The organism is Ectobacillus antri (assembly GCF_003852715.1).
Classification (GTDB): domain Bacteria; phylum Bacillota; class Bacilli; order Bacillales; family Bacillaceae_G; genus Ectobacillus; species Ectobacillus antri.
In genome coordinates this window covers 115343-172879 of record NZ_RIAV01000004.1, presented here as the reverse complement: position 1 = coordinate 172879, position 57537 = coordinate 115343, and the positions used below count along the sequence as shown (strand labels likewise).

Genomic DNA, 57537 nt, shown 5'->3' with positions numbered 1-57537 from the left:
CTTTAAAACGATATATGCTACATAACCAAACAATCCTACATATAAGAGGGATTTCAATGTATCCATTAAGCTCTTTCTACTAAACAAACGCGTAAAATAGTTTTTTGGATTAATACGAGATGGCTTTGGCTTAATTACTTTTGTAGAAAATAAAAACCCAACCTGCATCACATAATTCGCAAATTGAAACACATATAAGAGAACAATAACAGGCACCATAATCTTGAGTAAAAGACTTCCCATTAACAACAAAAATGGTCCGGCACTAAAATTTGCATCAATGGAATCTAGCAACTCATTGACCGATTGACCAATTTCCATCGCAACCACATCACTGAAAAAATATATGATGACCGCAAGCACAAGCAAGGTAAACAGTGTATTAATATCTTTGCTTTTGGCTATATTTCCTTCTTCACGTGCCTTCTTTCGCTTCTGTGGGGTGGCCTTTTCTGTTTTATTATCCTTTGCCATAAACGCTCCCTACTTTGTTAAAAAGAAATTAAATAGATTTGTATATTCGTCGAGCAATGTGTTTGTTAAATTTTTAAATACGTAAGAAAACATGGGGACACTTGCCCCGACCAAAAATATACCAAACGTAATTTTTACAACAAACGCGTTCATAAAAATGTTGAGCTGTGGCGTTTGTTTTCCAATTAAAATAAGTACAAAATTAACGAGAAACAAACTACCCATAATCGGAAGTGCAATTTGAACCGCCGATGTAATAGCAAACAACAGTGTCGCCAATACACTTTTAATAAAGCTTTCCTGCAGCAGTGCCGCAGCTGTTTCCGTGTATTCAAATGACTTTAAAATAGTCGCCACTAAGTAATCCAAACCGCCCATTGCAATAAAAATAAGCACAAAGAAAATATCAAAAATAGTAGATAAGATCGTAGATTGCGGGCTAGTGTTAATATCAAATAACGTTGCTTGTGAAATCCCTAAATCCATATCCAAAATATGACCAGCCATTTTGGGAACAACAAACAGAAATTCAACAATCTTGGCCAATGAAATTCCAATAACCAATTGTGTAACTACGTATGCAAGAATAGCTGGCAACGTTGTTAGCTTTGCTACGTCTATTTGATCGGCAACCGAGAAGGCGAGCGCCATACCAAATGTCGTTTTGGCAATAACAGGGATGGCCCGTCCTGAAAAAATCGGCAAGAAAAATAAAAATGAACCGATGCGACAAAATGCCAAAAAGGCCGCAAGCCAAAGATCAACTGTCATATATTTGTCCCTACTTCACTAAAAGTGGAATTTGATTAAATAAGTCAGTAATGCTTTCTGTTAATTCAGCAAACATCCAAGGTCCTAAAACAAACAAAACAATTACAATGCTTGCCATTTTAGGTAAAAATGTGAGTGTCTGTTCCTGAATTTGCATCATTGCCATAATAACTGAGATAATGACAACTACAACGGTGCTCACAATCGCAACAGGAAGCAAAATTTGAAATGCATCATAAAAAAAGTGCTGAAATACATCAATAATAGGTGTTGTATTCATAATTGCCTCCTTACGACACCGTCTTAAACATAATATCGACAACCTTTGTATAACCGCCTACATAAATAAACACTAAAATTTTAAACGGTAAGCTTAAAATCATTGGCGGTACCATCATCATCCCTAAATACATCAACAACGTACTAATAATCAAATCAATAAACACAAAAGCCAGATAAATAAACATACCTGTAAGCAAACCTTTTTGAATTTGCGTCAAAGCAAACGATGGTACGAGCGTTAATAAAGATAATTGTTCCGGTTTTTCCGGAACGACTTCGTTTCGAACTTTTAGCATCATTTTCAAATCGTGCTCATACGTATGCTTTGTCAAATAGGACTTTAGAATAGGTGTGCTTTTTTCAATAACCTGTGCGGAGGTGAGTTCATCTCTTTGAATTGGGTCCCACACTTCTGTTTTTAATTCTGTAATGACTGGCTGCATTGTAAACAAGGTTAAAAATAGTGCCAAACCGACCAATACCTGATTGGGTGGTAAGTTCATCACACCAAGACCTTGTCTTGTAAGACCCAGTACAATAATAAAATACGTAAAATGCGTAAACATGAGAACAAGTGACGATGAAAGCGATAATAGCGTCACAAGTAAAAATAGCTGTACACTTGAGTTTGGTGTTAATCCTTTTGAAAAATCTAGTATCTCATTGGTATTTGCTGCGGCGGCCGAACTCGCAAACATAAAGTAGGTGCTAAAAAATACGACAAGCAATTTCAAGTGCTTCATGATAATTCCTCCGTCTTTGCAAGAGACTCCTGAAGTGCTTGATCAAAACTGTTTGTCTTTAGCTCAATGGAATGCGCACCGCTATTGCTTAAAATCGTAAATACTTGCTTTCCTTCAATTTCAAATAAGTAAGCGCTTGTTTGATGATTCAAGTGAACACCATCTTTTACTTGAATCAAACCGTTCTGCCCTTGCTTATGGAGCTGCTGTTTTTTTGCTTTTTTTGTCATATAAAACGCACCAAATCCCAATATCCCAAGGAACAATGCAATTTGCAGCAATGTCATAACATATGTCATATCATAAATAAGGCGACACAAAGATGCCGCTATCCTTTCATTTATTTGCTTCGTTTCATCTCGGAGATGATAATACCAAATTTATCATCTAGAAGTACTGCTTCACCAATTCCTACTTTTTTTTCACCTAAATATACGTCTACCTTGTGACCTGACTCCTTTATTACCGGCAACAAATCCCCAACCTTAAGTTGCCTTACGTCACCAATTGTCACATTTGTTTTACCGAGCCGGACCGAAAGCTCTACCGCAATATCTGCGACATTACAAATCGGTTGTGGATCAGCATGTACCATTTCCTGTTGCTGTAAATCCATAAGTTCTACTTTCGCTATTTGATGCTTCACGTGTCGGGCTTGCCAAAAGCAACCCTTCCCCCCTTTCTATTTCTCGTCGTTTTTCAAATGTTTATGAAACAAAAACGCCTTACGATTTCCTTCACGACCAATAAAGCAATGAAACTTCGCCTTACCACTTACATACCCCTGTAACGGCGCGGTCACTTTTGTGCCAAGAGGAATAATATCGCCTACTTCCACCTGCTTTAGCTCACCAATCGTTATGGTTTGTGTCCCAATTGAAATATGTACTGGCCTTGGCATCTTCTTCAGCTCTTGTTCAACCTGCTCTGTGTATGTTTCCACATTGCCAAAAATGCGGTCAATCACGTTTTCAGATGTTAATTGATCCATAATCGTCTCGACCGATAAAAACGGTATCCCAATGCGAAGCGTTGTATCCCAAAACTCAGTTTTCATATTGATATGCAGCAACGCCATGATATCGCTTGCCGTGGTAATTTTTAAGCCGTCCGGCACCGTATACATGGCCTTTAAACGTGGCTGGATCGACACGATACTCTCAAAGGCCTGCCTTAGATTTTCACAAATAATTGAAAATAAATTTTCCAATGTAATGTGTTCAAAAGATGTTAAGGCACGGCGCGCTTTTAAATTCGCTTTCGGGTCACCGCCGAGGAAGCATTCATGAAGATATAAAATAAAAGCTAAATCCATTTCAATGACAATATCTCCAAGCTCCTCATGCCCCAAATCCATCACGCAAAACAAATAATAGTCCTTTGGCATTTTCTCTACATACTCCGACAAAAACGGCACTTGCTCCGTTTCCACGGGTTCCATCTCAATCGGCAATCGAATGCGCGCCGATACACTTTGCATCGTCGCCTTGCCAAAGCTTGTAGCTACCGTCTGCAAACTCCGCAAATGCTCGACACCGAACTTCTCAGGCCTGTTGAAATCATACTCCTGATACTTCTCTTGCGCTTCTTGCTCCTCCACAAACCCCGGTAAATCATCACCTTCTTGTACCGCTCTCAGAAGCGCATCAATCTGTTCCTGACTTAACTTTTCACCCGCACTCATAACAATCCTCCCGCCACATACCGATTACTCGTCTTTTAAAGACATCACTTCCACATACATCCGGCCGTTTTTTGTTAAAATTCTACCTTTGCCGATTTCTTCGTTTTCAAGCATAATACGAACCACATTTCGTTCGGAGTCCTCGAGACGATATAACGTTCCTTTTGTAATGGAAAGTAAATCATCAATGCGTTTCTTTGTTTTCCCAATTTCAAAATATACATTTAAAGGAATCTTTTCACTAATATCCATTTATGTGCGCCTCCTTTATGCTCTAACATCCACATTCAATATTTTTTTAATGTAGTTTTCTGTTTCACGAAATGGAGGAACACCACCATACTTTCTTACATTACCAGGTCCGGCATTATACGCAGCCAAAGATAAAATCAAATCACCCTTATACTGCTTTAAATAACCGCTGATCTCCTTCACGCCCGCCTCAATATTTTGCCTTGGATCATGCGGGTCCGTCACGCCATGCTCCCTTATATTAACAGGCATTAACTGCATCAGCCCGCGCGCTCCCGCATGCGAAACAGTATTAGGCCTAAAATGCGACTCTGTTTCAATCATTTTCTGAATCAGCTTTACCGGAACCCCGTACTTTTGACTCATTTCCTTAATAATATCTATATACATATTTTCATATTCAGGATTTATAGATTGAATATTATACTTACTCCCCAATTTCCAAGTATCCGGCGCAATGGAAAAACGGCGTTCGTACTCTTTCACCGACTCTGTTTCATTAGCGCGCATCGTTTGCTTCACGGCCGGTTGCACGACTTTTTCCACTTGAATTGCCGTCTCCAGCTCCCTCTGAAACATCTGCTTTTTCGCGTTACTTACAAATTGAAGAGGATTGCTCATTTTCTGCTCAAACTGCATTTTTTTATTTGTTATAAATGTTGTTACAATATTTTCAATCATAGATTCACCTATTATTCATGATGATACTATAATATTAGATTTTTTTATTACACTTTGCAATACGAATAGTAAATAGATTGTGAAGAAAATATAAAATATTGTTAAAATCATATTTTATTATATTTAATCATTAGAATTTGACGTTGACAAAGAGATATCGGAAAACTACAATAAAGGTGTAATTAATTTTTCTAACTATTTTTACATAATCAGAAAAATTAATTATAAAAATTGTATGGGGGTACATACTCATGAAAATTAATACGAACATTAACAGCATGAAAACACAAGAGTACATGCGTCAAAACCAAGCTAAAATGGATCAAGCAATGAATCGTCTTTCCAGTGGTAAGCGTATCAACAGTGCTTCTGACGATGCAGCAGGTCTTGCGATTGCAACTCGTATGCGTGCGAAAGAGAGCGGTTTAGGTGTTGCAGCTCGTAATACGCAAGATGGTATTTCTATGATTCAAACAGCTGAGTCTGCTCTTAGCTCTGTATCTAATATCTTAGTGCGCATGCGCGACCTAGCAGTTCAAGCAGCTAACGGAACTAATGATACAACTGATAAATCTGCTCTACAGGGTGAATTTCAGCAATTAACTGACCAAATCACATACATCACTGATAACACTAAATTTAATGGCGCTAAGCTACTAGATGGTTCTGCAGGAACTGCTGGTATAGTTTCTATCCAGACTTATGATGGTGATACTGCAGGTCAACAAATTACTGTTGATTTAACAAAAGCAAAAACAGATACAACTACTCTAGGTGTTAACGGTCTAGACATCTCTACAGGTGCTCTAGCAGCTGTAACTGCACTTGATACAGCTCTTACAAAAGTTGCAACTGGTCGTGCAGAGCTTGGTGCTACGTTAAACCGACTTGATTACAACATTTCTAATATCAACAGCGAAGCAACAAACATGGCAGCTTCTGCTTCTCGTATTGAAGATGCTGACATGGCAAAAGAAATGTCTGAAATGACAAAATACAAAATCCTTTCCGAAGCTGGCGTAAGCATGCTTTCTCAAGCAAACCAAAGCGCACAAGCTGTAAGCAAATTGCTTCAAGGTTAATGCTTTATAAAAATACCTTTTCCCTACGGAAAAGGTATTTTTTAAATTATATACTAGGAGATTACACATATGATAATGAGTCGTACTGCTGTATCAAGCTTCTCCTCTTATCAGCAAGATTCTGCTACTTCTAAAAAACAGGGTGAAATACAGCATGAAAATATGCAAGATTTATCAATGCAACTACAGTCTGAGCGAGATATTTTACATTCTTATATAGAAGATTATAAAAGTGAATTGGAGGATGTACGACGCACAGATGCTTCGCTGTTATCTATCTCTCAGACGCTGCATTCATCACAAAATAAGATGATAACAAGTTCATCTACCTCTACAACAGAGAATGATAAAAAGAAAATAAAAGTATTACAACCGCAAGCTTCTCGTACTTCTAAACAATATGACAAAATGCATAACCTACTACATACAATCGCAGTGACACGTTCACAATTGCAGGGAGCAGCGGCGCAATTAGAGGAAAATATTTTGTTATTAACAAGTGCCGTTACTCAAATTGACAGCATGATTATTGACGTTCATAGTGGACAAGCTGCAAAAGAAATTAGCCATTTAACAAAAGAACTTCTCCTAAATAAAAAAACTGTACACTGGCACTCTCAATCACTTCATATACGTGCTGTTATAGCTGATTTGCTTAGCGACAACAATACACAATAAAAAGAGGCTAGGACAAAAGGTTTTCAGCCAAAGAAAAATCCGAACTATTAGTCGGAATTCTCTACACAGAATTCGATTTAGTTCGGATTTTTTCCTTTATGAGTGTTCGTTATTCTCTATTCTGTCGGCTTTAGAGTTACATAATGCAGTTATGTCCCGGCCTCTTTTTGTCTTACACTTCTTGTGTTACTCTCTGTAATTCCGAATCTTCTTGCAACATACCAAGCTTATGCAAATCACTTTTACATGTATACACAAACTGAGATAAACCCTTGATTTGTTCAATATCGCTGCTTGTTACAAAGGAATTGATGTTGGCTGTCATATGTTGAATGCCGCTTAACAGCTCTTCTTTTTCTTGTTTCAGACGTGCTGTTTCAGCGCGTAATTGCTCTAACTCTTCTTCTGCACCATAATTTTCTTTTGCATGATCCACCGCTAGATTTGAAAGCTCATATATCCCTTCTATTAATTGATACATTTGGCGCTCACGTACTTCATTGTGCTGAGAAATCGTTTGAAAGTTATGAATCATGCCGGATAATAGATGAACCAGATTTTTGCGCGGCTCATCACGTAGCACTTCAGCTTCTCTATGTAACAACGCATGTGAAGCTTCCAGTTTCCGTTTTGATCTTCTCTTGTATTCTTGCCCAGGCTTTCTTCCTGGTTTTTGTTTTGTTGTATTTTCAAGTGACATTTTATCATTTCTGAGTTTATAGTAGGTATTTTGTAATTGGCTTTTCGTTTTAGGAAACACTGATAACATCTCATTGCTAATTTGCTCAGAGATGATAACCACGCTAATACCGTTCTTTTGAAAGAACTTATATACAGTAAGTAAAAGTTCTAATTCTTCTTTTAGCCAAACTGTTTCGGATTTTTCATACGCTTCTTCTCCGCCGAGTGCTGTTACAGCACCTTGAAACGCGACCATTTTTTCATATAAATATATGACTTCTTCCCCCTGTATACCATATTGCTCTGCAAATTTCGCTGCAGTTGCTTCAAACTCATTTACAGATATGTTAGCAGATAGAGCGTCTTGCAATGTTGTTAGTATATGGATCATATCGTTACGATTCATTTTCAAATTTCGCCCCTTTGTTTTTTATAAAGAACATTTTTATATTCAATTTCATTGATTAACTATAGTGTACCCTATTTTTGAATTATCCGTCAATACATTTTAGTAATTTCATTCTTTAAAAAGAACGTAAAAATATTATTATATACGTGCCACTAGAAAAATCGTCAATCTTTTTTGTTTGGAGAGAAGAGTGGGCGATGTGTGGACTCGGGCGAGGACTAAAAGCTGCACGCGCTCAATAAGACCATACAACACGTAGCGAGGCGTTCTAGCGCTGTGATTTTCTTTCTGTTTCTATGTCGAAAAAACTATGTAGACTTATATAGTTGAACATATATAGATTAAGTTAATAAAAAAACACTCTTTTTAGAAGAGTGAAGAAAACGGTCCGTGTGCAGTTTCAGCCGGTCCTAAAAGAAACTCGTATTGGATAAAACCATACGATATAAAGCACGAAGCTCTTGCGCTTTCATTTTTCTATCGCTGTCATAAACTTGTGGTATTTACATATAAGAGAAGGTAGCGTTCACTACCTTCTCTTATACTTACACATTAAAAATAAACTGATCCACCAAGCCTACTAACTTCTCAATATCAGGCTTACTTACCTGTGCATCTGCTCCTACGGCTTCACCTTTATGATACAATTCGTTTGTAATTAACGAAGAGAAAATGATAACTGGCAACGTGCGTGCAATCGGGTGTTCTTTTACCGTTTTTGTAAGATGATGGCCATCCATTTTCGGCATCTCGATGTCGGTAATTAATAGATTTAAATGGTCGTGCATACCCTCTCCTTGCTCTTTCGCAAGCTTTTCAATTTGCTCAAGCGCTTCTGCTCCATTGCTGAAGAATTGTAGCTTTTTATAGCCGGCTGCAGTTAAAGTTTGCTCTAAGATTTGTCTTAACATATGAGAATCCTCAGCAATATAAATAACCTTGTCTCCACGATTTAAACCATCTTCATTGTTTGGTAGTTTTTTCGCTTCATAGCCCGAAGAATCGCTGATTTCTACGACAATTTTTTCATAGTCCAATAGAAGTACAATTTTGCCTTCTAGCTTCACAATACCGGACGTTGTTTCCTCAAGACCCATAGACAAAGAACCAGGCTCTTCGATTTGTTCCCATGAAATACGCTGAATGCGATGTACTTCATCCACGCGAAAGATTACCTTCATTTGATTCAATTCAGCAATGATGAACTTTGTTTCTTCCAATGGTTTTATGCTTTCAATGTTTAAGCACTGCGCCAAATTGATAACCGGTAAGATTTCACCTCGCACCTGTACCACGCCTTCTACAGCAGTATGCGCCTGCGGAACCGCTGTTACAGGCATTGGATTAATAATTTCGCGCACTTTCATTACATTAATACTAAATAAGCTTTCTCCAATCGTATATGTAACAATCTCCAGTTCATTTGTGCCGCTTTCTAATAAAATACTTTGTGACATAGTAATCCCCTTCCACGCCTGTATCAATAGTGCGTATGTTTTATATAGAGAGAGGAGAAATAAATTCACCATGTAAGCCTTAGCTATTTCGCTACGTTTCCCTCTCATTTTCAATTTGAAATACTAGTTATCTTGTAATATCCGTTAATTCATGCAGTAGTAGTGATTGCGCTTCATATACCTCTGCTGTTGTTGCATCTACAGTTTGTTGTAAAGTTGCTTCTACAGACGTACGAAACGCGAGTGGCATTTCTGAAAGCATCCGCTCCTTTGTAGCAAGGTCCAGACCTTTGCATGCCAAAGCATACACTTCTGGATTTGGCACTTTTACAAACAACTGTTGAAACACGGCAGACGGTAATTCTTTAATCCGTTCAAAATGAATCGGTGTATTTGAAAACAAGAGTTCATATTGAATGTAAGATATATTCTCTCGAATCACTTGAAAATAGCAGTTGTTTTTATCATTTGTAAAATAGCCGAGCGGGTCTGACATAATTCGCTCTACTTTTTGAATAAGATCAGGCAGATTATGCCCCTCCATAATGCTTCGTTGCTCCAAGCCCTCTGCTGTTAAAAACGTAACACGGTACTTATTCATCGCAGTTCCCCCTATGCCAGCAATTCAATATTGTTTAGCCAAAAAGCAAGCTCTTTGTCCTCACCGGGCAGCGCGATAAAAAACTCCTTGCACTTCATTTCATTTGCAAAAGCTTGGTATTGCCAAACACCCTCCTTGCAAATGCCGATAAAATAAAAGGCATGTACTCTTCCTATTACCGCTTTGCGTTCGCCAAACTCATACGGAGGAATTTGCTTGACTTCAAACTGATTCGGTAAGTAGACTCCCGTTTCTTTTTCAAACTGTATAATTTGCTTTGCCAGCAATTGCTTATCCTGAAAAAACGGTAAACTCAGGATACGCTCCTCACGTGTTGTCATAGTGAAATCCCCTTTTTATTAACGAATTAGGTTTACAATATCGTTTAACACTTCATCAGATACTTTAATTACTTTAGAATTTCCTTGGAAACCACGCTGATATACCATTAAGTCAACAAACTCTGTTGATAAGTCTACGTTAGAGCCCTCTGTCGCACCGCCTCGTACAATACCTGCGCCGTTTTGCCCGGATACACCAATACTAACGTTTCCTGCTGAAGGTCCCTCGACATAATTACCATTCCCTATTTTCTCCAAACCTTTTTCGTTCGGAAACGTTGCCACTGCCAACTGTCCAGCTGTTTTTACACTACCGTCTGAATATTTAACCATAACATAACCACCATCAGTAATAGCAAAATCTGTAGGAATGCTTGCTGCTCTACCCGTTACATCAGTAACCTTTAATGTTTTATCCGTTGGATAACGAGTAATATCAGTTAGGTTTAACTCAATCCTTTTACCTCCAATCTCAACATATCTTCTCTCTTCATCATTACTTGAGTTTCCTTGTGCATCAAATATGATGGTGCCTGTTGGTTGCGTAGATTCGACATATCCACCTAACCCATCCGGTGTTCCTGTGATAATTTGGGTAGCACTTCCATCAATAGTAGCACTAAATGAAACCGATCCGTCTGGATTTTCTGTAAACGTTACATCCAACATTTGCTTGTTTCCAGCTACATCATACACCGGAAACTGAATTTTAGTTGTCGGTTCATCTTTAGCCAAATTTCCTGAAATTTTACCAAAGTTAGTTTCTTGACCTGCTACTGCTGTACCTAAAGGGATTGAAATTGGTTGCGGACTTTTGGAAAAATCAATATTATTTGTACCTGCTACCGTCCCATAACCCAAGACATATTTTCCTTCTGCATTCACAAGGCGATTATCCGCAGATATAGAGAATGTTCCTTTACGTGTATACGTATTATTTGCTCCATTCGTATCTCCAAGTAGGAAAAAACCTGCTCCCTCAAAAGCTACATCTGTCTTCCCACCTGTTAAGGTTAGAACACCACTCGTATAGTCCGTGTTAACACCACTTAGCTTTACGCCACTACCTATACTCTTTGCATTTGTTCCAGCGTACTTATCATCTCCTTTTGATCCTGATGTAGTTCGATATAACAAATCATCAAATATTGCTTTTTGTCTTTTATATCCAACAGTTTGTGAATTGGCAATATTATTAGATGTAACGCTCAATGCTTCTTGGTACGTTTTCATACCTGAAATACTCGTATACAATGACTGAATCATCTTAATTTCTCCTTACTTCTCAATTTTGTTTTTTACTGAAATAACTTGTTGCATAGAAATGATTTGGTCACCAATAACTAACTGAATGCTACCACCACTTAGGCGAATTTGATCCACTGTTCCTACAATTACTTCCCCACTTTCACTTGCAGCCTCGACTTCCTTACCTAAAAATTTCATCCCACCCTCAATTGCATTGGACTGAACAGCATTTGAGAACGTCTCAATTGATTTTGTCATATTTTGCACTTGCTCCATCAATGACAATTGTGACATTTGATTCATCATCTGATTCATATCCATTGCATTAGAAGGATCTTGATATTGTAAGCTTGTTAAAAAAAGTTTGAGAAAGTCATCTTTCCGCATCATACCTTGCGTTACACTTTGTTGCGTTTTTTGTGTAACTGGCGTATAGATGCTATTGCCATCAATCTTCATTTTCTGCCCCCCCTAGTAATCCATGAAATATCATATTAGTATCTTCATTTTGTTTTTTTTCTTGTTTTTGTTGTTGTGATTGTCGCTCCTGCTGCCTGCTCTGTTCATTTCCCTCTCTTTTCTCTTCCTGATGCTTTTCAGAGAAACTTACTTCAACTTGTACAGATCGTTCTTGCAATCTCTCTTTTATTTCATGTAACACCGCTTCTACGGAAGACTTCGCATCATTCTTTTCAATGTCTATGTGAATTTGAATCAAAGAACCATTTTTCTTAATATAAACATCTAAAGATCCCAATGATTCCGGTGTTAGCTGTAAAAGTACACGGTCACTTTTTACAGTATATTTTTGAATATCATGTATTTTGGAGTGAAGTTGATGTTGCAAAGAAGATATATTTAGTTTCTCACTCTGTACACCAACACTGTCTTTTTCCGTTAGATGAACTATGGATACTTGTTCGTTGTTAGCAATAGAATCCACCATACCCACAAATGTATCATTAGATCTACCTTCATTCCCTGATAACAATTCGCTTTGGAAATCGTTAGTATCGAGAATCCTATCTAAATCTGATTGGTCACCTATATTTCTTTTAGGAATAAAAATATTGTATACTTCCGTAGAAATTACTTGTTGTGCCTCTAATTTTTGCAATAAGCTTCCAGTAGTGTCTTCGGAAAATAAATAAGAATATTGTATATCTTGTCTTACCTGTAAGGCATTCAATATATCAGTTTGTATATTGTTTGGTAGCTGGTCAATTTTGATATTGCCATATTGTTCTTGTGCTTGTTGCAGAGCTAGTATCAGTGGAACCAAACTTGCTTCGTCCTGTTTTACTTTCTCCAATTCAAGTTGTTGCTTAGATACAGCGGACAAAAGATTCAAGTCCGACAAAGAGAAAACTGTATAATCTATATCAGAAACCGATCTAGTCAAAAGTAGAACGTCTTTGCTTTTTGAATGTGCACTACTTAATTCCGCTGCATCAATTTTTGAACTTACTTCGTTTACTTTTGGAAGCATATTCATATCGAAAAAACCATTTACATTATGTAAATTTTGTATATCGTATAAAGGCGTTTGAGGTTTTTTCACTGGATATAGCGATAGCATTTCTGCAACTTGCATTTGTATATTCATTTATAATCTCCTTTACTACTTAGCAACTGCTAAACACATCTTAAAATCTAATAGATGACGTTCTTCTTTTTTTGTCATTTCTCGTTCGTGCTCCCGCACCTGTTCCACAAACAGCCCTTGTACCACTTTTTGTTTTTCTCGAATTTGCTGCAAGATCGTTTCATTTTTTTGTATAAATTCTCGAATTTTTAAAATTCGTTTATCATACTCTTTTAATCTATCAGGTGCGAATGTATGTAAAGAAAGAATTCCTCCTGCAACGTCTGCTCCCGTTTGTAACATTCTTGAGCGAGAAGTTAAACGATATAACTCTCGTTCTTTCTGTGTGGTTACATTTTGCAGTTCCTGGAGCAATAAACCAATTTCCTTCATAACTTGATGCTCTTCATGTTTCATTTGCATGTTGATAATTTGGTACTGCTCTTTGTTCACAAGTCTGCACTCCTTTATACATACATCTATCTATTATTATATATCTTTTTTTAAAAAATTTCTTTTAGATTTTTATAATATTTTTATATTTTTAATAAAAAAATCTTCCATCATGTTGATGGAAGATTTTAAGAGGAAGAAAGCTGACCTATTTTTTCGATTGTTTCATGGAATTGATATGATTGAGAACGACCTTGCTTTAGAAATTCATTAATAAAAGGCACCTTATCTTTTGCTTTAAAAATATGCGCAGTTTCCGCGTTTTGCTGAATTGTTCCAAGTTTAAAGTATAGCTCATTCTCTTTGTAAAGAGACAAGTATTTGCGAATCTCATTCGCATATTGCCAGTGCGCTTCCTCTACAATCTCTTCCATAATCCGGCTTACTGAATCCAGCACCGATATAGCTGGATAATGACCAAGCACTGCCAATTCACGCTTCAACACAATATGACCGTCAAGAATACCACGCGCTAGATCAGGAACTGGACCATTCATATCATCTCCGTCTACTAGCACTGTATAAATTCCTGTGATTGATCCTAACTGTGTTTTTCCTGACCGCTCTAACAACTTTTTCATATAACTTTCCATTAGCAATGTTTTTCCGCCAATGGGTAAATCTTTTACTGCAATATCAACGCTTCTTCTTGCATCAGCAAAACGAGTAATAGAATCCATCATCAACAATACATTATTACCCTGATCACGGAAATATTCTGCTATGGATGTAGCAAGCTTTGCAGCACGCATTTGCATAAGATGACTCTCATCAGACGTGGCGACAACCACGACACTTTTCTGCATTCCTTCTTCGCCCAGTTCTTTACGAATAAAATCTTGCACTTCACGTCCGCGCTCTCCAACTAAACCAATAACGTTTATGTCTGCTTTAGCATTTTTCGCAATCATGCCAAGTAATGTGGATTTTCCGACACCGGATCCGGCAAAAATACCAATTTTTTGCCCAATTCCAATTGTTAGCATGGAATCAATTGCCTTAATGCCGGTTTCAAAGACATCTGTGATGGCCTGCCGCTCAAATGCATGAATGGGCGGACTATCAAGCTTCACTTTATCAACAGGAGGCTGTTCAGCACGATTAAGGATTTCTCCGTTCGCGTTTAGTACTTTTCCTAACAAGTGTTTCCCACGCGGAATACTAACTTCTTCTGCAAGCTTTATCACCCAGTCCCCATAGCTGACCTTTTCATTTTGGTTAAGTGGTAATAACATATTATTTTCTTTTTCAATTGCAATCACTTCACACAACACACGATTTTCTCCGACTGCACAAATATCACCAATTTTTACTTTGGGACCTTTTGCTATAAAGAGTTGCTCTTGTACACTATGAATTCTGCCCTTGGTTACGTATAAGGGCGCGGAAATAAATTGATCCCATAGCTTTTGTTCTTGCTTTAGGTGCACATCTCTTCCCCCTCCGCTCTAACTTCGGTAACTCTTTCGCGCAGTTGTTTAAAAATAGCACCAATGCGATATTCAAAGTATTCTTTTTCTTCTTCTAAAACGAATTCTCCCAAACCAAGTGAAAAATCAAATTTCCATTCTACCATGCCTAAAAGCCATTGTGCCCGTGCTTCTTCTTGTTGAATATATTCATAAGTATCAGGATGTACAGTAATCCGTAGCTTCTCAAAAGCAATCGGCAAAGTTTCTACAATACCTGTTAAAATTTCCAGCATCGAAAGCTGTTTCGTATCAATCGCTTGATTAACAACTTTTTCAGCCAATTTCAATGTATTATCCCAAAGAAACTCTCGTACTTCATAATGTAATTGCTGTCTTTCTTGTGACAGCGCTACTTCTTGTTGTGCCAGTTCTTCTTCTAAGCGTTGTTTATCAGCAAGAAATTGCAGTTGTGCTTGCTGCAAAGCTTGTTCACGAAGCTCCAACTGTCTCTTGACTTCTGCAAGTTCTTCACGCTCTTTTTGTAGCTGTTCTTTTTCAATTGTAAAGTTCACGATATCTACCTGAGGAATTACATACTCGTCTTTCTCTTCTGTACTATAACGAAGCTTAAATTGCTCATCCGAAAAAGAAACAGAATTCCTGGGAATTCTGTTCTTAAATAATGACATCCTCTTCACCTCGCTGTACGACAATTTTACCGTCCTTCTCTAAACGTTTAACGGTGCTTGTCACTACTTGTTGTGCTTTCTCTACATCCGCAACCTTAAGTGGCCCTAATCCGTCCATTTCATCAACAATCATCTGCTTACGACTAGACGAAATACATGTAAACAATTTCTCTTTAAGCTCTTCTTTTGCACTTTTAAGCGCTTTTGCAAGCAAGTTATTGTCTTTAATTTCTTCAAGAACACGGCGCAATGCCAAATCATCGAGTCGTAGAATATCCTCAAAGACAAACATATTTTCTCTAATTTTTTCAGACAAGGCATAATCTTCTACATCAAGCTTCTCAAATACCGTTTTTTCGACACCACGTGATACATTGTTTAAAATATTTACAATAGTTTTCAAACCGTCTGTTTTATTCGTAGGACCAAATGACATATGCTTAAGTTTTGATTTTAATAGTTCGCCAATTTGGTTAACTAAGTCACCATCAACCTGTTCTAGCTTAGCGATGCGCATAACTGTTTCTACCATTTTTTGCTCAGGTAATTTTTCAATTAGTCGTGATGCTAACTGCGGCTTAATATGTGATGCGATAATAGCAATCGTTTGTGGTGATTCATCATTTAAAATTGTTAAAAGTGACTCTAAATCAGTTACAGAGTTTAAAAAATCGAACGGATTATCAGGATTTAGTGACATATCTTGAATTAACGCTTCCCATTCTTCATCTGACATGTTTTTAAAGAGTCTGCGAATATAGTTACGATTTGGTGCCATCATGCTTAATTCGCGAATACTCATTTCTTGCATAAATTGTCCAAGAACATCTTGTAAAGTATCTGTTGGATATTTCTTAAATCGTGAAATCTCGCGCAACAGGGTTTCTTTTTCATCCTCATTTAAACGAGTTACCACTTCAGCAGCCGTATCTTCATCCAAAACTTGAATTAAGATAGCTGCTTTTTCTCGTGAGGTTATTTGTTCGTTTTTGCTCAATGTTCTTCCCTCACTATTCTACTGATTTAACCATTTTTTCAGGACTCTTGCAGCCTCATCAATATTTTCCTTGGCAAGTTCTTGCACTTGCTGATCTAAAGACGGCTCCTGAGAACCTTCGTCATTTATTGTTGCTGCAACTTCTTTATGAGCTGGTATATCTTCTATAACAAACAAATCTTCTCTATCTTCTTCAACAGTCTGCTCTTCTTTACGCTTGCGTCTGCGCATTACATAAACCCCACCTGCTCCTAAGAGCAATGCAGTTACCACCGCTACTATACCTGAAATTATAAGCCAATTGTTACCCTTTTCTTCTACCTTTGCTGGTTTGGCCTGTTCTTGTTTTGCATAGTCTACAGGAACAACCGTAACTTGCCCATTTGTAAAGCTACCATTGGCATCTGCCTGTAAACCTGCAGCCGTCGCAATTGCTTGCCTAAAGGTATTTGCATCCATGTTGCGCTTGAATAATGTCTCCTCATCTACCCATACAACAACATTTGTACTTGTTAATTCAGGATGCTTAATAATAGTTTCTACTGTTTTATCAATTTCATAATTTTCTGTCGTGTTGCTATTATCTTGATTATACAGTATATTTCCTTCTACACTGTTATTGTTATAATTTGGAACTTCTCCATTTGCAGCAATGCCGGCTTCCGTTGTAGCACCACTGTTCTCCGTTGCAGTGGATTTTTCTTTTTGGTCTTGCTTGCTGCGAAGCATGCTTCGATCACCATACATTTCCGTTTGTCTTGTTACTTCATCATAATTCACTTTCACACTTGTATTTACATGAAAATTATTTAATTGAAACAAGTTCACCAGCGTTTCGGAAATGTTTTGTTTGAGTCGTTCTTCAATTTGTCTTTGCATAACCAGCTCTTTTTCAAAAGAAGAAGAAGCGTTTTGTGCTACGTCTGCTGACTTGGAGATAACGCCTTTTTTACTGTCAATAATGCTAACATCTTCAGCTTTCACGCCGGGTACTGCAGCGCTAACCATATATTGAATACCGAGAATTTGTTCCTGTGTGAGACCTTGATTGCCGCGAACACCAATCGTAACGGCAGCTGTTCCGCTAGGTGTTTTTTCATCAAAGATGCTCTCTTTGTCAGGTAAGGTAAGTTGTACATTTGCGGTTTCAATAGAGTTAATATTTTTTACAATATCACTTTCCAGTTGTTTGCGAATCCCAACAGTTTGTCTCATTTTTTTATCTTGCTCACTGAGCCCGAGGGAACTTTCTAATAAAATATCATCTCCGCCAGCGCCATTGTTAGGTAATCCTAACTCACGCATACTAGCTCGTACCCATACTACATCTTTGTCTGGTACCTTAATAGAGCCGTCTTCTTGTAGCTGATAGTCAACACCTAGTTTAGAAAGTTCGGCTAAAATTTCTTGCTGATCCGTTTCATTTAAATTTTTATATAAAACTGCGTAGTTATCCGGTAATGTGAAATACAATGAAACACTGGTCACAATCGCAAGGAGAACTGCGCCAATCACCATTTTGTGCCAAGACTTAAGACTCCCGGCTATTTCTTTCAGTTTCTCCATCAATTAGCCCATCCTTTTACAGTTGCGTATTCATTAGCTGCTTGTAATTTTCAATCACATTATCACGTATTAATGCAGCTGTCTTCATCTGGCTTTCAGCTTTCATTTGCGAAATTAAAACTTGACTCGCTTCTCCCTCACCCTTGGTAATTAAGTTATATGTCGCAACTTGATTTGCATTTTGTGTTTGTGTCATTTCATTTAACAGAGAAAGAAATTGCTTGCCTTCGTTTTCTCCCGAAAGAGGGCGCGCTGACAAAGTAATGGGTTTAAAGTTTGTAATTTGATCTATACGCATGATATTCTCTCTTTCTATGCTCTTCCAATCTCTAAATCTTTATCGAGCATTTTTTTATTCGCATTTAAAACAGATGTGTTAGCTTCATACATCTTTTGTGCAATCATCGCATTGGTCATTTCAGCCGTTAAGTCAACGTTCGGATACCTTACATACCCTTCGGCATTCGCATGAGGATGTGTCGGCTCATATACAAGTCGTTCTGTTTGATCAACGGATATACTTTTAATATGCACACCTTTGCCCGTACTTTCAAGCATGCCAGAAAATTGTTGAGCGTCTTGCAAAACAACGCGCTGTCTAAAATACGGTGCTTCATTCGGCCCATTTGTTGTATTCATATTCACAATATTATTAGACGTTACTTCCATCCATTTCTTTGCAGCAGTTAATCCAGAACCGCTTATATTCAAGGCATTAAACATATACACTCCCTACTTTCCTCGTGCTGCTTGATTAATTACTTTTTGACTATTCAGTGCTCCAACAGCTAGAGAATAAAGATGATTGGTTTTCATTAATTCAATCATTTCCTTCGTCGTATCTACACTATTTCCATCTTGGTTAACTTTAGCATTGCCCACCTGAATTTGATACGGACGATTTATTTGCGACATAACGGCAATATGCCGTTCGTGCGTAGTTAAAAGTGCATTGTTCCGCTTTATTTGTTGTACAGCACCCTCCTCGTTTAGCCTCTCAATAAATTTTACATCTTTCGCTTTATAACCCGGCGTATTGGCGTTGGAAATATTCCCCGAGATAACATCACGCCTTGCCGTCAAGTAACTCATGTAATTGCTAATTCCGCCCACAAAATCCACAGTTCATATCTCCTTGCCCTTTATACATATTTTCCATACGTAGAATTAGCTCGCCCTTTTGCATTTTCTGACAAGATGATTTGTTCTAATATATCTTTTTCTTCTTGCACTTTGCACTTTGCTTCCTCTAGCAACAAAATAAGTTGCTGTGACAAAACTTCCCGTTTTTCTTGTTCAAGAGATAAAAACCACTGATTAAAGTGGTTCATTTTTTCTTGTAGTTTCTCGTAGGATACAATAATATTTCTCGACTCATTAAAACAACTCAAAAAATCCAGATAGGGTTCATTGCTCTGCATGATGCAACGCCCCTTGGTATCCCTCTATTAATTGTTGAAGCACATAAATCATATCATTAATTCCTTCTGCAGTTCTTGTCATTTTTATTTTGCTAAGTTCTGCTAAGATCCACTCATAAAGCGAAGTCAGATTTTTGTATAACTCTTCATCTGCATCAGGATTTAGCTGCAATGTAAGCTCTTCAAAAATATTCTCTAGCTTTTCAATTACTGCATCCCCTTCTTGAAAACGAAAATTATTTAAAAGTTCTCCTAAATTACGAAACTCAGCAACACTTTTTTCATATATAAGGATTGTGTTTTTAATAGGGTTACTAGTCATAATGCTATTTTGCATATATCGTTGCCACGCTTGCATGCTGCTTCCTCCTTTTAATCATCGTTGTCTTTCTTTGTCACAGCCTTAATGTAATTCAGTTGTGTATTCAAAGCTGCCATCTGTTGTTCTAACTTGGCATACTTCGCAATAATCGCATCTTGTCTAGAGCGGTTTAATTCATCTATTTTAGTAATTTGCGTATTAATTTTTTGCAGTTCTTCATCATAACTCTTAATTCTACTACCGATACTACCTGTTTCACCAAACACCTTGTCCAACTGCTTCTCAAGGTATTTACCAAGTCCATTTGCACCAAAGAAAAAAGCTTTTGCACCGTCAGGATCTTTCTTAAAAGCATCTTGCAGCTTTGTAGCATCTAGGTTAATCCGTCCCGTTTTATCCATTTGAATACCATATGAAGATGCATATTTGCCGTTGACTTGAAATATACTAATTGCTCCTAAAGCTCTGCTTGTACTCAATACCGCATTGGAACCTTGTAATACACCGCCTTCACCGCCGTATGTACCAAGTTTGCCAATGGCATTGTTATATTCATTACTCATTGCCTGAATGATAGAAACAGAATCATTTACAGAAGAGTCACCTACGTTCACTGTTACCGGTGTATTAGCCGGCGTCGGAGTAGTTAATGTGATGCTAACACCAGGCAATATGTTTTCTACTGTATTAGAAGCATTTGTTAGAGATACACCGTTAATAGAGTACTCTGCATCCTGCGCTTCTATAATATTTTTAAATGCATTGCTACCGTCTACAATGCCAATATCTTGCCATAATGACCCTGTACCTGATTCTATTGTAATAGCTGACGCTACACCTGAATTTTTGGCAGTCATATAAAGACGATCTCCGGTGGCATCTTTAATCGTATATACAGATACACCATAGTCCCCGCCATTAATTTTGTCAATAAGCTGCTTATATGTCATACCTGCATCAATAACTACATCTTTTCCATTTAATTTAACACCCGTTGCTGAGGTCACTGTCGCTGCCAAATTAATTGCTGTTCCTCCACCAACTTGATGACGCGTTGCTAATTTTGCAACTTCAATCTTATAAGAGCCGCTAATTGCACTCGCTCCTGCTTTTACGTCCACATATCCAGCAGTAGACATCGTGACCGCTTTTTCACTACCAGTAAAAGATGCAACTTTCCGCACTGCCTGTATAAGTGATGAAAAGTCATTTTGAAAGTTGCTGTACGTTTGCTTGTTTGTTGTCGCTGTATTTTTCTGGCGAAGCATCGGGCTTTTTCTTGCTTCTAACGCTTGCAGCTCCATTTCTACAAGATCAGCTGTGTTAATAAGGGTATTACCAAGACCCCATATTTGGGTTCCGTTTGAACCATATGCTGTAACTGTACCGGCCACTATTCATTCCTCCTACATATAATTCAATATACTTACTTTGTTCATCATGCTAACAGCCTGGAGCGTTGCTTGATACGTTGCATTCATATACGATAAATCTGAAATCGCTTCTGCCATATCAATGTTTTCTACCGCGGAGCGGCTTTCCTCCAATGCGATTTTTTGTGTACCTAAAATATCGGAGAAGCTTTGAATCGTACTGCCTATTGCTCCGACTTCAGTAATTGCATTAATCACATTGTCTGTATTTCGTCTGTTTTCTGCGAGTGCCGTCTGTACACCAGCCATATCATTTGTATTTAGTTTTTCATAGATAGTTTCCAATGTTCGAAGTGCCGGGGTAATCACTTTATTACCACTTTGAAATATTGTGACATCATATCCTTCATTTAGTTTCCAAGTCACACTTTGATCATCACCTTGGTACGCACCATTATCATCATAGGGAGCCGTCTCTGTTTTACTCCCTCCAAAAATATAGCGTCCATCGTATTGCGTATTGCCTAAATACTTGACCTGTTTAATTAAGCTGGCCACTTCATGCGCAATTGCTTTTTTATCTTCGGGAGATTGCGTTCCATTTAGTGCCTGAAGTACGAGTGTATTAGTGCGATCTAAAGCTTGTCGTAAATTACTGAGTGCACCTTCTGTGTTAGATAACACATTCTTCACATCCGTAATATCTTTTTCCATTTGTTCAATATGTCTAAGTGCATGCCCAATGGCTAACGTCTTTCCTGCCGCTAGCGGTTCATCGCTCGGTCGCAAGTATTTCTTACCGGATGATACCTTTTGTTGGTTTTCCGCTACACTTGTTTGTACTCTCATAATTTCATGCTTGGTCCAGTTGGCATGTTGAAATGTTGAAATTCTCATTGTCGATTCCTACCTTTATGAAAGTATTCCAAATAACGTGTCGTACAGTTCGTCAATCACGCGAATGGCTTTAGAATTGGCTGTAAAATAGTTTTGATACATCATTAAATTAACCATTTCTTCGTCGAGATTCACGCCTTCTACGCTGCGTTTATCTTTATCGATTCCTTGTAGCACTTCTTCATGTATAGTATGTTGAGATGTCGCTGTGTTCGTGTCCGTTGCAATTTTTACACTCAACTGATCCATCGCCTTTTGGTATGTGATACCTGATGGAATTGTCGTATTTTTCAACTGCGCAATTTGTTCGGCTTTTTCAGCGCTCAGCGCAAGGGAAAATGCATTGCTTACAAAAGTCGGATTTATTTGCAAGGTGTTTCCATTCTTTTCGAAAAATACTTGTCCTGCGATATCGTTCACTTTCTGAGTAAAGTTATTTGAAAAAGTGTCTAATTCTTCTAGATAAGCAGAAGTATGTTTATCTAGCTCTTCTGCTGCTTTTATACGACCACCTTGTAGCAAAGCAGGCTTATCGTTTAATTGTACTATTCCATTTTGTAGCGTTATCGGAATAGCATCCGTACCCGAAACAACAATCATACCACCTACCCTTATTGTAGGGATATTAGGATTTAAGGATTCATAACCAATCTCTACCTGTGCGTACGTTGATAACTCACTAATCAATTGATCTCGCTCATTTAAGAGTTGGTTTGGAACGGTCGAAGCATCTGCGATTCTTTTATTTATGTTTGCTAATTGCCCTGCAATTCTATTAAAAGTTTGTACAGAAGCTTGTAAATCTTCTTGCGCTTGCCCTTTTGCAGTGCGTAAATCAGTTGCAACACGATTCAATTCAGATGCAAACTTCACACCTTCAGAAACAACGGTTTGATAATACGTAGATTGCGTAGGATTTTTAGATATTTCGTGCCAAGCTTGCAAAAAGCGATCAATACGTGTTGACAGTCCATTATCCCCAGAAGCATGAAACATGCTTTCAACATTCATCAGGCCGGTTTTCATATATTCGTAATACGAAACCGCAGACAGCTGCTTATTGTATTGTCCAGTTTTAATGTCATCTACCACTCTCTCAATACCAAGTACCTTTACACCATGACCTGGACTATCTGGTACAGCACCAAGAGCGCTCATATTGACTTTTTGCCTCACATAGTGATCGCTTTGCAGATTGGTGATATTTTGCTTTGTCGTAGAAATACCCAATTGTGCGGCCATTAAACCGGACAGCGATGTATTATATTCACTAAGCTTCATATTCTGCTAATCCCCTTTTACAATAATTCGTTTACAAATACTTGCGAATTATGGTGTTGTTCCATATGCATTTCAGAAATACAATCAACAATGTTTTCTGTAATAGAAATTTGCAATTGTAATGCATATTGATTTCGCTTTAAAACTTGTCTTGCATTCTGTTCTTCACGTCGAATTTCTGTCACCAATGTTTCTACATACTCGCGTTCTGAAGATGTGAGCATTATTTTCTCAACACTACCATCTGGCAATAAACTTGCGAGCTCTATTTCTTTGTGTTGTAGTTCCTCTAGCAATTTCATTACTTGCATTTGTAGCGGCTGAATATCCTTAACTTTCTTTTCAATCAACAGTATATGTATTTGATTGCCTACATTCGCAATCTCTTTGTATATACTACAAATGTTTTTCATACAACTCGTAAAACGCTCATACATATGTGTCCCTCTTTTCTTTATAAGACTAAGTTCACAATCAATCCGTGAATTTCTCCAATTTTATGAAGTGTTTCTAAGTGACCGGTTTTTGTATTAATCAAATTCATAACGTCTTCTAATTCATTCATTTCAGCTTCTACTCGTTTCACAACCGTCATTTTTTGTGCATATCCGTATTTAGGATGTCTTGACATGACATCTTGGTACTGCATAAGATGATCGACATAAAAGTTTAAAAATGATTTTACTGCATCTTTGTACTCCATTACGTTATCAATTGTTAACTCTACCTGTATTTTTTCCTTTATATGTTCAATCCCTTGTAAAAGTTGCTCCATTTTTTGGGTAGTATCTTCATTTTTGGCGCCCTCGTGAAGGGCTTTATAAAAATTAGGAGAAAGTGTATTACCTTCTTTTGGAGGCGTAAAAGTAGAAACGGGATTAATAAACGCTGGATTCAGCGACACGGAACGCATCATACACATATCCCCTTTACAACATTATATTCTTATTTATATTTATTTTCGGAAAAAATGTTTTATATAGGTATAAAGACATTTTAAGAGAGAGGCTTCCAACTATCACGAGTTCTATTTAAGTATAGCAGTTTATTTTTTAAAACAATATATTTTTCTATCAATTTTATACAATATAAAAATGTTTTACATATAAATTTTACTATTTTTCGTTTTTTATTTCCATTGTAATTTTAAATACTTAAATTTATCGTTTTATTTTTTTGCAAATATGTTAAAATTTTGAGTGAGGTGGCTTGATAATGAATCTTTTTGTTTGTGGATCCAATCAATTAACAAGTGCGGATAAGAAAGTAATTCGAACTTTCTTAAAACAATATGCACCAAAACACTCCATTCATGTTTTATGCTATAAATCTATTGAAAACGAAGTGTTACGTTTCTTTCTTGAAAATGAAACATATGCACCTCACTTGCATATATATACTTTTCAACCTTTTGCTAACATGACTGCATGGTTTCAGGATATGGTCTCACACTTTTTGTCTCTAGGAGCACATTATACATCCTTCAATCATGTACTGATTCCTTTGTATCGCTCTGATTATGTGCAATACACTCGAAATCTCGTTAAACAAGTCGATTTGGTTGTATGTTTTTATAATGGAGATACACATAAATCTGTTATTGCTGCAGATATTGCAAAAGAGAACGGAATTGATACTTTTATTTGTGATTTACCAGGAGAACATACCGAGCGTGCAAACCGTCAGCTTGAACGTATGCTACGCTTACTGTAAATTCTATCAATCACAGAAAGGATATACCGCTGTGCACAACATAACATCTGAAGAACACGCATATCTTGCATTTTGCCATCGTCTGAAAATCATGCGAGGAATTGATCTTTCTCTCTACAAACAAGATCGCATGAAGCGTCGCGTGGATTCGTTTTTACTGCGACAAGGCTTTCAAACATATGAAGCTTTTTTACAAGCACTCAACTCTGAGCTTTTCAATATCTTTGTTGATTACCTGACTATACATGTGTCTAATTTTTTTCGAAATTATGTAAGATGGACAATCCTGCAGCAAGATATATTACCATTACTATCAACAGACTACACTTCTCTTAAAATTTGGAGCGCGGCTTGTTCTTCAGGTGAAGAGCCTTATACATTAGCTATGATTTTAGAGCATATGCGGTTACAGTATCATATACATGCTACTGATATTGACCCGCACATTATAAAGGTAGCTAAAACAGGTGTGTACCACGAGCGTTCTCTAAGCGAAGTTCCCGCTTTGTTTAGAGACACATACTTCACGAGACAACATGATTCCTATACGATAAACAAAACATTGCAAAAACAGATTTCCTTTGAACAGCATGACTTACTTACTGACACTTTTGCGCAGAACTACGATTTAATCGTGTGTCGAAACGTGATGATTTACTTTACCGAAGAAGCCCGAAATATGGTATATCAAAAATTTAGCAATGCTCTAAGACCGGGCGGTGTGCTGTTTGTGGGTAGTACAGAGCAAATTTTATCTCCAGAAAAGTATCAATTCAAAATTATTCAGCCGTTTTTTTATCAAAAAATATAGAAAGGTGTCTCGTATATATGCGAGACACCTTTTACAATTTAAATTACATGATTTAATGCAGCTTATAATTTTCGAGCATTTCCGCAAGATCCCGAGATATTTCTTGTGAAGAAGCAGCCTCCTTCTCCATATGCATTACGGTCTGTTTCTGATCAGTCGCTTGCTTTGCGATATAATTTGTTTCCTCTGCATATTGTGTAGATAATGCCACAACTTCAACGAGCGTATCTTTGACATCTTCAGCCCCTGCAGACATCTCCTCTGTAGAAGCCGAGACTTCAGCCATCTCTTTGGAAATCATAGTAATATTGTGGACGATTTCTCCTATTTCAGCCCCGGCTTTTGTAATCATCTCTCGTCCTTTGCTTGTTTCTGCAACGCCTATTTCAACCCATTTTCCGGCTTGTTGAATATCTTTATAAATGCGTGAAATAAACACTTGAATCTCAGTCGTTTCGCTTTTTGATTGCTCCGCAAGCTTTCTCACTTCTTGTGCTACAACCGCAAAACCTCTGCCATGCTCTCCTGCACGTGCAGCTTCAATCGATGCATTTAATGCCAATAAATTAGTTTGTTCAGCGATGTCATGAATCGTTTTTACTACTTTTTCAATTTGCTTAGAATTTTGAGATAAGTTTTGAATGGCAACAGAAGTTTGTTCTACTACATCATCAATAACTTGTACTTGTTTCACAGAATCTTCAATGCTCTTCATGCTCGAGTGTGCCTGATTGGTTACACTTGCTGTTGTACCAGCTACATTTGTTGCCGCGGCGGAAACACGGTGCACACTTTCCGTTATATCTTGTAACGCAACAAGACTGCGATTCATACGCTCTGCTTGTTTGATTAAGTTGGTGGAAATAGCTGTTAGAGACGACTCTTGTTGTACAGCTGTTGCAGCCACTTCATTTGAACTTATCATTACATTTGCAGATTCAGCTGATACTCGTTCTGATACATTTCGAATGTGAAGCATCATCTGCCGCAATCCCTCTATACAAGCATTAAAACCTTGTACAACATCACCGATCTCATCTTTTTTATTGTACTGAAGCTGAAAGGATAAATCTCCATAGTTTCCCGCAAACTCCTGTAATCGCTCAGCAACTGTATGCAACGGACGTAATGATCGTCGAATTGTTATGTAGTTCACTACAATTAACACGCTACTAGTTATGATTAAAAGTGCACCTGTTACAACTTCAATTTGTAACTTTGCACGATTAATTGCCCGAATTTCATCATTTAGCTTTTTTTCGACTGATATTTTTTGGGCATTTGCTAAATTAACGCTAGTATCAATGACCTCCATCGCTTGATTAGCTTTAATAAGACCTTGAAGTCGATCTTGCTCTTTTGTCAACAGCAGTACCTGCTCTTCCCCCTGCTGAATTTTAATTTGTAATTGCTGCAAAAAATTTGTTTTAAACTTACTTTTTTGTATGTCGCTCATGCTACGTTTTACAGCACTATAACCTTTAGTTGCTTCTTGCAATTTATCTATTAGCTTCGGTGCAGCTTCTTCACTTGCATTTGGATCGTACCAAAAGCTACCGCGCACTGCTGATGTAATAGAAACTAGCTCAAAACGCACTTCATCATATAACCTAATGGTTTTACCAGCTTGCATAATTATATTTTCCCGCTTTGCTTCATATGTACCGACTATATACGACGCAAAAAGAAATAAAACAAGCAATAATACGATGAAAAAAGAATTTAAGATTGTAATTTTTTTAACCAGTTTCATAGTAAGCTCCCTATTTTGTAATAAATGCATATATGATAAAAATAAGAAAAAAGATTACTATGATTCCTCCAACAAACATGAATGATTGTACAGACTTGCTTGTATATTCTTTTACAAACATACTCATTACCGATTCCATTGCCACTCGCATCCCAATAAAATCAAAATGATTCTTTTCTTTCGTATCTATATCTATGCGATTATGCATTTGTTTTAATAATTCAGTTAATTCTGTTATGTGTTTTTGTAATGTTTCTAATAACTGCTGGAGCATAAGCGGGGCAACAAGCTTATCTCCTGTTATACTTAACTCGGATAAAGTAGGAATCTGCACGGTCATCATTTCATTTTCGTTCACAAGGATTTTCATCGTAATCTTGTACCCATCTTCATCCAATAGGGGTATGTTTTGAACACGTGCGTGGTCAATCAACTGTCCCAAGAGTAAATTTGCTTCGTCTATACTTCCCTGAATTTCAGCTTCTTTCATATGTTGCTGTAGTGCTTGTAATATATTTTTGTAAACGAGCCTTGCTTCTTGTACAGCTGCAAGACCCGCTGAAAGGCTCATAATCATAACAACCGGAGGTCCTGTTGTTTCTACAAACGCCATGTTCACTGTTTCTTTTATAATTTGAGGTGATGTAACGTTTTGTACGTTTCCAGTTGTTAAAGAAGACGGCCGTGAGATTGGTACATCAGAAAAAATTTTCACTCTCCTTCACTCCATTCTTCCCCACTCTATACTACCGCGGATTGCAAAAAACAAGACGAACCCCCCTACGATATATAAGATGGACTTAGGCAACTCCGCTGTAGTGATGGCAGAGGGCGATCTGTTTTCATTCTGTATTTGATTCTTTCTCTCCTGCACCGCCGCTATTTGCTGATTTTTATTAGTAGTTGGTACAAGTGATTTTTTTACCTCTGAAACAAAAGGATCTTCACTCTTAACAACCTCTAACAATTCCGGGGTTTCTGGTTGCAATTCTATCTGAGGTCTTTCTACCGGTTTGTTTTCCTCAGGCGGTACTTCTTGAGATGGTGGTACCTCCTCTGTATGTTCACGAACAATAAGCTGTCCTTCCTCTTCATGTACATTACCCGCTACATCAACAGCACGTAAAACCAGGTGGTATTCACCTATATCTTCTTTCGTAAATATATAAGGTGTGACCCAAGAACCCTCATCTTCTTCTAGGCACAAAGCAGTTTGCTCTTCTCCATTCGTCAAAACAGCAGAGACTTCCCGTAAACCAGATTCATTGTCCGCGACTGTTTCTAAACGGAGTGCATTGCCAACTGTAACTTCTAGCGTATTTGATGCTGTAATAATCGGAGGTATTTCGTCTATTAATTCCGGTTCATCGGATTTTACAAATGCATTGATGGTTTTTCTTTTCCATTCCTGTGTATAGTAGTACAATTCTAGATTCCATTGCCCCTTGCTATCATAAGGTCCTATCTCATATGTACCACTCCAGCTACCGTTTTTTTGCTGTACAAGCTCAAACAATCTTTGCTGCTCTGTATTGTTTGTTGATTGGTCAGGGCGTAGCGCCACCCATACTGCATGAGATTCTATATCCCCAGAAAATATTACTGTTATGCTTACTGAATCTCCACTGTATACTTGTTGATTAGAAACCTCAATTTGTACATCTTCCTCTACTGATTTCATTATGTCATATTGGCAAAAATGAGAGGTTTGTACTGTTTCCGATGGCTGTAACAGAGCTGTAAACAAAGTAAAGGCAAGAAAAAGCTTCATAGTGTTTTTGTCACCCTTACACCAAAATACCCATTCACATTGACAAGCTCACCAAATCCAATTAGAACACCGTTGGCCATGATCTGAATCGGGTCTTCTACCTCTTCTTCTAAAGATACGACCTCGTTCTCCGTAAGCTTTAGAATTTCATCAATGGTTTTTGTTGTACTACCAAATATGAATTCAAGCTGTACTTCAACATTGCTTAAGGTTTCATCTGACAGAAGTCCTGTCAAATTGTGTTCTTGTGATACCAATTCTTCTAATTGAATAGCTTCGATAACTTCGACCGGAGTAGTTGACTCAGGCGCTTCAATGTCTTCCGTATAAGAAGATAATTTGCGAATCATCACTCGTGCTTCATGTAATGGTAAAAATTGATACATGGTAGAACGAATTAATTCTCCAATCTCTAATTCGAAAGTAATTTGAACTAAACCATTTTTGGCAGCTTCATTAGGAAATTGATTCAATTCCTCTGCCAAGGTTACAACCTTTAAGACTGGTGGGGTAATGTCCACAACATCTCCAAACAACTCTGACATAGATGTAGCAGCATGCCCCATCATTTGATTCATGACTTCTTGTGTAGCACTCAGTTCAAATTCAGTAAGTTCTTTTCCTTCTTCAACCTCACCTGTTCCCATCATCATTAAATCCACCATTACTAGTGCTACTTCCTTAGATAACACGAACACGTTTTGATGGTTAACAGCGTGAATAAAGTCCACATTTAGCACAACAAAAGGAATAAGCTGTTCGTCATACGCATGTACAGAAATAACATCTACCGCTGGTACACTAATATGTACCTTTTGATTTAAAAGCGTAGATAATACCGTGGAAGCTGAACCAATAGAAATGTTTGCAATCTCACCAAGCGCATCTCTTTCATATTGACTGAGTGCCGGAATTGATGGCGTTTCGCTCGTTTTATTAGTTTCACCGGATAGTGCATAAAGTTTATGAATCATTTTTTTTGCATTTTCTAATGAAACAATTTGCACAAGTTTTGAATCGACAAGATTATCAATTGTTAGATTAAATGCTACACGAATGAAAACATTGCTGCCTTCTATGCCTGGATTTTTTTCTAGTTCTTCAATCAATTTCACCACTTGAATTGTAGGAGGTGACATATCAACCGTTTCTTGAAAAAACTCTGACATTGAAGTAGCCGCAAATCCCATCATTTGATTCATCGCTTCTTGTACTGCACTAAGCTCCAATTCAGTTAATTCTTTTCCTTCAATATTACCATCACCCATCATCATTAAATCAGCAATAGCTAGTGCTACATTTTGATTCATAACCAAGAGATTATCCATATCCAATCCTTTTGTGAAATGGATATTGAGAACAACATGAGGAATTTCAACATCTCTGTTATCAATTAAGCTGACTACATCTACTTGTGGAGCTGTAATGGTAACTGTTTTATTTAAAAGTGTAGACAAAATAGTGGAAGCCGAACCAAAAGATATATTAGCAATTTCCCCCAAAATATCCTTCTCTTCTTGGCTTAATATATGGGCGTATTTGTAATCTGTTTCATTTGCCAATATATCTTGCTTCTGATCATAGACCATAAAGACGTCTCTCCTGTCATAGTACATATAAAGGTATGTTACTTATTTAAAATGTCCCTAGCTCACGCTAAGGGACATTTGTGTTAAAAACTGTCCGGATTTAAGATTAAGACAACTTTTCCATCTCCTAAAATTGTCGCGCCCGAAAAGTATGCAGAACTGTCCGCAAAGAAATCCCCTAATGACTTTAGTACAATTTCACGCTGCCCGATTATATTTTTGACGATGAGTCCATATACTCTTCTTGCATTTTTTAAAATCAACACTGGAACCATTTTCTCTTCCTTGTTTTGACCCTTTTCATCTTCTCCAAAAACAGCACCAAGCTCTATAATTTCAATAATTTGATCTCGATAATTCAAAACATCTCGTCCTTGCAGGATTTGAATATCCTCTTTTTGAATACGGATAGCTTCGACAATATTTCCTAACGGTATAGCATAACGAGTTTGTTCTGTTTGAATAAGCATAGATTGAATAATAGATAAAGTAAGAGGAAGTTCAATTCTAAATGTACTTCCCTTACCTTCTTCAGAATCAATTAGAAGTTGGCCACCCAATGAATGAATGGTATGCTTTACAACATCTAGTCCAACCCCTCGTCCTGACAGATCAGACACTACTTCAGCTGTGCTAAATCCAGGGCGTAAGATTAATTCGTAGATTTCACGTTCAGATAGTTTGGCACCTTCTGTTTCCGAGATGATACCTTTGCTGATTGCACGCTGCAGGACCTTTGCCTTATGAATACCGCGGCCATCCTCTGAGATTTGAATAATAACGTGATTGCCGCTATGAAAAGCTTCTAATGTAAGTTTACCAGTCTCTGGCTTTCCAGCTTTTTGACGTTCTTCAACGGTTTCAATACCATGATCAACAGCATTGCGAACAAGATGTACAAGCGAATCACCAATCTCATCAATTACAATCTTGTCTACTTCCGTTTCTTCTCCAATAATCTCTAAGTCTATTTTTTTACCTAAGTCCTTTGCCAAGGAACGAACCATACGAGGAAAACGTTTGAATACTGTTTCAATTGGAACCATGCGCATATTCAAAAGTAAATTTTGGATGTCTTTTGAAATATCTCCAAGTCGATTTAAATGCTCTAATAATTCTTTATTTTGAATTGCATGTGCTAGTTCATCTATACGCCCTCTTTCAATTACACTTTCTTCAAACATATTCATCAGTTTTTCAATTCGCTCAAGTGGGACACGGATAGAACGGCTCTCGACTTTAGTACTAATGGTTTGTGTCGCTTTTTCTTGCACATCAACAACTTTTTCTTCCTTTTTTTCGGGCACAATAATATCAATCTTTTCAACATCGGAAATGTCCAACAAAATCTCTTTAATATCATCAACTGTTTTTTCTGTCGCATACTCTAGCATAAGATAATTTCCGAACTCATCCGCTTCAATGCACTCCAAATCCGGAACTGTTTTAACAATATCTCCATATCCTCTCAACGCTTCCATACACATAACCGCGCGAACTGCTTTCAGCATCGCATCTTCACGAATCCATATGTGAATTTGCCAAGCGTCTCCTTCTTTCTGTGTAGCTGTCTCTTCTGATATAACTACTTCTTTTACGGTTGTTCCCGAGAGGATTGCTTCAATTTTATTAGTTGTTTGTCTTGCATCTATATTTCCCCATCCACCAGCTTGTACGTCTGCAACCATCTTCTCTAAATTATCTATACATTCAAATATAATATCTATAATTGCAGGCGTTACCGATAAATTACCGCTTCGTACTTCATCTAATACATTTTCCATCTTATGCGTTAAATCAGCCATCTCAGTGTACCCCATTGTTGCTGACATGCCTTTAAAAGTATGGGCAGAACGGAATATTTCACTGACAACAGCTAGATTTGCAGGATTATTTTCAAGTACTAAAACATTTTCATTTAGCGCCTGTAAATGCTCCTGTGATTCTTCAAAGAAAATATTTAATAAATCATTATCCATCCCAAGATCACCTTTTTCTTTGTTATCCAAAAAAGCACCTGAACACATTCATACAATATCCGGACTGCTTTTGAGATGGTTCAGGTACTTATATAATTAATTATGTTTCCTTTAGTTTGCTACTTTCGTCAGTGCTTCAATTACACGATCAGCTTGAAACGGCTTTACGATGAAATCTTTCGCACCATTTTTAATCGCCTCTAATACCATTGCCTGCTGCCCCATTGCAGAACAAATCACAACTTTTGCATTTGGATCTATCTTAATGATCTCCTTTAATGCCTCTAGGCCATCCATTTCAGGCATTGTAATATCAAGTGTAACAATATCAGGTTGCAACTCTTTATATTTTTGAATTGCTTCTAGACCATTTTGCGCTTCACCGATTACTTCAAAGCTTTCTTGCCCTTTTAATAGATTTTTAATCATTGTTCTCATAAACATCGCATCGTCTACTACTAAAATCTTATGTGCCATATGTATACGCTCCTTTAAATTCTATATCATTACCTGTCGGATAATTATTTAGATTTTAATAATTCCATATTAATTATATATATTTTTATATTATATAAGCAAGATGTATTGTTTGTTTTTTTATTTTTATATAAAAAAGATGCTTTTTTTCTTTTATTTTAAAACTCTATTCATGTTTACTTAGAGACATTCATATTAAGAGCGGCTACCCTTGACTTACCAACCTAACAATTATTTATTTCCATCCCTAAAAAAACAAAGCCCGAACTTGGGCTTTGTTTAGTGAGAAGACACTCCTTGTATACCATGTCCTGTGTTTGACTTAACGAGAATTTCATCAAACTTTGCTTCATTTTCTTTTTTGGAGGAGAGAACTGTACCAAGAAAAGCTGCTACAAATCCAAGTGGAATGGAGATGATACCAGGGTTCGTCAAGGTGATGAGCGGTTCTCCCACAAAAATGGCTTTTCCCACTTCAGGATTCCATACATTCGGGCTAATTGCTACGAGAACAATAGCTGAAATTAACCCAGTCAGCATACCTGCGATAGCACCAGCTGTATTAAAACGCTTCCAATAAATAGTGAATAAAATAACTGGTAAATTTGCACTAGCCGCTACAGCAAATGCTAACGCTACAAGAAACGCAACATTTAAGGTTTGCGCAAACAGGGCAAGGATAACAGATAAAACCGCTACTCCAATTGCAGCATAACGCGCCATTGATACTTGTTCCTTTTCCGTCGCCTTTCCTTTTCGTAAAATTTCGTTATAAAAATCATGCGCAAATGCAGAAGCAGCCGTTAAAACAAGTCCAGCAACAACTGCCAAAATGGTAGCAAACGCAACTGCCGATACAAAGGCAAATAATAAATTTCCACCGAGTTCCTGTGCCAATAAAGGCGCTGCCATATTTCCAGCCGGATTCGCTTTAATAATTTCAGCATTTCCAACAAATGCAGCTGCTCCAAATCCTAAGAAAATGGTCATAATATAAAACGCACCAATCATCCAAGTTGCATAAACAACAGATTGGCGTGCCGTTTTTGCATCACGCACTGTAAAAAAGCGAACTAAAATGTGAGGAAGGCCAGCCGTTCCTAATACCAACGCTAAATTAAGTGATAGAGTATCCAAACCATTTTTATATTTCACACCAGGATTTAAAAATGTCTCTTTCAGCGGTGTAGCTGTTTTCATTTGAGCAAACATTTCTGTCACACTAAAGCCGAATTTTGCAAATACAATAATAGATATGATTAGCGTACCACCCATCAACAGCACAGCCTTTACAATTTGAACCCAGCTCGTCGCTGTCATGCCACCAAAAATAACGTACACCGTCATCAATGTTCCTACGATTAACACTGATGTTGTATACTCAATTCCCAATAACAACTTGATTAACGCACCAGCTCCAACTAACTGCGCAATCATATAAAAGATAGAGATTGTCATTGTATTCAGAGCCGCTACACCTCGTACCTTACGCTGTTCAAATCGAGCTGCAATCATGTCCGCAAGTGTGAATTTTCCTAAGTTTCGAAGAGGCTCTGCAACTAAATATAAAACAACTAGATATGCTACAAGAAAGCCAATACTGTAAAAGAAACCATCAAACCCCGTCAATGCTATTGCACCCGCGATACCGAGAAAGGAAGCAGCAGACATATAGTCCCCGGCGATGGCCAAACCATTTTGCCATCCTGTTAAGCCTCCGCCAGCTGTATAGAAATCGTTGGCATTTTTCGTTTTTTTAGATGCATAATATGTAATAACAAGCGTTCCCAATACAATTACTAAAAAGAGCGCAAACGCAGTCCCGTTCAAGCCTACTCCCTCCCTTTTTCTAAGCTCACTAAAATACGATCTGCCATTTCATCAAAAGCTGTAGCCTTTTTGCTATAAATCATACATAGTGCCCAAGTCATAATAAATTGGGCAAAAGCAAATACCCAGGCCCATGTAATAGCGCCTAATACTGGTGTATTTAAAATCTTTGAATACGACGTCATAAGCGGCAGAGCAATGTAGAAACAAAAGAAAAATAATGACATTGGAATAATAAATCTTTTCTTAGCTTGCAAAAGCTTTTGAAAGTCAGCAGAGCTCGCCACAGCAGTATAATCCACTTCTTTCTTTATTGGTTTGGCATTTTGCTGCATTCTCTCAACCTCCTCGTCCAATTAGTTAAAATATTCTGAAACTTAAGTTCATTTTAAGTAATTTATACCATTAATGGAAGCGGTTTTTTTAGACAAATTTTGCTAATGTAATTGATTTTAGCAATATAACTTACCTGTAAAGCAAATGCTTTTAACATTCATGTATATATACTTTTTAAGCACTTTTTTCTATTCTTATGTAATAATTATTATTTATACATTTTAAAATAATAAAAAATACACACTCCATTTCCGACAAATATCGCTAGTTCTTGTACAGAAAAAAGGACATTTTGTTAGATGAAGAAACAACTGCTGTATCAATACGGATGTAATTTAAAAAATTAAGCAAGCACACTGTTCTTTGCACTACACATTATCGCATTCATAAAAAAACAACAGCTGCATGTGTAGCTGTTGCTTTTTTATGAATTTGCTTCACGTTCTATTTCTTCTATTACGTACTTGTCTCCAAAGATATGGCTTTTTTGTATAATATGTTCTACTGCAAATACTGTAATAGCACCTCGCTGCACTTCCCCGATAATTAGACCTAAATTTGCATCATTTACCGCAAAGCTGATTTGCTGAGGATGAATCAGTACGCGCGGAGCTACAGATTTTACTGCTTCATACACCGGTACACGATCATGTACGTCACGTTGCAATTTTGTTGATAGCTTAATGATAATTTCTTGTTCGTTTACGTATGTACGATACATGTATCTCTCCCCTTAAATCATAAGTTCGATAGCTTTATAAGCAAAATGAATAGAATAACCTACTAATACAATTCCAGCCGCAGTCGTAACCCATCCAAGCATACGCGGCTTTAGTAGCATACGGCCAAAATGAATAGAAAATGCTATATTTATATTCCACAAAATGATTCCTAAAATAATACAAAAACTGTACAATATCGCCTCCTGTTGGCTGACTCTTGTTAATAAAGAGCTAAGGGTACTACCGTAAACACCAAACCAAAAAATCAAGTTGAGGGGATTGGAAAGGGCAATAAAAAAACCTGTTACATATGACTCCTTAACGCCTCCAATCTCTTCTTTTATATATTCCATCTCTCCCTTTGAAATTCCTTGTTTGATGCTCATAAAACCGAGATGAAACAATAAAAAAAATCCTACACCATACATGAATAGTTGTACTGGTGTGTATGTAAAAAAGGATGATAGACCACAATAAATTAAAATCATGAATAGAATATCAGCCGTCATTCCGCCAAGACCAACAGCCCAAGCATGCCAAAAACCTTTCTCAATGCCCCTTTTCAACATTTCAATATTAATCGGACCCACAGGTGCCGCCAAAGAAACACCCAAAACGATTTGCTGTACAATTCCTAAAAACATATGTCTTCCTTTCTTCTTCGTTTTACTATAATACATGAAAGTTGTCCCACTTTTAGAACGTTGATATATTCCTTCTCTGCAAATGAGCGACAACGCTATCTCCACTTATACCTTGTCCTATCCAAAGAAATTTATGTAAGTATTTATATACTATTTCTATCGCATCTTATCTTAGTATGGAAAACCTTCTTGATATTTTTGAAGAGAAGACAACAACTTACATAAAAAGTGACCTTTACGCTGCAAGGTCACTTTTTATGATGAAATGGACATTGTCCAATAATAGGTTTTATATCATCACCTATAAAATATTGTTTCCATTCCCGATGCTCAGGATCACCATAATGGCTGATATTTGGATGCTTAGGCAGACCATCCCACTTCTCTACGCGCTCTCTTACCATTTGTCTGGAATACGCCCCTTTTGGCATATTTCCTTCCAATCCCTCAAAAATCATGCGCGGTTGAAAGCCGATTACAAGACAGTTTCCCAGATCCCTCGTTTTCCTTTGCTTATAAGCAGGTGTATTGCCAAATGCAAAAATAGGCTCACCACCAAATGAAAACTCCCATAAATAATGTTCTGGGTTTTGAGGAATATGAGCAGGCCACGGATGTTCATCCGTTTCATGAAGGTATTGAAGAATATTCCAAAAGTAATCACGATAATACTCTAGCGACTTTTCCTCCTTTTCCGGCTCTACAAATACGAATAATCCTCTCCGCACAAGCGGTCTTTCCTTCATTAATTCCAAAAAAGCAAGCATGGTCGCCGGCAATGTACTCCAATCATCATGTGTGATAAAGGAATAACGCAATTCATTCTTTTTTAATCCAGTCATACCAAAGTAACAAGGAAAAGTCGGATCCGAAACTACGCTCGCAAACGTTGTGAATTCATCACTCAGCCAGGACGGCAGGTCCTGTCTTTCCATAATACTGTTATTGTCGAGTAAATAAGATGTAGGTTGCATCATCTTCCTCCTTATGTAGGGCTACAATTTAAGCATATTGATCAAGAGGAGACCTTATAACCATTTTGTATATTTGTACAAATAGTAACAAACACTACAACTGACATAAAAAGGAGGGCTTTTACATGAGTAAACCATTTAACGGATTCGAACAAGTTTCAATGAAAGTAGAAACTGCACAAAAAATGGTAGGATCTGCCACAATTTCTATGGATCCTGAATTTTTAGAGCATGCAGCTACTGCTGTATCTGAAGCTCGTGCACAGCTCGAAAGTATAAAACAACAAGCTACAGAGCTTGACACATCTTTCTTGCAGGAACAAGAAGCAAAATTGACAAGTGTGGAACACCAATTGCGTGAAGCCAACCATTAAAAGCATCCCATAGGATGCTTTTAATGATATTATGACAATTGTTTTCCTAATTGTTTTAACTGTTCTCCTACTGTGCACTGCTTAATACAATAAGAATGCGCATACAATTTCCCATACTCTTTGCGAAAATGGCGATTTATAAAGCAATCCGTGCAATATATTTCAATAAGATTATGCACTTGTGAAATCAAAATTTTCTTGCCCAGTTTCTTTCACTCCTCGCTTACAATAAACTGACTATCAATTAGTACCCCTTCAAGTGCTTGCTTTGCCAATTGATGTGCTTCCTTATTATTTTTTCGCGACAACGGCTCACATGTATACTTTAACTTTAAGGATTTCGCTACGTTTTCAATTCTGTCTAAATACTGACTCAGTTCTTTTTCATAACATGGCCACTCGCCGGCCAACTGATTTAATACAACTTGTGAGTCACCTCGAAGCGTAACACTTTGATACTTTACGCCTAGTTCCTCTAGCATGTATATGCCAAATTGCAAAGCCGCGTATTCTGCTTCATTATTATTTTCAATTTCTGTGATTTCTTTATTACGTCTGATTCGATAAATTTGATTATTTTGTGTATAATACAAGCTAACACCCAGTCCCGCTCGCTTTGTATGAGGTTCGTAACCGCCATCAAAATATAAAATAATATCATGTGGCTCTTCTTGTACTTTTTTCGTTAATTTTGCTGCCTCTTTTTTGTTCCAAAGTGTTCCTATTTCGTCATAAAATACAATTTCTTTTGTTCGACCCGTCTTTTCAAAATCATCAGCAAAACGAAGTGCTTCTTCTAAACGCATATAATCACTCTGTAGCACAAGTTGTGAACCGTTTTTTGTTTTATAGATCCATTCTAAACGAAACTTCATATTACTCACTCCTTATCTCTCCAAGTATCTTATATACAGGAAACTTACCTTTCTTACATAATAAAACTGCTTGCTCTTCAGAGTTTACATCATCTGAACTTTCCTATATGTATTTATTTATAGAATTGCTATAATGAAACTATTCCATACAAAACGCATTTATACAATTCTATATTATTCAGTATAACTCCAAAAACAACATTCTTTTTAGACAGAAGTTAAGGCGATGCTCAGCTGCGCTTAGTGCTCGCGTGTTAGTGAGAACATAAGCGTGTAGTGAGCGTCCTTATGCTTTTGTTACCCTATCACGCTAGGAAGATTATTTGTACTTATACATTATAGAAATGAGGAATCAACCATTGATTGAAGTGTATATTGACGGTGCTACAAAAGGAAATCCGGGTCCCTCCGGTGCAGGTATTTTTATAAAAGGCATTGCAAATCCGGTTTTGCTTTCTATTCCACTTGGTGTTATGAGCAATCATGAAGCGGAATACCAAGCATTGCTATTCGCATTAAAGTATTGTCTGTCGCATAACTATAAAGTCGTGTCTTTTCGTACAGATTCGCAGCTTGTTGATCGCGCTATTGAAAAGCAGTTTGCTAAAAACAAAGCATATGCCCCTTTGCTGGATGAAGCATTGCAGTTAATTGCGCAATTCGATTTATTTTTTATGAAGTGGATTCCAAGCTCACAAAATAAAGTTGCTGATGAACTAGCCCGAAAAGCACTTCAAGGAGGAGAAAAATGAATAAATCAGTGGCAGCACATATTGGTTTATTATTTGTTTCCTGTATTTGGGGAACAACCTTCATTATTGTACAAAACGCCATTTCATTAGTCGAACCGTTTACTTTTAATAGTATTCGCTTTTTACTGGCCGGTACAATTCTTGTGATTATTCTTTTCTGTAGTCAACAACAAAAACAACAATCGATTGGTGGAGGAATATTAGTAGGCCTTTTTTTGTTTGCTGGCTACTTGTTTCAAACATTCGGTTTGTTATACACAACCTCCTCAAAGGCCGGATTTTTGACCGGTCTTAGCATTGTAATAATTCCTGTAATCTCCTTTGTATTTTTACGGCAAAAAACAGGATTGCTTGCGGTAATTGGTGTTATAGTAGCTTCTATTGGTTTATTTTTACTCACGGCTGATCAAGCATTTACTTTAAATCGTGGCGATGTACTTGTTCTTTTTTGTGCTATTTCCTTTGCTGTACATATTTTGCTGAACGGCTACTATTCTAAACAATATACACCACTTTTCCTAAGTACGGTGCAAATTTTATCTGTAGGTGTATTATCCGGGATATGCGCTTATTTGTTTGAAGACTGGAAACGCATATTATCCATAGATTTATGGCTGAATATGTCATTTTTATTTGCCCTATTATTAACGGCTCTTTTTGCAACTGCGATTGCCTTTTTTATTCAGACAGCCGCTCAAACTTATGTTTCTCCCACTAGAGTAGCCATTATCTTAGCAATGGAACCTGTGTTTGCCGCTCTGACCGGTGTATTTGTTGCAGGAGAAACGTTAACCGCAGCTGCGATTGCAGGCTGTGCACTCATTTTGCTCGGTATGGTTTTTGCTGAATTACCAAACAAACCACAAAAAAAAGCCGAAGCGGCTTAATGAGAGCTTTCAAAAGTACGTACATAGTTGCGTGCTTTTTTATTTGTATTCGTTTCTTTTTGCAGTCTCTCTAATACTTCTATAAAATAACTACCATCAAAACAAAACTGCTGTTTAAGCGTCGTTTCGATTGCAATATTAACCAATTCATCCGATGCCGCTGTATATCCTTGTCCAAATGCAATAAACCCCAGTGCTTCTTTCCCAAGTTTAAAACCCTTTGCTTGCAAAAAAGCAATGTATTCTCGTGTTGTCATTGTTTCCCCACCCTTACATTCTCTCATATATATCATATCGTTTTTTATGACTGATGAACATATAAAAGTGCAGTTTTCCAGTACTGAAACTGAATCGTTCTTTATATAAGCTTAGGCTTACTGAGATAGAAGCTTCTTGGTTAAAATAATGGGTTCTGTTATATTGGTTTCCGCTGTAGAGACTCGCTTTCCATGGACAGTCAGGGAGTCGCCTCAGCGCTACGTACCTGTGGTCTCCCCACTGACTTGCCTAGTCTTACTCGTTCCATTCCAATAAACAAATCAATATTAAGCTGTAACGCAATCAAGTAATAGAAAGAGTACAAATGCACTCTTATGGCAAAATTCTTGTTACAAATTGATGATATGGAGATGTTTTAATATAAACTTGCCATTTTCGTTCTCCCGACTCAATTTTTGTATTCGGAGAGAAACGGTAACGTTCCATGCCATAGGTAACATGCATAAATCCTGTGTCATTGTATTGATATTTTGCCCGCAATACAATGCCTTTCATCTTCTCGCGTGAAACACGGGTTGGCTCATAGATGTCACCTTTTTTTTCAAACAGCACATATATGGGTTCACCATCTTTTAAGCTTGTTTTCCCTTCCCATTTACTCCACGAGATACGCTGCGCATCGTACGTAAGATATACAGTATCTTCATATACCATTTGCTTTAAATCTACAGGCTCTGTCAATAAAATAAGATCAGTTCCATTTTCTTTTGTATAGTAACGTAGTCCTGCCATTACAAATAGTACTATGAGTTGCATTGCAACAAGGACGATAAGAATAGCACGCTTTTTCATTATTTCTTCTCCTCTTTAAGAATTTGTTTTTCCTTCCGTGAAAGAAATAGATACAAACCTGTCAGCAATATGGCGCCAATCAAAAAGAATGCTGATTTGGACATGTAAGAGAAACCGAACTGAAAATACGCTGCAAACATGCTAACGATAAATAAACGCGATCCGACTGCTACTTTTTGTTGCTGTGCATGTGCGTAGCCATCAAGCAACATACCGATTGGGTACAACACAGCAATTAGCAGTATCGTCCACTCCGCCACGGTCTCATTGGTTATAAATAAAACCGGTAAAAACAAAAGCATTTCATATATCTTAAACGCACGCCATTTACGATGTGCATATATAAGTAAAGCACCGACTGCTATGATATGAATCATAATAACAAACGACTTCACTTCCACCGTCAAGACTTCTGGCAACAACACATTAAACACATAATAAAAATATAGACTGATAAGAACAACTTTTTCACATACATCTGTCTTTCTAACATAACTAAACATCATGAGTAATACTAACATCAAAAATGGTATTGTGCATTGCACAAGCTGCTCAGCTATATTGGTTTCATTGTGCATACTGACTGGCAGTAAAATACACCATTGCAAGATAATAAGCAACGCACCTAGTAAATCGTATCCCCAGCGCTCTTCTTTATACATAAGATAAAAAATTCCTAAAGTAGAAGCTAGTAGTATTCCTACATGCACAGTTTGAAATGCTGATACACTATAAACTTGCCCTATGCCACTTAGGAGAACCGCTGTTCCAATCAATAACATATGCCTATATAAACAAGCGAATAAAAATGCAAATAAAGACCAAAAGAAAAATAACGAAGCGCTATATGCCATATATTGAAACATGTCTGAAATAAGCAGCATTGCGACACCGAAGCTTACCACACCAAGAAATAAACATCCTATCCCCAGTGAGTTCTTACCTTTATGATAGAACAAGGCTCCAGCTATATAAAAAGTTGGTACACACATAAAAATAATTACTAATTTCACTTCATTGCTCATGCCATCCCAGTTTGACGCTAAAAAGGTCAATAAACTAAGTCCCAGCAGTATAGATACAAATAACGGTAACAATCGCAATAACATCCCACGATCTTCTGTTTGAAAAGTAGATAGCATCCTTTCCTTCTGCTCTGTAGAAATAATGCCCTCACCCTCCCACTTATTGAGCCACGATACTAACTCTTTATGTTTCACAAAACCCCTCCTCCTTTTCTACAGTCATAACAAACGCTTATTACTAGTCTATGAATACAAAAGAACAAGTATATAAATACAAATAAAAAATTACCCTTTTTTAGCAGAACAAGTGATGCATGGCTATAGCTAGTACCTAAGAGATGTTTGGTAAAATCATAAGCATGCAGGAAAGACTTCTTCTGCTTTTGTTCTGCTATTATTATTATGTTAGAAAACCATTTGTATTTATATATTTGTGCAAGTATTAAAGTAAGTACCTTCATAGTGAAATTTTACACACCAATAACTAAATTGTATATATTTATTCTGAAAATAGACTAAAAATAAAAGCTTGCGTTTACATACGCAAGCTTTACTTCACTCTCGTTTTTATAACATACTCAAAAATGGCTCAGGGCGACTCCATTCTAGCGATAAACACAATTCACGAATATGTGATTCCTCTATACGCAAAACAGCTTCACTCAATTCACATGCAATTGGAACTTCGCAATGAATTTTAGCAAGTTCTAAAGAAAGTAGCAATTGCTCTAGATTTTCTTCAATCTTTGTTCGCTGTGCCTTTGTTAAGTTCGATAAGTTATCTAATACACCTTGTACACTACCGAACTGTTGAATCAGCTTATAAGCAGTCTTCTCTCCAATCCCCTTTACTCCAGGATAATTATCGCTCGTGTCTCCCATAAATGCTTTCACATGAACAATTTGTTTTGGCATTACACCTTTTTCTTCTAAAATGCGCTCAGGTGTATACAAATCATAATTACCAATTCCTTTACGCATCAGCATAATTGTTACCTTTTGATCTGCCAACTGAAACAAGTCTGTATCTCCTGTTAAAATAAATACTTCATGTTCCATTCCATATACTTTGGCTAATGTTCCAATGCAATCATCTGCTTCATACCCAGTTAAGCCTATATTCGGTATATGAAGCAGGGTAGAGGCTTCTTTGACAAGATCAAACTGAGGTTTTAGCTCATCAGGCGGTGCAACACGATTTGCTTTGTATTGTTCAAATGATTCTGTACGAAATGTTGTACTTCCCATATCCCAGCAGGCAATAACATGGGTGGGCTGTATCGTATGAATTGCAGCAAGAACATGCTTCACATATCCATGAATACCGTTTGTCGGTGTTCCATTTTTCATCTTCATAAACTGTCCATATACACTTGTCGCATAAAAAGCGCGAAATAAAAGCGCCATACCATCAATTAATAATACTTTTGTCACCTTGTCCCCCCCAAAAAAATGAAAAAAACCTCACAGATGATGTGAAGTTTTTTGCCCGCCATGCCGTCACTTCCCGATGTCCATAAACCCGCTCTCGCAGGTGAATATCCGCACAAATGCTTTCATCTTCCTCAAGCGTAAGTAGCTCATAGAGCTTCGTAGGACAGAAGGCATGATGGTGGCATTTAAATATTGGAATTTCATTTAAACAATGTTGGTTTAAGACATAAACAAGCAACGCACACAGCAGGACACTTTAGTTGTTATTATTTTATCACAAAATAAGACGAGATGTAATACTTACTGCTTCTGCACAATCGGATTATCCTCATAAGAAATCCAATCACTCCAGCTACCCGCATACAGCTTTACATTTTGAAATCCCGCTTCTTTCAGCGCCAAGACATTCGGACAAGCAGTAACACCAGAGCCACAATATACGATTACTTCCTCGTCTTTATTAATATCGGCAAACCGAGCCTCTTGTTGAGAGGTAGCATGAAACATTCCCTCAGCTGTAACTCCTTCTTTCCAGAAATAATTACGAGCCGTTGGAATATGTCCGGCTTTTTTGTCGATGGGTTCTTCTATTCCTTTATATCGGTTAGGTTCGCGCGAGTCAATTAATACAAACGCACTTCTACCGTCAATTCTTTTTTTTATATCCTGCATCTGTACAAGCATATCATGCTGCGGATAAGCAATAAAGTTCTTTCGTGTAAACACAGGCACTTGATGTGTTGTAGGGAGATTTAATTGCTTCCAATGCAGAAATCCTCCGTTTAGGACATATACCTTTTTATGTCCTAGATAAGTAAGCAACCACCACAGTCTAGAAGCCATCGCCCCATGTTGACTATCATATGCGACAACAGTCGTATCCTCATCGATACCGGCATCAGAAAGCTTATCCATAAACAACTCTAAGTCCGGCAGGGGATGACGTCCACCGTAAGTGCCAATTGGTCCCGACAAATCGCGCTCTAGATGCATATACAGAGCATTTACAATATGTTCTTCTTGATATGCCTCTTCCCCGTACCCTGCATTTGCAAGATTAAAACGACAATCTATAATGCGAACGGATTCATCCTGCAGATGGTTCTTTAACCAAGTTGCTTCTACTGTATAATGCATGCCACTCACCCCTGACGATTCAGACGTTCTACATATTCCTTTACCATTTCAGGTGTTACATATTTACGCTCCGGTACTACTCCATATTTAGCAAACATATTAATTTCTTTTGTCACAGCATTGATTGCATCTACCGAAAATGGTTGATTATTTCTACACAACATCACTGCTGTTTCAATCGCTGCTTCTCGGCGCGCTTCGAGCTGCAGAAACTCGCTCACTGCTGCCTGCTGTTTTTTTGAATGTGCTGTAATCGCCTTATGTACTTCCATTTCCTTCACCTCTTATAAGTCTATAGCAAGACGAATCATATCGCGGCAATGTATCCCATTTTCCACAATTTATTCATCATAGTGCCTAGTAAAATAATTATGCTCGATTCCTATCATGCGAAAACCGCTTTTTTTAATGTTCTGCGTTCTAAATATGTCCTAATTTGTGCTTCGCTCGGATCAGCCAACAACAGCAAGTCCATGAGTACTTGTGCTGATTTTTTTATGATAATCTCTTTCATCTCTCCATCCTTTCCTGTTCTAAACTTTTCAATCAGCCAATATGTAATACAAAGGGGGGATAAGCAATGACCGAACATGACAACAAGAATAAATGCAATATTATCGCGATTGACGGTGGAAAAGGAAAAGAAAAGCATACAGAAAAATATGCAACTTTAATTATGGAAGGAAAAACGTATGAACTAACTTCCTTTATCTTATCCGGCGAAACCCCTGAAGGAAAGCGACTTGTGCTTTCGCATATGGTATCCACAGATGAATACGCCGGACTTGTCAAAACACTGGATATGGTATTGCAAAAACGCATTGAACGCTTATTTTTTTCCTAGCTCTGACTTTGGTCAGAGCTATTATATCATGTTTAGCTCTTTCTCTAACCCTTTTCGAATCTTTTCAATTTGCTCTTTTGTATATTCGTATGAAATTACGTCCACATTGTCTGACAACGCATGAAGTAAACCCTCAAAGTAGGCTGCTGTATCCGATTGTAACTCCTCCTTGAGTTTCTGCCAAGCAGCTTGCCATTCCTTCGTATAATGCTGCCTTAGCTGCTCTGCTTCTTCTTCTATATAGCGGGACGCCTCAGGTTCTAACACATTCTTCATTTCTTCTTGGAACAGTGCTTTCTCATTTTTCTCAAAAAAGCTTTTTGCATTTTTAAAGTATGTCATGGCCTTCTTAAAACGTATTGGTTCCATCTCTAGAAAAGGCTCGCCTTGCTCGGAAGGTTTATATGATCGACTGTGCTCGGAAAATCCTATACCTGGATGAATTGCTAAGCACTCTTCCACAATAGCTCGCTTGGAAAACATTAAACGTTTATCCATCCAATTTTCAATACGAAGTGAAGTTGCACGAATTTCCTGCATAAAATCATGCTTTAAGAAATCTACCATTTCTATGATGCACTCGCGTAAGCGTTGTTTCGAATCGCTATCATTCCGTAAAACAGCAGGGTTAAAAATCTCAGAAAAGACATCATTATACCGGAAAAAAACACGTTGTTTCACATAATACAGTAAATCTTGAATTTCTTGTGCCAAGGCTTGCTCCTCGGTTAATACACTGTAAGCATCAATAACATGCTGAATTGTCTCTTGTTCTTGTTTGTAGCGACGAAGCTTTTCTTCTTTCTTATCTATGCTTTCCTTGGCATCTATTACGATCTTATGCAATAGGTTTTCCGCAGAACGTACAACTCCTGTAAGGTCTGTTAAAGAAACCATCATCAAATCACGTGATACAAATGTATGGAACGCTGCTTCAAAAGCACTCATACCGGAATTGATTAGAATACCGTAGTTTCCTTTCTTCCCTAGTTTTTCATCAAGCGCAAACAAACTGGAAATTGGGAACATGCGCGGATTACGAATACCATATTGAAGGAGCTGTCCTTTAATATAGCTTTGGACTGTTTGTAGCTCCTGTTCATCCGCCGCAAGATCCGCCGCGTTAATAAGAAAGAACATTTTATCCATAGCGAATGAATCTTTCACACGACCAAGTTGAATCAAAAATTCTCGATCTGCTTTTGAAAAGACATGATTGTAGTAAGTTACAAATAAAATTGCATCAGCATTTTTAATATACTGAAATGCTACATCGGTATGACGTGCATTGACAGAATCTGCTCCTGGTGTATCAACTAATGTAATGCCGTTTTGCGTGAATGCACAATCATAATAGAGCTCCATATATTCTACAAAACAGGATTTTTCCTCTTCAGCCACATAGGAAGCGAATTGTGAAAGTTCAGTCTTATATTTACATCCAAGTTGCTGTTTAAATATCGTGTAGCCAGATTGCACCGCCCGAAGAAAGCTTAGTGTTGTTTTTTGCCTTGGATTCGGTGACGATTGCGCCAATAACGCCGGAATTCCGGCAATAGCTTCTTCTAAAGTCGTTACTTTTTGTTCAAATAACTTATAAATGTGCTGTAAATCCTCCAAAAGTGCATCTGCTGTCTTAAATTGTACGACTACGGTTCCGTGCGGATGCTCCTGTGTAACCGGCATGATTTTATTAATTGCCGCTGTCGTTGGGTTGGGTGATACAGGTAATACCTTATTTCCAAGCATGGCATTGGCAAAGGAAGATTTACCTGCACTGAATGCGCCGAATAACGCAACTGTAAATTGCTTGGTCTCTGCTCTCTGTCTTTTTTCTACAGCTTCCTCATATAAATGTTTTAAGGCAGGAACACTCTTCATCCATTTTTCCGCTTGCTTAATATATTGAATAACCGTTGCGATATCTCCTGAAGGAGTAGCAGAAACTATTTCTACGAGTTTTATGCTTTCTGCATGCTGTACCTTAAACATTTGCTCAGATGTAATATAAGATTCGCTAGGTAGTAATTCTACTGTTATTTCCGGCTGTTTTTCCCCTGCAAAAACTTTGTACAACTCTTGTATATACTCATACATACTTTGCTCTTGTTCTTTTACAAGCATCTCGGCAGTTTTTTTGCTTTCGTACTGAACAATTTCATTTTGGATTGCTACGAGATTTTTCTCAAGGTTTTGCGCAAGCAAAAGAAACTGTTCCTCCATTACGTGAAGAGCCGTTTGTTTAATCTGTTTTTTCAAGGCTGTTGCGACATCATTTGTGTAGTTTAATACGTAATCTCCCGTTAACCCAGCACCGCGCTTTATATTATCAGTTAAAAGCGAAGTGCTGAATGTTGCTGAAATACCATAGATTCGCTTACCAACTTCTTCTGTGTATATGTTTTGCTCTTGCAAAAAAGTCAAGAGATATTGCCTTACATGAAAATCAAGCTGCGTTTGTGCTGTCTCACGAAATTTTTCATAAAACAACTGCAAACGCTTTTCTTTTTCCTTTTGTGTTTTAGTCTTAGAAAAAAACCATCCTACTTTAAAATTGGAAAGCTCGGTCTCTAGATAGCTTTCGGCTAAACTTCGCACTTCAAACGGCAACAAGTATGCATTTTCCAGTAACTGATCCAAACCCTTTAAAAAATTACTTTTTATCGTTTGCTTTTGCAGCAATAATTGCTCTTCTTTACGATACAAGTCCGTTAAAATCTGTTCAACCTCTTGTATATCCACATTATCAGCACCTACAGATGTTTCCTCGTGTTTGTGTAGCAAGAAGGCTCTATGTTTCTCCAGAAGATATGCAACTTCTCTCTCTGTACTCGTTTCGATATACGTCGCTCGTTGTTCCATAAGACTCGCAATTAACGACTTTAACGCTTGGAATTCGTTATACTTATAATTGGCACTTCGAAGTGATGTATAGAATATACCATCCACATGAATATTCCAGTTCGAGAAGGATGCTGCCACACTTTCCTGGTACGATGAAAAGCTTAATTCATCCTCTTTATGCTTATCAATTTGGTTTATAACAAGATATACACATTTGTTGCGCTCTTTTAGCTCTTTAACAAATTGCAGGTTAACTTCCGATTGTACATGATTATAATCCATCATATAAAAAATAATGTCCGCCAAATGAAGCGTTGACTCGGTAGCTAATCTATGTGCATCATCTGTAGAGTCAATACCAGGTGTATCAACTAATATTACACCTTCCGGAAGCGGCGCATTTTCTCTTGCAATTTCAATTCCAATAACTTCATCACCATTTTTGCAAAGCGCCTTCAGCTGCTCATCTGTATAGATGCCTTCATAAGAATGGCGCTCTCCTGACAATAAAGTTGCGACTACTTGATTTTTACCACGGCGCACCTTGACTACATTTGCACTTGTAGGAATAGGACTTGTCGGTAATAAATCTTCCCCGTACAGTGCATTCATCATAGTTGATTTCCCAGCAGAAAAATGTCCGCAAAATGCGATCATAAATTCTCCTTTTTCATATTTGCGGATTACATCGGCTAGTCGCTCACTGCTCTCTGCATCTTCTTTTTGCTTCCACATACTGTATAGATACAGATAGGATTGCGCTTTAGATTGTATAATTTTAACCATCCCCTATGGTCCCCTTTATCTCAAGATGTTCTATGTTCATTTTACTAAATTTTCATTGTATTAACAAAACAAAAAACTCCCTTTCACTTGGAAAAAGGGAGTTTTATAAAAAGTTACTTTGCCGCTCCGGCGACATGCTGTAATACGTATTTGGTAATAACGGTATAAATAACGATAGTACCTCCAATAAAGCCTGCCAACATACTTTTCGCCGCCCTTCTGATAACGATTATCAATATTAAACTAATTGTATCATGATAGAGAATGATTATCAACAGCATTAAGGCGTAAAACGCGAAATTTCGTTAAATTCATTTTGATAAGTTGTACTTTCTACTAAAGCTTTTTCTTCTTCCTTAATACGCACTCGCAACATAGCGATATTTAAAGCTGTAAATAAAAAGGCGGTGAGATACGCTTGAAACAACAATGGGATAACTACAATTTCAACTATGACAACTAAGTAATTCGGGTGCCGAATAAAGCGGTAAGGACCCTTCTTTACTACTGTAGCTCCCGGCAGCACGATAATTTTCGTATTCCAATAGATCCCTAGAGACGAGATGACCCATATACGTAAGATTTGTGTGATGATGAATACACATAAAAGCATAGGCCATAATGGAGAAGGGGATTTATGAAGCCATATTACCTCTGTCGCTGTACATAATAAAAATGATACATGCATAAGAACCATATACGTATAGTGCGCTTGTCCAAATTCAAGCGCACCACGTTCTTTCATATGGCGTTCATTCTTCTTCGCAATCACAAGTTCTCCTACTCGCTGTAACACAACAAATATGAAAAAGACAACAAAGTTCATACTTCCTCCCACTCCACTAAAATAAGTTCCGAGCTAAAGCCCGGTCCAAGAGCTGTGATGAGTCCGGTTTCACCGGGTGTTTGTACCATTTGCATATACTTAGAAAGAACGTATAAAACCGTGGCTGAAGACATATTTCCATATTGTCGCAGGATATCAAGTGATATCTGTGTTTTTTCCTCATGCATATCAAGTGCTTCCTCATATGCCTGCAACACCTTTTTCCCACCTGGATGGGCAACAAAATGTGCAATGTCTTGTACAATCATATTATACTTCGCAAGAAAACCTTCCACATTTGGACGTAGCCAATTTTTGATAATGGTTGGGATGTCTTTGGAAAAGATAACGTATAAACCATTATTTCGTATATCCCACCCCATAACATCCTCAGCATCCTTCATAAGTATCGATTGTGAATCGCGATAAACTGGGAGCACTGGTAAAGAAGAGTCATATGCTGCATTGTTTCCTGTGATGAGTACACAAGCCACGCCATCTGCGAATAAAGATGTGCCGATAAGGTTGCTTTTAGATATATCGTTCCGCTGAAAGGTCAGGCTGCAAAGTTCAATGGCCAATACTAATACTTTTGCTTTTGGAAACGCTTTGCAATATTCAAATGCTCGTGAAAGACCCACAGCACCACCTGCACAGCCAAGCCCCCAAATTGGAATGCGTTTGGTGTGCGGGTGAAAGGGAAGCACATTCATAATTTTAGCATCAATAGTTGGTGTAGCTATACCTGTTGAAGAAATAAAAAAAATGGCTTCAATTTCCTCAGGCGCAACAGCAGTTTTTAAAAAAGTCTTGTTTTGTAAGCATTCCTGAATTGCACTTACACCAAGTGATATAGAGTTTTCGATGTAGGCATTGTTACGTTCTTCAAATGTATGATCACACTCAAACCAAGCAAGATCTTTAACAAAGTGCCGCTTTTCTATCTGACCATTCTCGAATATCCGTAAAAGACGGTTGATATCCTTGAAGGTGTCGCCAAACAACTCTTTGGCAAAGCGCACGACAGTATCTTGTGAAACAACATGTGGTGGTGGGGCGATACCGACAGATACAATTTTAGGCATTCATTTCACTTCCAATCCTCTCCATTTCCCTTAATTTACCTTATTGAAAGCAAAGTATACACAAAACAAATAAAAGCTCCGCATCGGGAGCTTTCTCGGGATTTATTGCCTGTTTTGAAGAGTATTGCTGTGCCCTTTTATTATATCGCAGGAGAAGCACGTTAAAAGTAAAAAAATCTGGAAATTGCTTTCTCATATTCTATAATAATGATGAAGGGAGAGATAAAATGACCTTACATACACGCATTCAGGCAATAGACATTATAAGGGGATTTGCTGTTTTCGGTATCTTTTTTGTCAATTGGCCATCTTTAGTAGGGATAGAAGTTCCAGGACAGGAGCGAGCTTATATGGGGATTGACGCATTGGTTCGATGTTTATACGATTTAGTGATTCAAACAAAATTTTACACCATGTTTTCTTTTTTGTTCGGTCTGGGTTTTTATATTTTTATGAAACGAGCTGAAGAAAAAACACATAAACCAAAGCTACTATTTTTACGACGTTTATTTTTGTTATTTATTTTTGGTACACTGCACTTTATTTTGCTGTGGAGCGGGGATATTCTGCATTCCTACGCAATTGCAGGTTGCTTTCTTTTGTTCTTTTACAATCGCAAACCAAATACAATCTTAATCTGGTCTGTTAGTTTACTTTCTTTATTCATGCTGTTTGTATTTTTTGCTTATAGCTTAACACCACATAACAGTAGCTTAGCGAGCATATCTTCTTATGCTATACCATTAACAGATTGGACTAAGCAAGTAAATGAACGTTCTACTACCTTTGTGAGCGAACAAATTGCAGTTAACATCGTTTACATACCAGAAACATTAGGACTCTTTCTACTAGGATTATATGCAGGTAAAAAAAATATCTTTGGCCGCACCCAAGAACTTGATAGTAAACTCAAAAAGCTACAAATCATTTCGTTCTTATTGACTCTTCCAAGCTGGTATAAAATTATCTCCTACTTTACAGTAAATGAAATTTATAATTCAGGTGCCGTATTCCCTTATGTAGTAGCAAGCGGGAAAACATTGTTCATTTTTTATGTAGTAACACTTCTGCGTTTACATCAAACTTGGCAACACCTGCTTACACCCCTTCAATATGTGGGCCGAATGGCGCTAACGAACTACTTGCTACAAACTATTGCAACACTTACGCTGTTTAGCTTATTCTTTACGAACAGCAACAAACTGCCACTTTACACAGGTATCCCATTTTGCATTGGCTTTTATATGCTGCAGGCATGGGCGAGCAAGCTTTGGCTCAATCACTTTTCACAAGGGCCTATGGAATACATATGGCGCCTAGGAACATATGGTTTTCAAAAGCAAAAATCACCGGGTTAACCGGTGATTTTTAATATAGAGGTTTGTTTGTCGCAGGAGGTCAATGGGTCTTCTCCTTCTACACTAATCAACAAGTGCCCATGATTGAGCTGTAACACAGCTATTGTAAAAGGAGTATCAATTGCAAAACGAGCTGTAAATCCATAATTCCGTGTGCAATCACAATAGGGAGAAGACGTTTCGTTTTTGTAAATATCACACCAAGTACAATTGCCAAGGGAACAAACGCCAGGAAACGCCATATCATATAAGGCGCATCGAATACGAGAGGCAATGTGATATGTTGCAATGCCAATCCTAAGCCAGCCATCCATACAGCGAGCCAGATGTTGTGAGTTGCTGCATGTATTCTTGGTAAAGCATAACCAATATATAAAGGAGTTTCAGCCAGGGCATTTGATAAAGGAAACAGCATTACAGCTACACAAACTGCCCAAACAGGAAGTTCTTGAAACATAATAGGAGGAGGAATAAGTGATCCTAATAGTAAATAAGAAAAAATATATAATGAAGCACCGCCTATTATAAAACCGACAAATACGAGCCACAGTACTTCAAACACATTCTTTTTTATTGGTCTTGGTTGCGTACAGAATAAACTTTTATATGTTAGTCCTTCGTTTTTCATAAATAATTGCAACACAAAAAATGTAACGATGTTGGCAAAAATAGCTTGAAACGGCCACCATCTTTCCGCTGCTTGCAAAGGGTTCGCATGCCCCTCGAGAAAAAAGTATAAGACGAATATCCCACCAAAAAGAGCGAATAAAATGGTACGCATAAATAGTGATATAATAACCTTTTTGTTAATCCGATTTCGCATCCCGTGATGGATTCTCAACTCTCCTATATTGGCAAACTCATTTTTCATCACACATTCCCCTTTTCACTATAATGAGTGTTCTTCAATCGTTTGCTTTACCTTCCCTATACTTTCGAATCACAAGTCATATCTATAACTGCACAGTAGTATCTAATAAGTTCGAAAAAGATTTTGCTTTTGCTGATAATCTTACGAGGGATAAGCAGCTACTAGTCCCTAGACGGTTTGCTACATCATGTGTTCTTCTCTGCTAAAAAACACTTCTATACACATATTAACTAACGTACGTTAATGTGTCAATTATTTTATGTTTATATAAAAAATAATTGTAAATGAACATGTGATATCACATAAAAAAGTTGCATCTCCTTCAGAAATTTGTCCTGACGGAGATGCAACTTTTACTTAGGCTGCTACTTCTACTTTTTTATCGTTGCTTTTCTTTGCAAATAAATGAAATATCATGTTTAACATAATAGCTGTTAAACTACCTACTACAATACCGTTGTCTGTTAGAATTCGAATACTTTCCGGAAATTTTGCGAATAGGGTTGGAACAACTGTCACACCCAAACCCATGCCAACCGAGCACGCAACAATTAACAAATTTTCTTGCTTTGTGAAATCTACCGTACTTAACATTTTAATACCATAAGCCATTACCATGCCAAACATAGCGAGCATAGCACCGCCAAGTACTGACTTAGGAATAATAGTCGTAAGAGCGGCAATTTTAGGAATAAAACCCAATACAATTAATAATGCACCGCACACATAAATAACAACACGCTTTTTTATACCGGACAATTGTACAAGACCTACGTTTTGAGAATATGTTGTATACGGAAATGCATTGAATATGCCGCCAAAGATAATTGCTAAACCTTCCGCACGATACCCTTTTGTTAAATCACGACTTTCTATTTTTTTTCCGCAAATATCAGCTAAAGCAAAGTACACGCCTGTTGCTTCCACGATACCTACGCATGATACGAGGATCATTGTAATAATTGGCGTCCATTCAAACGTGGGCGTTCCAAAGTAAAACGGCTTCACTCCGTGAAACCACGAGGCTTCAGTTACAGCTTGAAAACTCACTTTTCCCATAAACGCAGCAATTGCCGTACCAAAAATAAGTCCCAGTAAAATAGAAATGGATCGAATAAAGCCGTCAAATAAGCGGTAAATCAAAATAATAAATACTAGCACACCAAACGCCAAGGCTAAATTACTGAGGCTTCCAAAATCTTCACTTCCTACACCGCCTGCCATATCGTTAATAGCTACAGGAACAAGGGTAACACCAATTATAGTCACAACAGAGCCAGTCACCACAGGTGGAAATAGCGTTACCAGTTTACTGAAAAAACCGGCGAACATTACAATAAACAAACCTGCCACAATAATTGCCCCGTAAATAGCAGAAACGCCATATTGCTTTCCAATCGCAATCATGGGCCCTACTGCTGTAAACGTACATCCTAGTACAACAGGCAAACCAATTCCCAAAAAACGATTGTTGATTGCTTGAAGCAATGTAGCAATCCCACACATTAATAAATCCACGGAAACCAGATACGTCAGTTCTTTTCCATTTAGGCCTAGCGCACCACCTACGATTAATGGAACAATAATTGCACCTGCATACATCGCCAGCATATGCTGTATGCCCAGCGAAAAGATTTGCAAGGGATGCTTTCTCATACGAATGCACCTTCTTCCTCTTTAAAAGTAACCTTCTCATTTGTAAGTGAAGCCACTTCAGCCAGAGATTCTACACGAAAACCATCTTTTTCAAGCAAGCTTCTTCCCTCTTGAAATGACTTTTCAATTACAATACCAATTCCGGCGATTGAAGCACCTGCTTGCTGTACAAGTTCAATCAATCCTAACGCAGCCTGTCCATTTGCCAGAAAGTCATCAATAATTAAAACTCGGTCACTGCTGTGCAGATGTTCTTTGGCTACGGATATCTCATTTGTTTCTTGCTTGGTAAAGGAATATACATTTGCTGTGTATGCATCATGTAATGTTAACGACTTTCTTTTTCTGGCAAATACAACCTTAACTCCCATCTCCAGTGCAGTCATGACTGCCGGAGCGATACCTGATGACTCAATAGTTACAATCTTTGTAATTTTTTCTGCTGCAAAGCGGCGTGCAAATTCTTTTCCGATTTCTCGCATCAACTCTGGGTCGATTTGATGATTTAAGAAGGAATCTACCTTTAATACATAATTAGATAGTACTTTTCCTTCGTTCTTGATTTTTTCTTGTAGCAATAACATACAAAATCCCCTTCCATCGGGAGCACAAATGCATGGTGGAGAGAAGCGCAATAAAAAAAGCATTTCCTCAAAGAGTGAGGAAATGCCCAAATTCACTGAATTATCACATTCAGTTATATAACACGTCGTCCCCACTCATAGTCCGGTCATTTACGGTGTCCGGGTAGAAACTTGCAGGCCATATTCCCGCTATTATATGAGTGCTCGTATTTAATTTACATAAGAATTATATCCCACTTTGCACAAATTGAAAAGAGCTTTTTGTTTTTTCCGTACAAATAAAGAGAAAAATAATTAAACGTTCGACTTTATCATTTTTTCTATCAGACTTTCACATTGTTGACCTTTTATCAACCTACTGCCCATCATATTTCACAAAATTTTAACAATATTAAATCTCAATATACTACTTCGGTCGCATCCTGATAAGTTTACACTATATCCATAGTTATTATTGTATCAATGAACAATTTATGACATAAGCAATGAACAAGTAGAAATGAACAGAATATTTTGTATGATGAAAGTGTAATTAAAACAAGGGAGGGATAAACGTATGACAAAATCAGGGGTACCAACTAGACATACAAAAGTAGAAAACCAATCTACTTTGAAAGGGACATTATTCGCTGTATTTTTGCTAGGTGTCTTCATCATTTTCACGTGGTTTAGCGTATATGCCATGTTCATAAATCGGTTATAAGGGGGGGTCTACATGCACTTACATAAATTTGAAAAGATATGGCTTATTTTTGGTATTGGATCTCTCTTTCTCTTTTTAGGGATTATTGGGGTTAATGCTTTTTACATGGGCAACCAACCTCCGAGCTGCTTGGTTACAATTGATCCTGAAAAAGTAGATATTACAGAACCATTTAACCAACCTGGCGTGAAGAAAATTGGTCAGAACCATTACCAAGTCACTATTGTGACGCAAGCATTTGCATTTACACCTAATACAATTACAGTTCCTAAAGGGGCTAAGGTTGACTTTGTGGCAACCACAAAAGATGTGGTCCATGGTTTTGAAATAGCAGGTACAAACATTAATATGATGCTTGAGCCCGGGTATGTAAGCACCGCTACCCAAGTGTTTGAAAAGACAGGTGAATATTTAATTGTATGTAACGAATATTGCGGTACAGGTCA

67 protein-coding genes, 1 other RNA gene, 3 pseudogenes and 1 riboswitch (2 of these 72 only partly in view) are annotated in these 57537 nt (G+C 37.5%); of the genes and pseudogenes, 11 read left to right on the top strand and 60 right to left on the bottom strand.

Going from position 1 to position 57537, the window contains the following annotated elements:
* The 9 genes in view from EEJ45_RS06535 to EEJ45_RS06495 are tightly spaced (at most 41 nt apart) and all read right to left on the bottom strand, a layout consistent with a single transcriptional unit that may run on beyond the window.
* A protein-coding gene (locus EEJ45_RS06535) for an EscU/YscU/HrcU family type III secretion system export apparatus switch protein (protein ID WP_124563986.1) crosses the window boundary here: on the bottom strand, positions 1-474 show its 5' end (the start). 573 nt of this gene lie to the left of the window's left edge; 474 of the gene's 1047 nt are visible here — the first part of the coding sequence; it begins with the start codon at positions 472-474; the stop codon falls past the left edge of the window.
* A 9-nt stretch (positions 475-483) separates the two neighbouring features.
* On the bottom strand, positions 484-1245 hold the full coding sequence (locus EEJ45_RS06530) for a flagellar biosynthetic protein FliR (RefSeq protein WP_124563985.1): 762 nt from the start codon (positions 1243-1245) through the stop codon (positions 484-486).
* Positions 1246-1255: 10 nt separating this feature from the next.
* The gene (locus EEJ45_RS06525) at positions 1256-1525 is read right to left on the bottom strand and encodes a flagellar biosynthetic protein FliQ (RefSeq protein ID WP_124563984.1); all 270 of its coding nucleotides are present in this window, start codon (positions 1523-1525) and stop codon (positions 1256-1258) included.
* Positions 1526-1535: 10 nt separating this feature from the next.
* Positions 1536-2270, bottom strand: coding sequence for an EscR/YscR/HrcR family type III secretion system export apparatus protein (locus EEJ45_RS06520; protein WP_124563983.1), 735 nt, complete (start codon positions 2268-2270; stop codon positions 1536-1538).
* Positions 2267-2569 (bottom strand): flagellar motor switch protein FliN, encoded by a 303-nt coding sequence (locus tag EEJ45_RS06515; protein WP_124564045.1) that lies wholly within the window; start codon positions 2567-2569, stop codon positions 2267-2269. The genes EEJ45_RS06520 and EEJ45_RS06515 overlap by 4 nt, the downstream gene beginning before the upstream one ends.
* Before the next feature lie 41 nt (positions 2570-2610).
* Positions 2611-2916: a FliM/FliN family flagellar motor switch protein gene (locus EEJ45_RS06510; protein WP_124563982.1), complete on the bottom strand. Its 306-nt coding sequence runs from the start codon at positions 2914-2916 to the stop codon at positions 2611-2613.
* Positions 2917-2952: 36 nt separating this feature from the next.
* Positions 2953-3954 carry a flagellar motor switch protein FliM gene (gene fliM, locus EEJ45_RS06505; RefSeq protein WP_124563981.1) on the bottom strand — a complete coding sequence of 334 codons (1002 nt, stop codon included), beginning with the start codon at positions 3952-3954 and terminating at the stop codon, positions 2953-2955.
* A 24-nt stretch (positions 3955-3978) separates the two neighbouring features.
* The gene (locus EEJ45_RS06500) at positions 3979-4206 is read right to left on the bottom strand and encodes a flagellar motor switch protein FliN (RefSeq protein ID WP_124563980.1); all 228 of its coding nucleotides are present in this window, start codon (positions 4204-4206) and stop codon (positions 3979-3981) included.
* A gap of 15 nt (positions 4207-4221) precedes the next feature.
* A complete protein-coding gene (locus tag EEJ45_RS06495) occupies positions 4222-4887 on the bottom strand; it encodes a lytic transglycosylase domain-containing protein (RefSeq protein ID WP_124563979.1) in 666 nt (221 codons plus the stop codon).
* A gap of 251 nt (positions 4888-5138) precedes the next feature.
* On the opposite strand from EEJ45_RS06495, the gene EEJ45_RS06490 reads away from it, so the two are divergent.
* Together EEJ45_RS06490 and EEJ45_RS06485 are read left to right on the top strand one after the other, a co-directional pair.
* A complete protein-coding gene (locus tag EEJ45_RS06490) occupies positions 5139-5969 on the top strand; it encodes a flagellin N-terminal helical domain-containing protein (protein WP_124563978.1) in 831 nt (276 codons plus the stop codon).
* Between the two features lie 69 nt (positions 5970-6038).
* Positions 6039-6647, top strand: coding sequence for a hypothetical protein (locus tag EEJ45_RS06485; protein ID WP_124563977.1), 609 nt, complete (start codon positions 6039-6041; stop codon positions 6645-6647).
* A gap of 172 nt (positions 6648-6819) precedes the next feature.
* Here EEJ45_RS06485 and EEJ45_RS06480 read toward each other — a convergent pair whose 3' ends face one another.
* The 22 genes from EEJ45_RS06480 to EEJ45_RS06380 form a co-directional block, all read right to left on the bottom strand.
* Entirely contained in the window at positions 6820-7734 is a 915-nt protein-coding gene (locus EEJ45_RS06480; RefSeq protein WP_245999840.1) for a DNA-binding domain-containing protein, read from the bottom strand.
* A 548-nt stretch (positions 7735-8282) separates the two neighbouring features.
* Positions 8283-9200: a chemotaxis protein gene (locus EEJ45_RS06475; RefSeq protein ID WP_124564044.1), complete on the bottom strand. Its 918-nt coding sequence runs from the start codon at positions 9198-9200 to the stop codon at positions 8283-8285.
* Between the two features lie 121 nt (positions 9201-9321).
* Positions 9322-9795: a FliG C-terminal domain-containing protein gene (locus EEJ45_RS06470; protein ID WP_124563975.1), complete on the bottom strand. Its 474-nt coding sequence runs from the start codon at positions 9793-9795 to the stop codon at positions 9322-9324.
* A gap of 11 nt (positions 9796-9806) precedes the next feature.
* Positions 9807-10136, bottom strand: coding sequence for a DUF3964 family protein (locus tag EEJ45_RS06465; protein WP_124563974.1), 330 nt, complete (start codon positions 10134-10136; stop codon positions 9807-9809).
* A gap of 18 nt (positions 10137-10154) precedes the next feature.
* Entirely contained in the window at positions 10155-11402 is a 1248-nt protein-coding gene (gene flgE / locus EEJ45_RS06460) for a flagellar hook protein FlgE (protein WP_124563973.1), read from the bottom strand.
* A gap of 12 nt (positions 11403-11414) precedes the next feature.
* Complete coding sequence (locus tag EEJ45_RS06455; RefSeq protein ID WP_124563972.1) at positions 11415-11843, bottom strand: flagellar hook capping FlgD N-terminal domain-containing protein; 429 nt, start codon at positions 11841-11843, stop codon at positions 11415-11417.
* The gene (gene fliK, locus EEJ45_RS06450) at positions 11833-12990 is read right to left on the bottom strand and encodes a flagellar hook-length control protein FliK (RefSeq protein WP_124563971.1); all 1158 of its coding nucleotides are present in this window, start codon (positions 12988-12990) and stop codon (positions 11833-11835) included. Before fliK ends, EEJ45_RS06455 begins: the two co-directional genes overlap by 11 nt.
* A gap of 15 nt (positions 12991-13005) precedes the next feature.
* Positions 13006-13422, bottom strand: coding sequence for a cytoplasmic protein (locus EEJ45_RS18345; protein WP_164464211.1), 417 nt, complete (start codon positions 13420-13422; stop codon positions 13006-13008).
* 128 nt (positions 13423-13550) lie between these two features.
* Positions 13551-14852 (bottom strand): flagellar protein export ATPase FliI, encoded by a 1302-nt coding sequence (locus tag EEJ45_RS06445; protein ID WP_124563970.1) that lies wholly within the window; start codon positions 14850-14852, stop codon positions 13551-13553.
* On the bottom strand, positions 14843-15523 hold the full coding sequence (locus EEJ45_RS06440) for a FliH/SctL family protein (RefSeq protein WP_124563969.1): 681 nt from the start codon (positions 15521-15523) through the stop codon (positions 14843-14845). Before EEJ45_RS06440 ends, EEJ45_RS06445 begins: the two co-directional genes overlap by 10 nt.
* Positions 15510-16520: a flagellar motor switch protein FliG gene (gene fliG / locus EEJ45_RS06435; protein WP_124563968.1), complete on the bottom strand. Its 1011-nt coding sequence runs from the start codon at positions 16518-16520 to the stop codon at positions 15510-15512. Before fliG ends, EEJ45_RS06440 begins: the two co-directional genes overlap by 14 nt.
* 18 nt (positions 16521-16538) lie before the next feature.
* Positions 16539-18086 carry a flagellar basal-body MS-ring/collar protein FliF gene (gene fliF, locus EEJ45_RS06430; protein WP_124563967.1) on the bottom strand — a complete coding sequence of 516 codons (1548 nt, stop codon included), beginning with the start codon at positions 18084-18086 and terminating at the stop codon, positions 16539-16541.
* Positions 18087-18102: 16 nt separating this feature from the next.
* Positions 18103-18384, bottom strand: a complete 282-nt coding sequence (fliE, locus tag EEJ45_RS06425) for a flagellar hook-basal body complex protein FliE (protein WP_124563966.1) — start codon at positions 18382-18384, stop codon at positions 18103-18105.
* 14 nt (positions 18385-18398) lie between these two features.
* Positions 18399-18809 carry a flagellar basal body rod protein FlgC gene (flgC, locus tag EEJ45_RS06420; RefSeq protein WP_124563965.1) on the bottom strand — a complete coding sequence of 137 codons (411 nt, stop codon included), beginning with the start codon at positions 18807-18809 and terminating at the stop codon, positions 18399-18401.
* Between the two features lie 9 nt (positions 18810-18818).
* Positions 18819-19208 carry a flagellar basal body rod protein FlgB gene (gene flgB, locus EEJ45_RS06415; RefSeq protein WP_124563964.1) on the bottom strand — a complete coding sequence of 130 codons (390 nt, stop codon included), beginning with the start codon at positions 19206-19208 and terminating at the stop codon, positions 18819-18821.
* A gap of 20 nt (positions 19209-19228) precedes the next feature.
* Entirely contained in the window at positions 19229-19507 is a 279-nt protein-coding gene (locus tag EEJ45_RS06410; RefSeq protein WP_124563963.1) for a hypothetical protein, read from the bottom strand.
* Positions 19494-19865 (bottom strand): flagellar export chaperone FliS, encoded by a 372-nt coding sequence (locus EEJ45_RS06405; RefSeq protein WP_124563962.1) that lies wholly within the window; start codon positions 19863-19865, stop codon positions 19494-19496. The genes EEJ45_RS06410 and EEJ45_RS06405 overlap by 14 nt, the downstream gene beginning before the upstream one ends.
* Positions 19866-19879: 14 nt before the next feature.
* Positions 19880-21223 (bottom strand): flagellar hook-associated protein 2, encoded by a 1344-nt coding sequence (locus EEJ45_RS06400; RefSeq protein ID WP_164464210.1) that lies wholly within the window; start codon positions 21221-21223, stop codon positions 19880-19882.
* A gap of 12 nt (positions 21224-21235) precedes the next feature.
* Positions 21236-22099: a flagellar hook-associated protein 3 gene (locus EEJ45_RS06395; RefSeq protein WP_124563960.1), complete on the bottom strand. Its 864-nt coding sequence runs from the start codon at positions 22097-22099 to the stop codon at positions 21236-21238.
* 15 nt (positions 22100-22114) lie between these two features.
* Positions 22115-23380, bottom strand: a complete 1266-nt coding sequence (flgK, locus tag EEJ45_RS06390) for a flagellar hook-associated protein FlgK (protein ID WP_124563959.1) — start codon at positions 23378-23380, stop codon at positions 22115-22117.
* Between the two features lie 17 nt (positions 23381-23397).
* Positions 23398-23817, bottom strand: a complete 420-nt coding sequence (locus tag EEJ45_RS06385; protein WP_124563958.1) for a hypothetical protein — start codon at positions 23815-23817, stop codon at positions 23398-23400.
* A gap of 17 nt (positions 23818-23834) precedes the next feature.
* Positions 23835-24296 (bottom strand): DUF327 family protein, encoded by a 462-nt coding sequence (locus tag EEJ45_RS06380; RefSeq protein WP_124563957.1) that lies wholly within the window; start codon positions 24294-24296, stop codon positions 23835-23837.
* Positions 24297-24595: 299 nt separating this feature from the next.
* Between EEJ45_RS06380 and EEJ45_RS06375 the strand changes: the two genes are divergently transcribed.
* Positions 24596-25093, top strand: coding sequence for a flagellar motor switch protein FliG (locus EEJ45_RS06375; RefSeq protein WP_124563956.1), 498 nt, complete (start codon positions 24596-24598; stop codon positions 25091-25093).
* Positions 25094-25124: 31 nt separating this feature from the next.
* A complete protein-coding gene (locus tag EEJ45_RS06370; protein ID WP_380017753.1) occupies positions 25125-25904 on the top strand; it encodes a CheR family methyltransferase in 780 nt (259 codons plus the stop codon).
* A gap of 52 nt (positions 25905-25956) precedes the next feature.
* On the opposite strand, the gene EEJ45_RS06365 is transcribed toward EEJ45_RS06370, so the two are convergent.
* From EEJ45_RS06365 to EEJ45_RS06315, 13 genes and pseudogenes are all read right to left on the bottom strand, one after another.
* Positions 25957-27657: a methyl-accepting chemotaxis protein gene (locus EEJ45_RS06365; protein ID WP_164464209.1), complete on the bottom strand. Its 1701-nt coding sequence runs from the start codon at positions 27655-27657 to the stop codon at positions 25957-25959.
* 10 nt (positions 27658-27667) lie between these two features.
* Positions 27668-28372, bottom strand: a complete 705-nt coding sequence (locus EEJ45_RS06360) for a hypothetical protein (protein WP_124563954.1) — start codon at positions 28370-28372, stop codon at positions 27668-27670.
* A 6-nt stretch (positions 28373-28378) separates the two neighbouring features.
* Positions 28379-29428 (bottom strand): hypothetical protein, encoded by a 1050-nt coding sequence (locus tag EEJ45_RS06355; RefSeq protein WP_124563953.1) that lies wholly within the window; start codon positions 29426-29428, stop codon positions 28379-28381.
* Entirely contained in the window at positions 29425-31017 is a 1593-nt protein-coding gene (fliY, locus tag EEJ45_RS06350) for a flagellar motor switch phosphatase FliY (protein WP_124563952.1), read from the bottom strand. The genes EEJ45_RS06355 and fliY overlap by 4 nt, the downstream gene beginning before the upstream one ends.
* Before the next feature lie 83 nt (positions 31018-31100).
* A pseudogene (locus EEJ45_RS19035) lies at positions 31101-32270 on the bottom strand (chemotaxis protein CheA); the annotation flags it as partial.
* 117 nt (positions 32271-32387) lie between these two features.
* A pseudogene (locus EEJ45_RS19030) lies at positions 32388-32531 on the bottom strand (hypothetical protein); the annotation flags it as partial.
* Positions 32532-32620: 89 nt separating this feature from the next.
* Positions 32621-32996 (bottom strand): annotated as a pseudogene (locus EEJ45_RS19025) (Hpt domain-containing protein); the annotation flags it as partial.
* A gap of 111 nt (positions 32997-33107) precedes the next feature.
* Positions 33108-33473, bottom strand: coding sequence for a response regulator (locus tag EEJ45_RS06340; protein WP_124563951.1), 366 nt, complete (start codon positions 33471-33473; stop codon positions 33108-33110).
* 279 nt (positions 33474-33752) lie between these two features.
* Entirely contained in the window at positions 33753-35303 is a 1551-nt protein-coding gene (locus tag EEJ45_RS06335) for a solute symporter family protein (protein ID WP_124563950.1), read from the bottom strand.
* A gap of 2 nt (positions 35304-35305) precedes the next feature.
* Positions 35306-35638, bottom strand: a complete 333-nt coding sequence (locus tag EEJ45_RS06330; protein WP_124563949.1) for a DUF485 domain-containing protein — start codon at positions 35636-35638, stop codon at positions 35306-35308.
* Between the two features lie 425 nt (positions 35639-36063).
* The gene (locus EEJ45_RS06325; protein WP_124563948.1) at positions 36064-36360 is read right to left on the bottom strand and encodes a cytoplasmic protein; all 297 of its coding nucleotides are present in this window, start codon (positions 36358-36360) and stop codon (positions 36064-36066) included.
* Between the two features lie 12 nt (positions 36361-36372).
* Complete coding sequence (locus tag EEJ45_RS06320) at positions 36373-37041, bottom strand: LysE family transporter (protein WP_380017751.1); 669 nt, start codon at positions 37039-37041, stop codon at positions 36373-36375.
* A 212-nt stretch (positions 37042-37253) separates the two neighbouring features.
* Complete coding sequence (locus tag EEJ45_RS06315; RefSeq protein WP_124564041.1) at positions 37254-37979, bottom strand: YqcI/YcgG family protein; 726 nt, start codon at positions 37977-37979, stop codon at positions 37254-37256.
* 125 nt (positions 37980-38104) lie between these two features.
* Between EEJ45_RS06315 and EEJ45_RS06310 the strand changes: the two genes are divergently transcribed.
* On the top strand, positions 38105-38353 hold the full coding sequence (locus EEJ45_RS06310; protein WP_124563946.1) for a DUF2564 family protein: 249 nt from the start codon (positions 38105-38107) through the stop codon (positions 38351-38353).
* A gap of 29 nt (positions 38354-38382) precedes the next feature.
* Here the strand turns inward: EEJ45_RS06310 and EEJ45_RS06305 are convergent, their stop codons facing one another.
* Positions 38383-38559 (bottom strand): zinc-finger domain-containing protein, encoded by a 177-nt coding sequence (locus EEJ45_RS06305; RefSeq protein WP_124564040.1) that lies wholly within the window; start codon positions 38557-38559, stop codon positions 38383-38385.
* 6 nt (positions 38560-38565) lie between these two features.
* Positions 38566-39228 carry a ribonuclease H family protein gene (locus EEJ45_RS06300; protein ID WP_124563945.1) on the bottom strand — a complete coding sequence of 221 codons (663 nt, stop codon included), beginning with the start codon at positions 39226-39228 and terminating at the stop codon, positions 38566-38568.
* 359 nt (positions 39229-39587) lie between these two features.
* On the opposite strand from EEJ45_RS06300, the gene EEJ45_RS06295 reads away from it, so the two are divergent.
* Positions 39588-39980 carry a reverse transcriptase-like protein gene (locus EEJ45_RS06295; RefSeq protein ID WP_124563944.1) on the top strand — a complete coding sequence of 131 codons (393 nt, stop codon included), beginning with the start codon at positions 39588-39590 and terminating at the stop codon, positions 39978-39980.
* On the top strand, positions 39977-40867 hold the full coding sequence (locus EEJ45_RS06290) for a DMT family transporter (protein ID WP_124563943.1): 891 nt from the start codon (positions 39977-39979) through the stop codon (positions 40865-40867). The genes EEJ45_RS06295 and EEJ45_RS06290 overlap by 4 nt, the downstream gene beginning before the upstream one ends.
* Here EEJ45_RS06290 and EEJ45_RS06285 read toward each other — a convergent pair.
* The 8 genes from EEJ45_RS06285 to EEJ45_RS18840 form a co-directional block, all read right to left on the bottom strand.
* Positions 40864-41124 carry a DUF6123 family protein gene (locus tag EEJ45_RS06285; protein WP_124563942.1) on the bottom strand — a complete coding sequence of 87 codons (261 nt, stop codon included), beginning with the start codon at positions 41122-41124 and terminating at the stop codon, positions 40864-40866. The two genes, EEJ45_RS06290 and EEJ45_RS06285, sit on opposite strands and share 4 nt — an antisense overlap.
* Positions 41125-41458: 334 nt before the next feature.
* Positions 41459-41938 (bottom strand): GDYXXLXY domain-containing protein, encoded by a 480-nt coding sequence (locus tag EEJ45_RS06280; RefSeq protein WP_124563941.1) that lies wholly within the window; start codon positions 41936-41938, stop codon positions 41459-41461.
* Positions 41938-43158 carry a DUF2157 domain-containing protein gene (locus EEJ45_RS06275; RefSeq protein ID WP_124563940.1) on the bottom strand — a complete coding sequence of 407 codons (1221 nt, stop codon included), beginning with the start codon at positions 43156-43158 and terminating at the stop codon, positions 41938-41940. Before EEJ45_RS06275 ends, EEJ45_RS06280 begins: the two co-directional genes overlap by 1 nt.
* A 372-nt stretch (positions 43159-43530) precedes the next feature.
* Positions 43531-44397, bottom strand: coding sequence for a 5'-3' exonuclease (locus EEJ45_RS06270; RefSeq protein ID WP_124563939.1), 867 nt, complete (start codon positions 44395-44397; stop codon positions 43531-43533).
* A gap of 48 nt (positions 44398-44445) precedes the next feature.
* Positions 44446-44653: non-coding RNA, 6S RNA (gene ssrS / locus EEJ45_RS06265), on the bottom strand.
* Positions 44654-44697: 44 nt separating this feature from the next.
* Complete coding sequence (locus EEJ45_RS06260) at positions 44698-45534, bottom strand: sulfurtransferase (protein ID WP_124563938.1); 837 nt, start codon at positions 45532-45534, stop codon at positions 44698-44700.
* A gap of 5 nt (positions 45535-45539) precedes the next feature.
* Positions 45540-45806: a YpbS family protein gene (locus EEJ45_RS06255; RefSeq protein WP_124563937.1), complete on the bottom strand. Its 267-nt coding sequence runs from the start codon at positions 45804-45806 to the stop codon at positions 45540-45542.
* 113 nt (positions 45807-45919) lie between these two features.
* The gene (locus EEJ45_RS18840) at positions 45920-46048 is read right to left on the bottom strand and encodes a hypothetical protein (RefSeq protein ID WP_278017931.1); all 129 of its coding nucleotides are present in this window, start codon (positions 46046-46048) and stop codon (positions 45920-45922) included.
* A 66-nt stretch (positions 46049-46114) separates the two neighbouring features.
* Between EEJ45_RS18840 and EEJ45_RS06250 the strand changes: the two genes are divergently transcribed.
* Positions 46115-46378, top strand: a complete 264-nt coding sequence (locus tag EEJ45_RS06250; protein ID WP_124563936.1) for a DUF3931 domain-containing protein — start codon at positions 46115-46117, stop codon at positions 46376-46378.
* Between the two features lie 21 nt (positions 46379-46399).
* On the opposite strand, the gene EEJ45_RS06245 is transcribed toward EEJ45_RS06250, so the two are convergent.
* The 3 genes from EEJ45_RS06245 to EEJ45_RS06235 form a co-directional block, all read right to left on the bottom strand.
* Entirely contained in the window at positions 46400-50008 is a 3609-nt protein-coding gene (locus EEJ45_RS06245; RefSeq protein WP_124563935.1) for a dynamin family protein, read from the bottom strand.
* 280 nt (positions 50009-50288) lie between these two features.
* Positions 50289-50834 carry an isoprenylcysteine carboxyl methyltransferase family protein gene (locus tag EEJ45_RS06240; protein ID WP_124563934.1) on the bottom strand — a complete coding sequence of 182 codons (546 nt, stop codon included), beginning with the start codon at positions 50832-50834 and terminating at the stop codon, positions 50289-50291.
* The gene (locus EEJ45_RS06235) at positions 50831-51919 is read right to left on the bottom strand and encodes a type III polyketide synthase (RefSeq protein WP_124563933.1); all 1089 of its coding nucleotides are present in this window, start codon (positions 51917-51919) and stop codon (positions 50831-50833) included. The genes EEJ45_RS06240 and EEJ45_RS06235 overlap by 4 nt, the downstream gene beginning before the upstream one ends.
* A gap of 227 nt (positions 51920-52146) precedes the next feature.
* Here EEJ45_RS06235 and EEJ45_RS06230 point away from each other — a divergent pair, with 227 nt between their 5' ends.
* Complete coding sequence (locus tag EEJ45_RS06230) at positions 52147-53277, top strand: DUF418 domain-containing protein (RefSeq protein ID WP_124563932.1); 1131 nt, start codon at positions 52147-52149, stop codon at positions 53275-53277.
* Between the two features lie 100 nt (positions 53278-53377).
* On the opposite strand, the gene EEJ45_RS06225 is transcribed toward EEJ45_RS06230, so the two are convergent.
* From EEJ45_RS06225 to EEJ45_RS06215, 3 genes are all read right to left on the bottom strand, one after another.
* Positions 53378-54148, bottom strand: a complete 771-nt coding sequence (locus EEJ45_RS06225; RefSeq protein WP_124563931.1) for a CPBP family glutamic-type intramembrane protease — start codon at positions 54146-54148, stop codon at positions 53378-53380.
* Between the two features lie 357 nt (positions 54149-54505).
* Entirely contained in the window at positions 54506-55804 is a 1299-nt protein-coding gene (pbuX, locus tag EEJ45_RS06220; RefSeq protein ID WP_124563930.1) for a xanthine permease PbuX, read from the bottom strand.
* Positions 55801-56388 (bottom strand): xanthine phosphoribosyltransferase, encoded by a 588-nt coding sequence (locus tag EEJ45_RS06215; RefSeq protein WP_124563929.1) that lies wholly within the window; start codon positions 56386-56388, stop codon positions 55801-55803. Before EEJ45_RS06215 ends, pbuX begins: the two co-directional genes overlap by 4 nt.
* Positions 56389-56506: 118 nt before the next feature.
* A riboswitch (purine riboswitch) is annotated at positions 56507-56608 on the bottom strand.
* 336 nt (positions 56609-56944) lie between these two features.
* Here EEJ45_RS06215 and EEJ45_RS06210 point away from each other — a divergent pair.
* Together EEJ45_RS06210 and EEJ45_RS06205 are read left to right on the top strand one after the other, a co-directional pair.
* A complete protein-coding gene (locus EEJ45_RS06210; protein WP_124563928.1) occupies positions 56945-57091 on the top strand; it encodes a cytochrome c oxidase subunit 2A in 147 nt (48 codons plus the stop codon).
* A gap of 12 nt (positions 57092-57103) precedes the next feature.
* Positions 57104-57537, top strand: the 5' portion of a protein-coding gene (locus EEJ45_RS06205; protein WP_124563927.1) for a cytochrome c oxidase subunit II. The gene runs 40 nt beyond the window's last position; 434 of the gene's 474 nt are visible here — the first part of the coding sequence; it begins with the start codon at positions 57104-57106; its stop codon lies beyond the right edge, outside the window.

Coding starts and splice junctions, on each gene's coding strand:
- EEJ45_RS18840 (WP_278017931.1), bottom strand. CDS start 46,048: ATGAAAGAGATTATCATAAAAAAATCAGCACAAGTACTCATGGACTTG.
- EEJ45_RS06485 (WP_124563977.1), top strand. CDS start 6,039: ATGATAATGAGTCGTACTGCTGTATCAAGCTTCTCCTCTTATCAGCAA.
- EEJ45_RS06500 (WP_124563980.1), bottom strand. CDS start 4,206: ATGGATATTAGTGAAAAGATTCCTTTAAATGTATATTTTGAAATTGGG.
- EEJ45_RS06285 (WP_124563942.1), bottom strand. CDS start 41,124: ATGACAACACGAGAATACATTGCTTTTTTGCAAGCAAAGGGTTTTAAA.
- EEJ45_RS06250 (WP_124563936.1), top strand. CDS start 46,115: ATGACCGAACATGACAACAAGAATAAATGCAATATTATCGCGATTGAC.
- EEJ45_RS06340 (WP_124563951.1), bottom strand. CDS start 33,473: ATGGCACATAAGATTTTAGTAGTAGACGATGCGATGTTTATGAGAACA.
- EEJ45_RS06240 (WP_124563934.1), bottom strand. CDS start 50,834: ATGAACTTTGTTGTCTTTTTCATATTTGTTGTGTTACAGCGAGTAGGA.
- EEJ45_RS06395 (WP_124563960.1), bottom strand. CDS start 22,099: ATGAGAATTTCAACATTTCAACATGCCAACTGGACCAAGCATGAAATT.
- EEJ45_RS06280 (WP_124563941.1), bottom strand. CDS start 41,938: ATGAAAAAGCGTGCTATTCTTATCGTCCTTGTTGCAATGCAACTCATA.
- EEJ45_RS06210 (WP_124563928.1), top strand. CDS start 56,945: ATGACAAAATCAGGGGTACCAACTAGACATACAAAAGTAGAAAACCAA.
- EEJ45_RS06520 (WP_124563983.1), bottom strand. CDS start 2,270: ATGAAGCACTTGAAATTGCTTGTCGTATTTTTTAGCACCTACTTTATG.
- EEJ45_RS06365 (WP_164464209.1), bottom strand. CDS start 27,657: ATGAAACTGGTTAAAAAAATTACAATCTTAAATTCTTTTTTCATCGTA.
- EEJ45_RS06315 (WP_124564041.1), bottom strand. CDS start 37,979: ATGCAACCTACATCTTATTTACTCGACAATAACAGTATTATGGAAAGA.
- fliK (WP_124563971.1), bottom strand. CDS start 12,990: ATGAATATACAAATGCAAGTTGCAGAAATGCTATCGCTATATCCAGTG.
- EEJ45_RS06515 (WP_124564045.1), bottom strand. CDS start 2,569: ATGACATATGTTATGACATTGCTGCAAATTGCATTGTTCCTTGGGATA.
- EEJ45_RS06225 (WP_124563931.1), bottom strand. CDS start 54,148: ATGAAAAATGAGTTTGCCAATATAGGAGAGTTGAGAATCCATCACGGG.
- EEJ45_RS06310 (WP_124563946.1), top strand. CDS start 38,105: ATGAGTAAACCATTTAACGGATTCGAACAAGTTTCAATGAAAGTAGAA.
- EEJ45_RS06355 (WP_124563953.1), bottom strand. CDS start 29,428: ATGAAGCTTTTTCTTGCCTTTACTTTGTTTACAGCTCTGTTACAGCCA.
- EEJ45_RS06380 (WP_124563957.1), bottom strand. CDS start 24,296: ATGATGCGTTCCGTGTCGCTGAATCCAGCGTTTATTAATCCCGTTTCT.
- fliY (WP_124563952.1), bottom strand. CDS start 31,017: ATGGTCTATGATCAGAAGCAAGATATATTGGCAAATGAAACAGATTAC.
- EEJ45_RS06410 (WP_124563963.1), bottom strand. CDS start 19,507: ATGCAGAGCAATGAACCCTATCTGGATTTTTTGAGTTGTTTTAATGAG.
- flgK (WP_124563959.1), bottom strand. CDS start 23,380: ATGAAGCTTAGTGAATATAATACATCGCTGTCCGGTTTAATGGCCGCA.
- EEJ45_RS06385 (WP_124563958.1), bottom strand. CDS start 23,817: ATGTATGAGCGTTTTACGAGTTGTATGAAAAACATTTGTAGTATATAC.
- EEJ45_RS06455 (WP_124563972.1), bottom strand. CDS start 11,843: ATGAAGATTGATGGCAATAGCATCTATACGCCAGTTACACAAAAAACG.
- EEJ45_RS06480 (WP_245999840.1), bottom strand. CDS start 7,734: ATGAATCGTAACGATATGATCCATATACTAACAACATTGCAAGACGCT.
- EEJ45_RS06300 (WP_124563945.1), bottom strand. CDS start 39,228: ATGAAGTTTCGTTTAGAATGGATCTATAAAACAAAAAACGGTTCACAA.
- EEJ45_RS06495 (WP_124563979.1), bottom strand. CDS start 4,887: ATGATTGAAAATATTGTAACAACATTTATAACAAATAAAAAAATGCAG.
- EEJ45_RS06235 (WP_124563933.1), bottom strand. CDS start 51,919: ATGCCTAAAATTGTATCTGTCGGTATCGCCCCACCACCACATGTTGTT.
- fliF (WP_124563967.1), bottom strand. CDS start 18,086: ATGGAGAAACTGAAAGAAATAGCCGGGAGTCTTAAGTCTTGGCACAAA.
- flgC (WP_124563965.1), bottom strand. CDS start 18,809: ATGTTTAATGCCTTGAATATAAGCGGTTCTGGATTAACTGCTGCAAAG.
- fliM (WP_124563981.1), bottom strand. CDS start 3,954: ATGAGTGCGGGTGAAAAGTTAAGTCAGGAACAGATTGATGCGCTTCTG.
- EEJ45_RS06230 (WP_124563932.1), top strand. CDS start 52,147: ATGACCTTACATACACGCATTCAGGCAATAGACATTATAAGGGGATTT.
- EEJ45_RS06320 (WP_380017751.1), bottom strand. CDS start 37,041: ATGTATTATAGTAAAACGAAGAAGAAAGGAAGACATATGTTTTTAGGA.
- flgE (WP_124563973.1), bottom strand. CDS start 11,402: ATGATTCAGTCATTGTATACGAGTATTTCAGGTATGAAAACGTACCAA.
- EEJ45_RS06470 (WP_124563975.1), bottom strand. CDS start 9,795: ATGAATAAGTACCGTGTTACGTTTTTAACAGCAGAGGGCTTGGAGCAA.
- EEJ45_RS06405 (WP_124563962.1), bottom strand. CDS start 19,865: ATGCAAGCGTGGCAACGATATATGCAAAATAGCATTATGACTAGTAAC.
- EEJ45_RS06330 (WP_124563949.1), bottom strand. CDS start 35,638: ATGCAGCAAAATGCCAAACCAATAAAGAAAGAAGTGGATTATACTGCT.
- EEJ45_RS06215 (WP_124563929.1), bottom strand. CDS start 56,388: ATGTTATTGCTACAAGAAAAAATCAAGAACGAAGGAAAAGTACTATCT.
- EEJ45_RS06290 (WP_124563943.1), top strand. CDS start 39,977: ATGAATAAATCAGTGGCAGCACATATTGGTTTATTATTTGTTTCCTGT.
- EEJ45_RS06530 (WP_124563985.1), bottom strand. CDS start 1,245: ATGACAGTTGATCTTTGGCTTGCGGCCTTTTTGGCATTTTGTCGCATC.
- EEJ45_RS06525 (WP_124563984.1), bottom strand. CDS start 1,525: ATGAATACAACACCTATTATTGATGTATTTCAGCACTTTTTTTATGAT.
- EEJ45_RS06245 (WP_124563935.1), bottom strand. CDS start 50,008: ATGGTTAAAATTATACAATCTAAAGCGCAATCCTATCTGTATCTATAC.
- EEJ45_RS06465 (WP_124563974.1), bottom strand. CDS start 10,136: ATGACAACACGTGAGGAGCGTATCCTGAGTTTACCGTTTTTTCAGGAT.
- EEJ45_RS06440 (WP_124563969.1), bottom strand. CDS start 15,523: ATGTCATTATTTAAGAACAGAATTCCCAGGAATTCTGTTTCTTTTTCG.
- EEJ45_RS06375 (WP_124563956.1), top strand. CDS start 24,596: ATGAATCTTTTTGTTTGTGGATCCAATCAATTAACAAGTGCGGATAAG.
- pbuX (WP_124563930.1), bottom strand. CDS start 55,804: ATGAGAAAGCATCCCTTGCAAATCTTTTCGCTGGGCATACAGCATATG.
- EEJ45_RS06325 (WP_124563948.1), bottom strand. CDS start 36,360: ATGTATCGTACATACGTAAACGAACAAGAAATTATCATTAAGCTATCA.
- EEJ45_RS06255 (WP_124563937.1), bottom strand. CDS start 45,806: ATGGAAGTACATAAGGCGATTACAGCACATTCAAAAAAACAGCAGGCA.
- EEJ45_RS06260 (WP_124563938.1), bottom strand. CDS start 45,534: ATGCATTATACAGTAGAAGCAACTTGGTTAAAGAACCATCTGCAGGAT.
- fliE (WP_124563966.1), bottom strand. CDS start 18,384: ATGCGTATAGATCAAATTACAAACTTTAAACCCATTACTTTGTCAGCG.
- EEJ45_RS06490 (WP_124563978.1), top strand. CDS start 5,139: ATGAAAATTAATACGAACATTAACAGCATGAAAACACAAGAGTACATG.